Here is a 57,671-nt window from a genome sequence, read left to right on the forward strand (position 1 = left end):
CTCCCTCTTCTCCAATATGTCAACCTTCTTCACTAACCAATCAGCCGGAAACGGAAGCTCTATCTCCAAACCCCTCTCCAAAAAAGCCTCGTTTACCTCCCTTACTGTCGCCATAAATAAAGCCTCCCGAAAGTTCTTCGTTCTCTTCCAACTAATACTAACAAAAACATCTTATTCAACCTTAATGGCTAAAACCATCAGTTCCATATTCTTCCTAATTAAAGACTCAATATCAGTAGTCCTGCCTTTCAAATAATCTATGCTGGTTTGTAGTTGCATTATACCATTTAAACTGCTCCAAAAAAGGCTGGTAATATCCCAGGTATCTATTTGTTTGAATATACCTATCTTAATCCCCTGCTTAATTACTTCACTAACCATTTTAAATATGGTATCGGTTTTCTCGTCGATCTTATCCAGTAATTCAGGTGTCAACTTCAAATTCAGGTGTTCGTTAATAATAAAATTTAAAATCTTATAATGATCTGGATGATTTTTGCAAAAGTTGCAATAGGTGGTAGCTATACTTACTAACAATTCGTCAGGTGCCACATCTTGTTTAAGGACTTCTTTAAGCTCATCAATAAGAATATCATAGGTTTCGACTATCAGAGAAACATATAATTCTTCTTTTCTCGAAAAGTATAGGTAGATCGTTCCTGTACTTAGTTCAGATTCTTGAGCAATTTCTTCTATTGTGGCATTCATGAATCCCTTTTTTGAAAAACTATTTTTCGCTGCCTCCAGAATATCTTTCCTTCTCCTTAGTTTTTCCCTTTCTTTTCTTTCCATTATGCCCATTCAAGCCTCTTCAAATTATATTAATTAAATGAAGATTATTCATTTTCTTAATTTAAGTTAAAAAAAAATGGCAAAAAAGTCAACAAAAAAATTAATCCAGGAAGATTTTATTACAGGGATTTCATATCTAATCTATATTTCTTTAAAAATCTATCGCAATGCTGAGTACTGTGGGGGCGAGACGAACGTTGGGAAAAGCACAGACGTTCAGACTACCCAATCACGAAATTCATGCCTCTGCCACTGTAGTCCGCTCCAGCAAAAAGTCAGGCAATAGCTTATATTCACCACAAAATTTTGTATCTAGCTTCTTGACCGATTTCTACATTGACTAAAATTTGTACCCTCCACCAAATGCTTGTCGTCTTTTCTCTTTTTGTGTTTTTGGGGGAAGTGACCTTTTTTGACCATCGCCAACTGTAAAAATTCAGTGCTGCTGAGTGGAAGCAAACAACAGCATCCGTTCGATTGTGCTGGCAATCTGGCTGGCAAATGTTTCAAGCAAGGCTTTTTGTTCAATCAACAACGGTTCAGCGCGATGCGTGCGCACGCCGATGACGCCGACGGCTTGGCTGGGCGTGAGCAACGGAACGAAATAGGCTTCCGCCATTGGTAATGTATCAGTAAAGCGTCCAGCTGGTTTCCGCATCTCTAATACCCAAGCAGCGACGCTTAGGTCTTTTTCATTAAGCGTCAATGTGCTCGTTGGATGCGGCTTTAGAGAAAAAGGTGATACTTGATCGGGAAGTAAGATCGCAATTCTTGCACTAAACACGCTGCTCAATTGTTTAACGGCGGCAACTAAAATCTCATCAATATTTGTGGCATTGGCAACTTCACGCGCTAGCATGTAGAGTGCAGCTGCTTGTTCTTCGCGTTGTTGGAGGACAAGCTGCTGGGCGCGAATGCGGGAAGTGAGATTGCCAAGAATCGAAGCGACGACAAAATACATCACAAACATGAGTGTATCCTGCGGCTCCGCTATACGAAAAGTGAATGGCGGAGGAATAAAAAAGAAATTCCATATGAGTGCACTGAACGCAGCGGAAAAAAGCGCGGGACCACGTCCCAGAAAAAGTGCGAGCAGTATAATAGCAAATAGCAAAATCAATCCAATCGCTTGATAGCCGATAATTGGCAGCGCAATGTAGCAAATTCCTGCCAAACCAATTAGTGTGAGCAAGCCATAGAGATACTGTCGCAATGGTGATAAGAAATTGAAGCTTAGCCGCTGTGGCTTGATCTTTTGTGCTTTGTCGCTCGCTACAACGCAGACATCAATATTACCGCTCTCTTCAATGAGATTACTTACAAACGAGTTCCTGCGAAAAAGCTTCATCCTTGGTGAATCCTGGGTTTTACCAATAATGATCTGCGCCACATTGTGCTGTTGAGCTACACGCACAATTCCCGTCACGAGGTCAACATCTGTAGTCGTGACGATTTCAGCGCCCAGTTCGCGAGCCAATTCCAAATTTTTTTCTTGTCGTGCTTTTGCTTTAACTGAAAGTGGACTATGTGGCAATTCGACGCTTACTGCGATCCACGGCGATTGTAGGGCACATGTCATGTGTCGCGTCCATCGCACAAGCTGGGCAGACAGCGGGCTTGGCCCAACGGCAACCAGCAATCGCTCACCGGATTTCCACGGACCAGAAATTTGGTGGAGCTGCATGTAGTCGCGCAACTGTTGATCGACGTGTTGTGCGGTCAATCGCAATGACATCTCACGCAATGCGGTTAGATTACCGCGACGAAAGAATTTTTGCGCGGCAAGCTGTGCCTTATCCGGCACATAAACTTTCCCCTCTGCAAGACGCTTCAACAATTCGTCCGGCGTAATATCGACAAGCTCGATCTCATCGGCGCGATCGAAAATCGAATCTGGAACTGTTTCGTGCATGACGACACCGGTAATCTGATGCACCGCATCAGAACGGCTTTCGAGATGTTGCACGTTAATTGTCGTGTAAACATCAATACCGGCATCGAGCAATTCGAGCACATCCTGATAACGCTTGGCATGGCGGCTGCCTGGGACGTTAGTATGAGCAAGTTCGTCAACCAGCACGAGCTGCGGTTTGCGGCTGAGAATGGCATCCAAGTCCATCTCTTCGAACATCGTGCTGCGATATTCCATCTTACGGCGCGGAATGATCGGCAAATCCTGCAGCAACGCCTCGGTTTCACTGCGTCCATGTGTTTCAACATAGCCCACCACAATGTTTACGTTCTCGGATAAAGCCTGACGAGCGGCTCGTAGCATCGCATAGGTTTTACCGACGCCGGCAGCCATGCCGAAAAAAATTTTTAGTGTGCTATGCTGCTGTCGCGTTTCTTCTTTTTGGATGGCGGCCAGAATCGCATCGGGGCTGGGGCGAAGTCTATTGTTCACAACTATTATCTCCCATCAATTAAGCTGGTTGAGTGCCACGTTCAAAAGAAAGACATTGACGCGATGCTCGCCCAAAATACCACATTGCGGCGGTTCAACAAATCGCTCAATCAGATCAGCCAGTTTTGTTTTTTGTTCTGGCGTAAAGCCGCGTGCTTTTGCGATGCGTTCAATCTGAAGTCGCGCTGCTTGCGGACTGATGTGCGGGTCAACACCACTGGCAGAAGCAAAGAGCATATCAACAGGTATGCTTGCATTTGATGAAAGTGCAACTGTTCTATTAATATGTGCTCGCCGCTGTTGCACCGCCTTTTGTAAAACCTCACTCGTTGGGCTGAGGTTGGTAGCACCCGAAGGCATAGGATTGTAGTCTATTGCAGAAGGACGATCCCAGAAATAAAACTCGCCGACAAACTTCTGCCCAACCAGTTCCGAGCCTTTTACTTTTCCATCAACCATAATAATACTACCACTGGCTTGATATGGAAAAAACGCCTGTACGATTCCAGTGATGGCAAGGGGGTATAGAAGCCCCGTCAAAACTGTCATAATTAGAAGAAGCCGTAAAGCAGCAAAAAAATGTTTCATGTATTAACCTCATACGAGTTTCAAAGCGACGATCAAAATATCAATAAGTTTAATACCGATGAATGGAACAATTAGGCCGCCGATACCATAAATAATCAAATTCCGCGTTAAAATGGTGCCAGCTCCTAGTGGACGATATTTGACACCACGCAATGCCAACGGAACCAGTGTAATGATGATGATCGCATTAAAAATAACTGCGGAGAGAATGGCGCTTTGAGGTGAGGCTAGCTTCATGATATTGAGTGTCGTTAATGGACCTGGACTTCCTGTCACAGCATAGAGCGTGCTGAAAAGTGCAGGTAATATCGCGAAATATTTTGCCACGTCATTGGAGATGCTAAACGTGGTGAGTGCGCCACGCGTCATCAGCAACTGTTTACCGATTTCAACGATCTCTATCAGCTTGGTGGGATTGCTATCTAAATCAACCATATTGCCTGCTTCACGGGCGGCTTGGGTACCAGTGTTCATGGCTACACCGACATCAGCCTGTGCTAGTGCTGGAGCGTCATTGGTGCCGTCGCCGATCATGGCAACCAGCCGACCATGCGCCTGTTCTTCGCGAATGCGTTGCAATTTAGTCTCTGGCGTGGCTTGCGCGATAAAATCATCTACACCGGCCTCTGCTGCGATTGATGCTGTTGTGAGCGGATTATCGCCGGTGATCATTACAGTCCGAATGCCCATCGCCCGCAGTTGCTCGAAGCGTTCTTTGATGCCGCCTTTTACCACATCCTTCAGTTGAATGATCCCCAAAAGTTCAAGATTTTCCACTACCAACAGTGGCGTGCCTCCTGCCAGGGCAATATCGGTTCCAATCATCAACGCAACGTTCATATCTATGCTGGAAGCCTGCTCCATTGCTCCGCTCTCAACTAAATACTTGCGGATGGCTTCTAGAGAACCTTTTCGAATGATTCGTGCTGGGTGTCCTTCAGCAGTGAGGATATCTACCCCACTCATCTGCGTCTGTGCACGGAAGGGAACAAACTGTGCTTGCAGTCCCTTGATATCCCGCCCGCGTAGACCAAAGCGCTCTTTTGCCAACACCACAATTGAACGGCCTTCAGGTGTTTCGTCAGCCAGCGAGGCCAATTGGGCAGCATCGGCCAAACGTTCCTCTGTTGCAGTTGGAGTAGGTATGAATTCCGTGGCTATGCGATTGCCAAGTGTGATCGTGCCAGTTTTATCTAAAAGCAGTACGTCGATATCGCCTGCCGCTTCGACCGCGCGACCGCTAGTGGCCAACACATTACGCCTGACCAGACGATCCATGCCGCTGATGCCAATGGCGCTGAGTAAACCTCCAATGGTCGTTGGTGCGAGACACACAAGCAGGGATACTAACACCGGAACCGTCAGCAAAGAGGATGTTCGCATTCCCGCAGCTTTTTCGCTATATATGTCAAAGGGCAGTAACGAGACGACGACCATCACAAAAATAAAGGTGAGCGCGACGAGCAAAATTGTCAATGCAATCTCATTCGGTGTTTTGCGGCGTTTGGCGCCTTCTACCATCGCAATCATGCGGTCAAGAAAAGTGCTACCTGCTTCCGAGGTTATACGGATGATAATTTTGTCGCTTAACACGCGCGTACCGCCGGTGACGGCGCTACGATCGCCGCCACTCTCACGAATGACCGGGGCGGATTCGCCGGTGATGGCCGATTCATCAACGCTGGCAATACCCTCGATTACTTCGCCATCGCCTGGTATAATGTCACCGGCTTCACAGACCACCATATCGCCGACTTTCAATTCAGCCGCAGCGATTTTTTCTTCACAACCATTGACTAAGCAACGGGCCATGGTTTTTGTGCGCATTTTACGGAGGCTTTCTGCTTGGGCATTGCCACGACCTTCGGCAACAGCTTCCGCAAAATTTGCAAACAACAATGTAAGCCACAGCCAGATCGTAATTTGAATATTGAAACTATTAAGGTTCCCTGTGATCAACTCGCGGATAACAGTAATAGTTGTCAGAATCGCTCCGACAAAGACAACGAACATAACTGGATTTTTGACCTGCCAACGCGGGTTGAGCTTGACAAACGCATCCATGAGCGCGCGAGATATGATTGCTTTATCAAAAAGTTTGGGAGTTTTTCTTTTCATGTCCATTAAGCTTTAGAATGAATAATCAATCTGACAAGAAATATTATTAGAATGCTCGACCAGCAAGCATGAGAAAATGTTCGATAAGTGGTCCAAGTGAAAGCGCCGGGAAGAACGTCAGTGCGCCAACAATGATGACGATAGCAAGAAGCAAGATGACGAACGTTGCATTGTCGGTTTGAAAGGTTCCGGCAGAAAACGGCGCCGTTTTTTTGCTGGCCATGCTGCCAGCGATGGCCAAAACCGGCACGATGATCGCAAAACGCCCGATAAGCATGGCGATGCCAAGCAAAATATTGTAAAAATCGGTGTTGGTATTTAATCCGGCAAATGCGCTCCCATTGTTGCCCGCTGCTGAGGAGAAGGCATAAAGGATTTCGCTCAGCCCGTGCGGACCTTTGTTGGCAAGGCTCAATAGACCAGCGCCGGTTACACACGCAATCGCGGAGAATACTAGAATGATGAAGCTCGGCGCAATGACCGCTACCATGGACATTTTCACTTCAAAGGCTTCGATTTTTTTGCCAAGATATTCTGGAGTTCTGCCGACCATCAAACCTGCAATGAAAACCGTCAGAATCACAAAAACGAGCATCCCATAAAGTCCCGCACCGACACCGCCGAAAATCACCTCACCGAGCATGATGTTGAGCATAGCTACCAAACCGGCAAGCGGTGAAAGGCTGCTGTGCATCGCATTCACGGAACCGTTGGAGGCAACAGTGGTTGCGGTTGCCCACAGCAAGCTGTTGGCAACACCAAAACGTGTTTCCTTGCCCTCCATTGCAGCGGAGACACCGGTCACAGGATTAAAGCCATATTCAGCCAAGAGCGACACGGTCAATCCAGTCAGAAAAAGAATCATCATTGCCGCGAAAATCGCCCAGCCTTGTCGGGTAGAACCAATCATTTTACCATAGGTGTAAGTCAAAGCGGCTGGAATCAATAGAATGGAAAACATCTGTAAAAAATTGCTAAGTGGTGTGGGGTTCTCGAGGGGATGCGAGCTGTTGGCATTGAAGAAACCACCGCCATTGGTGCCCAATTGTTTGATGGCGATTTGCGAAGCGGCTGGCCCGAGCGGAATGGTTTGACTATAGCCTTCGAGTGTCTCAATTTTTACAGCAGGTGAGAACGTCTGCACTACACCTTGCCCAACGAGTACGATCGAAAGAATAAATGAAAGCGGCAAAAGAATATATAATGTTGAGCGGACGAGATCGACCCAGAAATTGCCAATGGTCTGCATTGCTCGCCGTACTAAACCACGCACCAACGCTAACAATACCGCAATGCCGGTTGCTGCGCTTAAAAAATTCTGCACGGTAATCCCTAGCATTTGGCTGAAATAGCTGAGTGTGGTTTCACCCGCATAGCTTTGCCAATTCGTATTCGTCATGAAACTAACTGCCGTGTTGAACGCCAACGCAGCGGGCACGTTCGGCAACTCCTGGGGATTGAGCGGCAGTTTATCCTGAATCAGTTGCATGACGAAAAGAACAACGAAGCCAAGAAAATTGAAGATTAGCAGTGCCCAAGTGTATGTTGACCAATGCATTTCGGTTTTTTCATTAATTCCCGCAAGCCGGTAAATGAATTTTTCTAATGGTCGCAGCAATGGTGTCAGCCAAGTTTGTTCACCGCTAAAAACTTTCGCCATGAACTGGCCAAGCAGAGGTGTCAACGCAATCAGCAAACCGAGATAAAGAGCTAACTGCACGATCTCATGTAATGACATACCTTACCCTATGTGTGAAGTTTTTCTGCAGTTCCGACCCTTGCGCCATACTTTGCCTCTTCGAAGGGCCTAACTATTCTTTAGTTGCCAAGCTCCAGCAATTATTTCAACCTGTCTTCAATCCGTAATAACCTCTACCTTCTCTATTTCACTCCATTTATAGCTCTCTGTGTGCGGATATACTACACCACAGCTTCCCATTATTTCGGGCTTATAGTTTTGGTATTCTTCCAGATTTTTAAACTCATCGGATATGCTAATAGAATCACCTGCCTGGGTAATAACAAGCCCTCTTGCTGTCCTGTTATCTTTAAGTTTTATCTCTACATATTTACCCCAGAGGTTTTCTTTTTCCTCATCTGCCATTCGATTTGATGAACTTGTTTTTTTCATTCATTAACCCTCGCTATTAAAGGTTTATCCCTACTATTCAAACAGGGGAACTATCCTAAATTCACTTACATCCACCAGTCCTTTGTCTGTAATCTTTAATTCAGGAATAACGGGCAAGGCGAGAAAAGATAAAGCCATAAAGGGATCTCTGGCATCACACCCAAGAGTCTTTGCTGATACAAGAAGTCTTTTAATTCCATCGGCTACTTCCAAAAGTGGCATGTGGGACATCAACCCACCAATTGGCAAAGGCAGAGAAGCCAATATGCTCCCGTTTGCTACAACCAGTTGTCCACCCCCCATCTTTTCTATTTCCATTACCGCTTTTAACATATCATCGTCATTGGTTCCCACCACCACTATATTATGAGAATCGTGGGCAACCGAAGACCCTATAGCACCGGTTTTCAGCCCAAAACCCCTTACAAACCCCAATCCAATATTCCCCGTTCTGGTATGTCTTTCTATTACCGCTATCTTAAGAATATCCCTTTCGATATCAGACAATGCATAACCGTTAACAATTCTTACCTTCTCAATTGATTTCTCTGTAATTATCTGATTCGGGACCAATTCTATTATCTTAGCATTCTCTGAAAATGCCTTTATTTTGAATTTGCCGCTATCCATATCTTTTATCATGATGGAGTTCTTTAGGATTGGTTTTTCCTCTTTTAGTGGTATTTCCAAAAGCCGGCCATCCTTTGCAACCAATTTACCACCTTTAAACACCATTTCGACTCTTAACTCTTTCAATGTGTTGAATACGATAATGTCCGCTTTATACCCCGGCGCTATAGCACCCAATCCATTCAAACGGAAATACTCTGCAGGGTTCAGCGTGGCCATCTGGACAGCAATAACAGGATCCAGTCCCTGCTTAATAGCCTTCCTTATCAGGAAGTCCATATGCCCCTCCTCAACCAGGTCAAGGGGATGTTTGTCATCGGTAACAAAGAGGCATCTTCTTGAATTAGCAGGGGTTACCAATGGGAGAAGGGTCTCCATGTTTTTTGCCACTGTTCCCTCTCGGATCATGATGTACATCCCTTTTCGGAGTTTTTCTCCGGCCTCTTTAAGAGTTGTACACTCATGGTCCGAACCTATTCCCACAGATATATAAGCATTGAGATCATTTCCAGCCAACATAGGTGCATGCCCATCAATCCTTTTCCCCCCAGCCACTTCTATCTTTCTCAAAATCTCAGGGTCTTCATCTATGACCCCTGGAAAGTTCATAACCTCACCTAGGCCAAGCACCCATTCTTTGTGGACTATCTTCAAAAGGTCTGAACTAGATAACCTTGCGCCAGAGGTCTCCATATCTGTAGAAGGGACACAGGAGGGCAGCATTATGTATACAACCAGAGGGGTTAATTTGCCTGATTCAGCTATGTATTTAATGCCTTCTAATCCCATAACATTGGCTATTTCATGGGGATCAGCTACTATTGAAGTAGTTCCCATGGGTATAACAGCCTTTGCAAATTCAGGTACTGAAATCATTGAACTTTCCACATGGATATGACCATCAATAAAGCTAGGGCAGAGAAACCTTCCCTTCAGGTCTATAACTTCCTTAGCATTATAATCTCCAAAACCTATGATTATTGAGTTGTTGATTGCAACATTGGCAGAAAAAATGCTGCCTGAAAATACATCCACAACTCTGGCATTTTTGATTAAAAGGTCTGCCTTTTCTTTCCCACAGGCAGCCCTGATCCTGCTTTTCAATTGATCTTCCGTATCAAATATTCTCATACGTTTCCAAAAGTAGAGACAAAATTAATTAACGACCAATAGCTGGTTAATCTATCATCACAGTTTCCTTTTGTCAAAAATTTTTAGCTTGAAACAATTTCTTTTATGGTATAGGCTTATAACATATGTTGGCTGGGAAATAGACAATAGAAATAACTCCATGATAACATTTTAGAGACACTCATATACGCTAAGGAAACCGAATGCATCTATTTGAAAAAGAATTATTAGTATCAAAAGAGGATATTGAACTTGTACTCCGTGGCTTTAAAGACATTAGTTGGATAGATTTTTGGCTTAACCCAAGAAGACTTCGAGGCAGCGACTTCCTAATGCGGTGGTCTCAAGGTGTTTGGAGTGAAAAACGCCTTATTGACGCAGTAAACAGAACTAATCAATTTTATGCGATTCCCTACGGACCAAGTGGAACAGCACCAACAGACGATGTAAGAGCATTTGAGCTTTATTTTGAGCGGCTTGAAGCTGCTGGACTTAGAAACATTAAACGTCCTGACCTTTTGGTTTTCAAAATAGCAGACAAAGCTTTTGTTGACAATTTTTTACAGAACATTGGAGGCGATGAAGAATTGCCATTCATTATTGAAAATAACCTGCAAGACCTAATAAACAAAGCTGTTGTAGCTGTTGAATGTGAAAACTCATTGTGGATAGCAGAAAAAATGCCTAACTACAATACTCCACTCAAACCTCAGAAACGGCTTGGAGGCAAAGCAGGTCTTCCAAAAACTGCTGTACTGCCAACTGTAATTATAAAAGAAGAAGACCGTATACCTTTAGCAAGATGGCAAGAAGAAAACAATGTTCCAATTCATGTCTGGCACGTATTTTTTGACAGGGCATATGGTTTAGCATTTGATGAAGCTGAACGACTTGTGCGAGAAGGGCTGATAGAGCCAACTGTTCAAACTTTTCAAGCTCCAGGTGGGGCGACAACCAAGAAAGCAATCTACAAGTTCTATTATCGCTATGCGTATCCTCTTGGAATATCCGTTGAGCAACCGCGTTTGGTTCCAGATTTTATTGAAGATAAGAACGGGCATATTCTGCCGTATGTAAAATTTGAAGGCGGTTCTCTCGACATCACGCATGATGCATTAATCCTTTTGAGAAAAATGGAATGAAAGGACTAAAAACACATCAAAAAATACCCGTCGCATGGGACGAAAGAGAAAAACTTCGTGACAAGGGCCAATTTTGGACACCCCATTGGGTTGCGGAGGCGATGGTTTCATATGTTGCAGAAAGTACTGAATTAATTTTTGACCCTGCAACTGGTAGAGGCGCATTTTTTGACGCCTTAAAAAGACTGCACAGTCCCAATATTTCATATTTCGGAACTGATATTGACCCCGAAATATTGTCAGACAATATCTATATTGATTCAAATTGCCATGTTGAATTGCGTGATTTTATAAAAAATCCTCCTAAAAGAAAATTTAAGGCAATTGTTGCAAACCCGCCATACATAAGACACCACCGCATTGACGATGAAACAAAAACATTCCTAAAGAAACTTTGTGCAAGCATAACAGGTTTTGTCATTGATGGTAGAGCCGGTTATCATATTTACTTCCTATTGCAAGCATTGAACCACTTAGAAGCAGATGGGAAATTATCATTCATTATGCCTGCTGATACCTGCGAGGGAATATTTGCTAATAAGCTGTGGCGCTGGATTTCAGACAAATATTGTATTGAATGTGTTGTTACTTTTGATGAAGGGGCTACTCCTTTTCCAAATGTCGATACTAACGCTATAATATTCTTAATCAAAAATGCTAAGCCAAATAAAAAATTGTTTTGGGTAAAAGCTAAACAGGCATATTCTGATGACTTACTTCAATTCATTTCTTCTGGCTTCAAAAAACAAGAATTAGAAACAATCGAAATTACCAACCGCCATCTTGAAGAAGCCTTAGAGACAGGGTTTTCGAGACCAGAACAAAAGTATAATAGCTTTAAGTTTCATCTAAATGACTTCGCAAAAGTTATGCGTGGAATTGCTACAGGCGCAAATGAGTTTTTCCTTTTTACGAGTCAGCAAGTTAAGATACGTGAAATTCCTAATGATTTTTTAAAAACTGCAATTGGCAGGACAAGAGACATAAAAGGAAACATAATTACAATAACCGATATTAACATCTTGAAAGAAAAAGACCGTCCAATATACTTACTCTCAATAACTGGACATAAAATACTGCCTAAAGCAGTTTTAGACTATTTAAAGGTTGGCGAAAATCTCGAATTGCCAAATCGCCCACTTATTAAACAGCGTAAACCTTGGTACAAGATGGAAAAAAGAAAAGTTCCACCTTTGCTTTTCGCCTACCTTGGCAGAAGAAATACAAGATTTATTAAAAATGAAGCCGGTATTCTTCCGCTAACAGGGTTTCTTTGCGTCTATCCAAATTTTGATGACAAAGAATACATTGACAACTTATGGCAAGCATTAAATCATCCTGATACCCTAAATAATTTAAAACTTGTAGGCAAAAGTTATGGCTCGGGTGCAATAAAAGTTGAACCACGCAACCTTGACCGACTGCCAATTCCAGACCATATCGTTGAAAAATATAAACTTATAAGGCCAATTGAAACTTTCAAAAAACAGATTGAATTATTTCCCGCATAACGAAATTTCGGACATGCGAAGAAGCAATATACTATGAAAATAGAACCTAGAACCTCCTTTTATTTGGAGCTGATATGGCAAGCAACAGAGAATATTTTGTAACAAAGCTTTCCTTTAGAGAAGACGTAAATCTCATTAAAGATGTCTTCGCCTATGAATATGATGGACATAATCTCTCAGAAGGCGAAGTACATCAGCGGCATTGGCTGGTAAATAGAACCAAGGAAAAATCACAAATCTCAATAATGACAAGAAATGAAAAAGGGGAATGGATAAGGGGAAATGTTTTTACTTACAATAATGGACTATACAGTTGGGGAACTATTCTGCCTAAAAACATAACAAAGAGAAAATCATTTGTCAGTTACTATCATCATGACGACCAAAATTATCGAGAACGATTTGAAAATTTGTTTGGTGATTTGGTAGTAAGTAAATCTGTCGATGATGGCGATATTGATTCTGGTAACAGCGCTGACTATATCAAGCAACTCATTCAAAGGAAATACCTCTCAGATACCACTGTTTTGATTGTTTTGATTGGCGCAAAAACAAAAGGCAGAAAGCATGTTGACTGGGAGATCGCAGGTGCTTTGAATTATAAAGTGGGGGGTAACTACTCTGGTGTTCTCGGTTTATTTCTTCCTTCTCATTCGGACTATGGCTTAGACAATTATCATCCATATTTAGTTCCATCGCGACTGACTGAAAATTTTAAGTCGGGTTACGCCATTGCACAGGATTGGACTGATGATAGAGTAATTATGCAAGGGCATATTGAAAAAGCATTTACCGCAAGAAGTGAAACAGGCAAAATTGTTAATATGACCATTTCCCAAATGCAAAGGAATACATGCGAATGAACGATATAGCATCAACACACGAACTCATCCGACTTTCATTTAATTACGCCAAACCGTCACTGATCATTGAAAGTGATTGGATTATCATTACGATCATAGCGGCGTTAATCCTCCTTACAGTTTATATCAAGAGAAACTTTTCAAAATGGTTCCGGTGGCATGAAATGCAAGTTGAAATATCTAGCTCGCCCAAAATGGTTTTCAAGGTTGAAAGAAATGATGAAAATTTATACATCGCCAACAGGATTTACATAGAACTCACAACGAGGAAAGCAGCCATCCCTATCGATGAAAATAATGACGTCATAGAGGAAGTTTACGATTCATGGTATAAATTATTTGGGATTATCAGAGAGGAAATAAAATCAGTTCCTGGGAAATATTTAAGAGAGCATGATCCTACTTCCGCATTAATCGGTTTGACAAGAAAAATCCTGAATGAGGCATTACGCCCTCACTTAACAGAACATCAAGCAAGATTTAGGCGATGGTTGGAAGCAGAGAAAGAAGATCCAAATAACAAAAACAAGTCACCTCAAGAATTACAAAAAAGATATCCTGACTTTGCAAATCTTGTTACATCAATGAAAGAGGTTAATAAAATATTGATCGCTTATGCTAACGAACTTGACAAATTAATTAAAGGAAAATAAAAAACGGTGTACAACAAAAGCATCCAGCCAACATGGGATTAGCCTGTTTCGTTTTTGTATCATACTGGTTGCCCAGTGCGGCTGATGCATCTCGTTGAACAAGTACACGGCAAACTGACATGGACAGGCAAGACAGGGATATATTGAATAGGATTCAGTCTAAATTCCCCATCAATTCCAGACCATTTAAAGTGCTGGGAGAGGAATTAAATATCTCTGAAGACAATATGATAGAGAGGGTTAAGCAATTGATACATAAAGGCTATATTCGACGCCTTGGTGCTTCCTTTGACTCAAAGAAACTGGGTTTTACAAGCACACTGTGTGCGGCCAGGGTCCCCCCTGAAAAGATTGAAGAATTTGTTAAAGTATTACATTCATATCGGGGCATAACTCATAACTACAAAAGAGAGCACGAGTATAATCTATGGTTTACTTTCATTGGTGAGTCCAAAGAGAAGATTAGAGATAGTCTCGCTGATATATCAAAAAAAACAGCCATTAAAGACATTATTAATCTCCCCGCCAAAAAAATCTTTAAGGTAAATGTTGAGTTTGAGACATGAGCAAAACATTATATATAACCACTCCTATATACTATGTAAATGCTGAACCTCATCTGGGTCATGCCTACACTACCATTGCCGCAGATGTTCTCAACCGTTTCAACAGATTATCCGGGGGGGAAACTTTTTTCGTTACAGGAACGGATGAGCACGGCGATAAAGTTGTTAGAGCTGCCGAGGCTGCTGGAGAAAGCCCAAAAGAATATACTGACAGGATAAGCATGCTATTCCGAAATATCTGGCCGGAGCTTTCCATTTCTAATGACTACTTTATCAGGACAACCGATGAAAACCATAAGAAAGTCGTTCAATTGATTCTTCAGAAAGTATATGATGCGGGGGATATTTACTTTGGCGAATATGGGGGATACTATTGTTTTGGATGCGAACGTTTTTACTATGAAAAGGAACTTGCAGATGGCAAATGTCCGGATCATAAGGTTGCCCCTGAGTTTATAAAGGAAAAGAACTATTTCTTTAGAATGAGCAAGTATCAGAATTGGTTGATAGAGCATATCAACTCTCACCCTGGTTTTATTCGCCCTGAAAGATACAGCAATGAGGTATTGGCCTTCTTGAGAGACCCTTTAGAAGACCTGTGCATTTCTCGTCCAAAATCAAGGCTGGATTGGGGGATAACTCTGCCATTTGACGAAGATTATGTAACCTATGTCTGGTTTGATGCCCTTATCAATTATCTAACCTCTGTTGGTTATCCTGACTCTGACATTTATCACAAATTCTGGCCATCAGCCCAACACCTGATCGCGAAGGATATATTGAAACCCCACGGTATTTACTGGCCAACCATCCTGAAGGCTTCTGGCATTGAACCATACCATCATTTAAATGTTCATGGCTACTGGAACATAGATGAAAACAAGATATCCAAGAGTCTTGGGAATATCATAAAACCCCTCAGCTTAAAAGACAAGTATGGTCTCGATGCCTTTCGGTATTTTCTTATGCGGGAGATGGTCTTTGGATTGGATGCCAATTTCAGCGAGAGTGCCCTGGTTAATAGATTGAATTCTGATCTGGCAAATGACCTTGGGAATTTGGTGAGTCGCAGTTTGGCAATGGTTATTAAATACTTTAGAGGGGCACTTCATAACCCAGCCGGACATCTGGAGATTGATGAAAGATTGAGAAATGATGCTTCAAAGACTGTTAAAGACGTAATTAATCAGATGGCTCAACTGGCATTTAACAAGGCATTAATTGTTATCTGGGGATTCATAGCCGCTGTGAATAAGTACATAGACGAGACTTCGCCCTGGATCCTGGCAAAGGAAGAAAATCAAACAGAAAGATTGAATGCCGTATTGTACAATATCGTAGAAGCCCTTAGGGTTATTACTGTTCTTCTCTTTCCCTTTATGCCAACAACTGCGGAGAAGATATGGGCATCTTTAGGGATAAAAGAGGATTTACACACTCAGAGATTGAAGGATATAACCGAGTGGGGTAAAATAGGAGAGAACACCATCGTCTCAAAGATTGAACCTATTTTCCCAAGGGTTGAGGGGTAAGTGCAAGAAATACATAATCCTTATATAGAATTCGAGACTGGGGGGAAATTAGTAGATCCAAAACAGACAGGGGTCACTTTTAAGTACTTGTCCAGATGCTATCCAAGACACAAAGAGAAAAAAAATCTTTCAAGAGACAGGATCTACTTTTCCAAAAAGCTAAAGTACAAAAAAGACCTTTATGGTGCTGTAGGCAGATTTAAAACTGTAACTATTATTGGTGTAAGCGGAGCAATGGGAAGCGAAATTCTCAAGCTTATCCTAAGGGAACAAGCATTACCAGACTGCAAAAAGATCCAGCTATTCGGCAGGCCAAAAAAGGCTTCTCAAGGGAAAGACAAGAACTTTTATTACGCCTTGATTGAAAAGTTAAAAGACGGGATGGATGGGGTTTTACCAAATATCGAATTTGTCGATTCTTATGATAGAGTTGATGGGGAACTTCTAATAATGTGTTCGGGGAAGACTATTCCAAAAGGTACAGGTAAGGCCTCCGATAGAACAACACTGATGCATGTGAATAAGACTATTTTTGATAATTGTGCTAAATCTATTAAAGAAAATCCTTCCCGTGATCCTGAAATGGTAATAGTGGTAAGCAATCCAAATGAGTTATGCACGTGGGTCTTTTCCAGGTATTTCAGGAGGGTTGTTGCCATAGGACCTGTGTTGGATTCTATGAGGTTTGGGAGAGAAATAAGGAACGAGTTAAATTTGCCTGTAGAAATCTCTGTAGATGGGTTGGTTGGCGGCAATCATGAATTGAAAGGTATGGTAATTTATAAGAGTATGCTTCGGATAAATTGCGAACCACCAGCACCCCAAATATTGAAAAATGTATCTTCTACCCTTAAGGATAATCCAGATGTGGATGAGGTATACAACAAGGCTTATGAGATGGTTCGGAAGGGGGATGAAGGGGTCTTTAATTATATCAACAGCTATCCTATACCTACACGGTTATCTGTTAAACCAATTATTGAATACTACTGTGGAGGAAGGGCGGATTTTCCTGTTGGGATTGCTGTAATAGCAATCATAAAAGCATTTTTCAGCAATATCCGCAATATTGTAACTCTGACTAAGAAAACATGCATAGGGAAAAGTGAACTATGTCTCGGACTTCCTCTTTTTATAAGTAAAAATGGTATAGAAGAAATAGATTTGGACTCCATAGAAAACTTCAGAGCATATAAGGATGATGAACAGTTATTTAGAGCTGCAGAGGTCTTTAAAAGTAAATACTCTACTATCTAATTAAATAGGAAGGCATTAACTTGGAATACAGTATTCCTTTTGATGAACCAGTTAGAATTCCTATAGAAGACACTATAGACCTTCACACATTCTCGCCCAGGGATATACCATCATTATTGGAAGAATACTTAAAGGAATGCCTTAGTCACGGTATCTTTCAGGTGCGTATCATCCATGGCAAGGGGCGGGGCATCCAGAGAAAAATAGTTCATTCGCTCTTGAATAATAACCCCCATGTCCATTCCTTTTCCCAGGCGCTTCCAGAGGCTGGCGGCTGGGGAGCCACGATAGCCATTCTAAAGAGCAAAAAGAAAGCCAGATAACCTGCTTAATATCCCTTTACTCCCTATTCTTTTAACCTAAATCAGCGAATACCTCCCCAGCGTTTAACCATTGAGGTTCTCCCACTATTTTTTCAATGACTTTAAATAGCCCATTATTTTACAGATTAATCTGTATATTTAAAATAACTCGCCTTTAATATGAAGCATTTTTATGCATTATATGATTTATCGTTGACAAATTTGGATATTTATCTTAATATTATTAAAAATTTATTGATTGAACAGTAAATTTAATCTGTTTAAGGAGTATATTGTGTCTACAAAAGATAAACTTATAAAAGCAGCAAAGAAACTTTTCTATGAAAAAGGATACCATGCAACCTCTCTGAAGGATCTGGCGAAAGAAATGGGTGCAGCTACAAGCATCATCTATTATTATTTCAAAAACAAGGAAGAACTTCTGGTAAGGCTATATGAAGGTGCGCTCGAGGAAACAATAGATGATATTTCGAAAATAGCTCAATCTGATATGACCACAACTGAAAAAATGACCGAGATCATCAAATACCATGGAAGGTTCGTAATGGGAAACCAAACGTGGTCGAAGATTTTTTTTGAAGAGGAATCGGCACTTCCTTCTGATTTTCAAAAATCGATATCGGAGAAAAAACGACAGTATAACAAAATAGTAGAGGATATATACTCTAACGGTATAAGGGAAGGGGTATTTAAGCCAGTATCAGACCCAAGGATATTTGTAAATGCTATTCTCGGCATGTGTAATTGGTTATATAAATGGTATAGGCGTGACAAAGGGGGCGATCCCGAAAAAATTTCTCAACAGTTTGCAGATATTTTAACAGAAGGTTACATTGTCTCGAAAAAGAAATATTTGGATCAAGAACAAGAAGCTATTCCGCTTGACACAGGAACACGAGAATTATCTAAAGCTGACAACAAACAGGAAGAGATAATTAGTAAAATTCAAATTCTTACCTCAATGACGGAATCAATAGCTGAAAAATTAGATGCTATTCGTAAATGATTGAGGAAGGATATAGTCAATTCATGTCTATGAAAGGAGCGAACCATGAAAAAATTATCGGTTGTTTTATTCACATTGCTACTAATCTGTTATTTATCTGCAAATGTAAGGTCGGGCAATGCAGGAGAGGTCAGAGGTGTAACTGATGACACCCTAAAGATCGGAATGATTTCTGATCAAACTGGTCCTGCTGCAAATGTCACCGTGCCTCTTACCGATGCTGTAAAAAGGCATAATGTAAACAACATTATATTGTGTGGTTTTATCCCTCAACCTGCTGGTTTACTGCTCCGGGAATTGAAAAAGTTTGGTATGAACGTGCCTGTTTTTGCTAACGTGGCCGCAGCCTCTGAAGAGGTGATATACATGGCTGCCGGAGGAGCTGAAAAATACTATGTAATATCCCCTTGGGCCTCGTGGTATGATGAGGGTGAGGGTGTAGCTCTCATGAGGAAGATAACACTCAAGTATGAGCCTGGCACAGAAAAACAGTATAGAGGGAAACTCCATACATACGGTTGGACAATTGGAATGGTGTTGCAGGAAGGACTTTTAAGGGCCGGCAGGGATATAGATGGAGAGCGGTTGGTAACAGCCCTTGAGACACTAAAAGATTTTGATATGAAAGGGCTATCTGGTCCTATGAATTTTAGTTCTACCAATCATAAAGGAATGAATTCAGCGCAAATCTCTAAGGCTGACCCTGCAAGCGGAAAGTTTGCCCCTGTAACCGGGTGGATAAAAACCGATTAACTTGATATTGGCTCCTCATGGTTTTGATCATTTCTATTCTCCTGGAAGAAGGGTTTTTAGGAAAAGCTCTTTAATGATGAAGAAAACCAGGTCTCGTTAGATAGTCGCATTTAAATACAGAGTGATAATCAATAAGCTATAAGGAACGGGTACAAATTTTACTAGAGGGGGAATAAATTTATGTATACAGATTTTTTGAAATTATGTGGTTATGAGGATGAAGAATTAAAGAAGGAAATGCCCAGGATAGACAAGGCGTTTGATATCCTCGGGATAGGGAAGGAGGACATAAGCCGGGCAGAAAAACGTGTTCGGGAGAGTTTCGATATTGAGCTTGAGGGTGTACGGAAGTTTCTTAGAGTATATATGGAGGAGCTTGTATCCTTACCTTTATGTCGGGAGGAGTACAGGAAGGTCATCTATACTGACTGGCCTTTTCCTGGTGCCATGTTGATGGCAATTGAGAAGCTATCGGGCGATGTCTTTATCAGTGCATATGGAGAAGTACTGAATGTCGGTATGGGCATGATCTTTGACAAACTCAGCCCGATTATGGAAGCAGGTGAACAGACTGGACTGGGTGTAGGATCTGCTCACTGTGCCCTCTGGCAGACCCATGTGGGAGCCATTGCAAAAGGGATACTGCCATTACCCGACTTGATGATTTCATCTGGTTGGTATTGTGATCAGGCTGCGGAAGCAGACCAGCTTTTAGCTGAACTCTATAGTATCCCTACCGTTTATATGGACGGTTGCCTGGACGCCCAGTGGGGGGAATGGCCTGATCACTTGAGCGAGAGGATGACCCGATATAGCGGAGGTCAGCTGGAGAAAGTTTTTAAAAGACTAGAGGAGGTAACAGGTTATACGATAACAGAAGAGATGCGCAAGGCCGGTCGCAGAGACCAAGGAAAGTTTTATTATAACCTTAGCACCCTGGCAGAGATGGTGGGAAAAAGCGATCCTCAGGCAATCAGTCAAGCTGTTATTAACCTTCCATTCTGGCTGACTGGCAGCCCTATGAGGAAAAGAGAAGATGCGAATACTGCCTTGATTACATTGATTAGAGAAACGAAAGAACGGATAGAAAGGGGCGAGGGAGTAGTTGAAAAGGGTGCTCCCAAGATATACTTTGGGCTCCGGATGGCTGTTGATGCATCTGTACTCAAGATGGTAGAAAGTCTTGGACTGGCTATCTCTCTATGTTTTATCGATTGGATAACCCCGGAGGAGCGTACAACAAGAGGAAAAGCAACCGACTTTGGCCAGAAGGTAATGGAAGGGTGGTTTAGACGAGGGCTGATGTATTCTGCACAGGGAGCAATAGACTATTTTGCAGATTACTGTAAAGCATGGAATGTGGATGGGGCTATTCTCTGTTATCCGTATTCATGTCGTCCATATGCCATTCATCCATTGATGGGAAAAAAGACGATAAAGGAAAGGTTAGGTATACCCGTGTTGGTCCTGGAGGGAGATGCCTATGATACTCGAAATTACAGTGCCGGTCAGTTAAGAACAAGGGTTGAAACATTTGCAGAACTGTTGAAGATGAGGAAAGGTACTTAGTTCATCCTGCTCATGTTCGCTCCAAAAGAAATTTTTCATTTTTCAGGGTGGACTGGAATACGTTAACTGTCAAATAAACGTATTATAACAGGAGGATATAACTATGAAAAAAGAACTTTTGGTTAGGGGGTGTACTTTTGCGGCCATATGTCTTTCGGTAATAGCCTTGATGTTCCTTTTGGGAAGCAACTACGCAGACTCTGCGGAGATGAGGGGTGTTACCAAAGACACTATAAAGATTGGTTTGATACTCGATCAGACAGGTCCTTCAACGTTTCTGACTGTCCCGATAACGAAAGGGGCTAAGATGTATCTCACGCACGTTAATGAACAGGGAGGAATAAATGGGAGAAAGATAAAGCTCATAATAGAAGATGATCATTATTCAGTACCTATAGCTGTGGCCGCATTTAAGAAACTGGTATCAAAGGACGGAGTGCTTGCTATCCTCGGGACAGGGGGTACTTCCATGACCAAAGCCCTATGGTCAAAGATAGAGAAAGAAAGGGTGCCATGTTTCACTGTGAGTCTGGCAGAGATTCAGGTTAACCCGACTAAGCGATACCTCTTTACACCTGTTGCCAGTTATGAGGACGAGATTAAGATCATATTTAATTATCTAATGAATGTTTTAAAAGTAAAAAATCCTCGAATAGCCATGGCCTGTCTGGATTTGGACTATGGTAAAATCGGTTTCGCTGCTGCAGAGAAGGAGGCCAAGTCTTTTGGCTTAAAGATAGTGGATAAGGAGTTAGTCGCTTTAGGAGCATTGGAGGCGAGTACTCAAGTGCTCGGTCTGAAGCGGGCACAAGCTGATTATGTTATTCTCCATCTAGAGCCAGCCGCGGGGGCAGCAGTCCTAAGGGATGCCTTTAAACTAGGATTTAAAACCCAATGGATCGGAACTTACTATACGACCAGTGAGGATCTTCTGAGGGTCTCTCGCAAGGCGGCAGAGGGCTTCATTGGAGTCCATTCCTATAACTCCTGGTATGAAGATGCACCGGCGATGGCTGAATTGAGAAAGATCACCCTGAAATACGAACCCGGAACGGAAAAACCATATCGTCCCAAATATTATGTCCAGGGATGGGTGGACGCCTTGATTTTGAGCGAAGGGATGAGAAGGGCAGGGCAGAACTTGACACCTGAAGCGCTGGTGGAGGGCATAGAAAGCATAAAAAACTTCGATACTAAAGGTTTGTGCGGACCGATTACCTATGGCCCCGATAAACACAAGGGAAATGAGTATTGCAGGTTTTACAAAGCCGACACTGACAACGCTATACTTATACCCATTACCGACTGGATGAAACCGTCAGAGTGATAGTGGCGATATATTAACATTATTATAAACTTGACATCACACCCCCCCTATATTATAACCTTTACGATAAACCTCCGTCGACAGGAGTCGGCGGCTTCTTCCTTTCCAAGCTTCGCTTGAACCCCTAGGGCAGCCACTCCATCACCAGACAGGAGTCTATAGTGAACAACCTCGAAAAGTAGTCATTGCGAGGAGCGAGTGAGCCAAAGCCCTGAGCGAAGTCAAAGGAACGTGGCAATCCCAAGATATTGCTTCAGTTGGTTCGCAATGACAAATGCTGGATGTTAACTTATTTATGTCATTCACTATAGTGTGTTATGTGGCATAATAAAACGAATTTATAAGGAGGGGAGAAAATGAATAAAAAGAGTGTATTTCCCTTAATAATCCTGTTCTTAGTTTTGTTATGGGTATTTTCCACAACCCGTGTTATACAAGCCGGTGATACGACGGGTGTGACCGATGATACGATAGCGCTCGGGCATATTTTAGATTATACAGGTCCAGCGGCTGAAACCACTTTGCAAATTAGCAAAGCTATTGAGGCCTATTTTAGAGATTTCAACGAACGGGGTGGGGTTAATGGAAGAAAGATTGAATTTTTAAAAGAAGATGATCGTTACTCAATACCTGGAGCAATCGCAGCATTTAAAAAATTGGTCTTTAAAGATAAGGTATTTGTGTGTCTCAGTGTTGGAGGAACAGGGCAAACCCTTGCTCTGTCTGAACAAATAGCTAAGAATAAGATACCCTGTATTGTTATAAGCAAGTCTCGCGTAATGACAGAGCCTTTAAAGAAATATATATTTACTGGAGGTCCTTCCCATGATGACATCACTGCTGTTTTAATAGATTACATAGTAAAAGACCTGAGGGCGAAAAGCCCTAAGGTAGCTATTGGATACCCTGATGTTAGCTATGGAAAAGAGGTCTTAGATGGGCTAACCAAACGGCTTAAACACCATGGTTTAGAACCGGTAGCTATAGAGGTTATTCCCATTGGGGCTGTGGATGCTTCGTCTCAAGCCCTGAATGTAAAAAAGAAAGGGGCAGAATATGCCATTATGATAGGGACACCGGTCATGTCTATCGCTTTTATGAAGTTTTCAAATGTATATGGTTATAAACCGGTGCACATAGGCTATTATTATAATTGCTCAGAGACTATTCCGAAAGCCCTTGGTAAAATTGCAGAAGGGTTTTTGGGGGTTCATGCTTTTGTCTCCTGGGATAATGATGTACCAGGAATGATAAAGGCAAAAAAGATATCACTTAAATATTATCCAGGCTGGAAGGCTACTGACATAGGTTTTGCAGAAGGTATAGTAAACTCCATACTCACTGAAGATGCGTTAAGAAGGGCTGGAAGGGACTTAAGCAGAGAGAAGTTTATTGAAGCCCTCGAATCTACAAAAAACCTGGAGGTAGGGGGGATAGGTGCCCCTTTAACCATTACTCCTACAAATCATAAGGCAAGTGATTCTGCCATAATATTCAAGGCAGATCTTAAGGAAAAGATTATGGTACCTGTAGGAGGCTGGAGGAAACCGCTTCCTTAATTTGATCCTAAAGACAAACTTGGAATATTGAAAAATGAACAGGATTAAATGGAGCAGGGGTACTGGCCAGACGGACCGTTAAACTGGCAAAAATAATAAACTACCCTGTAACAAACTACAGAGAGGTATTATTTAGCTTCGGCTCTGAAATCTCGATACAAAACTTAGCAGAAGAAAATTCTATAGGTTTTGACCGGGGGCAGTAGTTCAATCTTTGCTTATATGGAGGTCAAGATATGGAAGAACGTCATCGTGTTTTCAACGAGCAATCGTTGCAACAGATCGAAAGGGAGACAGAAACGTGGAAGAACGGGCTCCCCAAAAAGGATGAGGATGGTCAATTTGAATCCCTTTCTGGAGTTCTTGTCGAGCCCATCTATACCCCTAACCACATCGCCAAAATGGATTACCTTCAGGACATTGGCTTTCCCGGACAGCCACCCTTTGTGCGAGGGGTTTATCCGGATATGTACAGGGGAAGACTTTGGACCATGAGGCAATTAGCGGGCTTTGGCCCCCCTGAAGAGACCAACAAACGGTACAGATTTTTACTCGATCAGGGAGCAACGGGGCTGAACGGAACGTTCGATTATCCTACCCTCAGGGGTTATGACTCCACCGATCCTATGGCCGAGGCGGATACGGGAAGAGGTGGTGTCGCCATTGACACAGTTGAGGACATGGTAATACTCTTCAACGGAATCCCGATCGATCAGGTCAGTGTTTCTCTGGTGACTTGCCAGCCAATCTGCAACATCTCCGTTCAATCTATGTATTTTGCCTATGCACAATCAATGGGGATTCCTCTCGATCGTCTCACAGGAACCAGCCAGAATGACTTTATGATGGAGACAGCAATAACCATTGCACCTGGGGTTTTGCCCCCCGATGCCTCTTTCAAGCTCTGCTGTGATGCTATTGAGTACTGTGCACACCATGCCCGCCGGTGGAACCCGGTGAGTTTTGCGGGTTATAATTACCGGGAGGCAGGGTGTACGGCTGCAGAGGAGATCGCTTTCGTGTTCCAGAATGCGATTGGTTGCATCGAGGAACTGATCAAGAGGGGATTGCAGGTTGACAGTTTTGCACCAAGGCTTAGCTTCTTCTTCTCCTCTCACAGTGATTTTTTTGAGGAGATTGCCAAATACAGGGCCGCGAGAAGGATATGGAACAAGATCATGAAAGACCGTTTTGGTGCCGAAAACCCTCGTTCCTGTGCCCTTCGTTTTCACGTGCAGACGGCTGGTGTCAGCCTTACAGCGCAGCAGCCCCTGAACAATATCTCGAGATCTGCATACCAGGCTCTTTCCGCCGTTCTTGGTGGGGCACAGTCCGTTCATGTAGACGCTTATGATGAAGCCCTGTGTACACCTACCGAACTTTCGTCCTTAACGGCACTTAGGACCCAGCACATCCTGCAGCATGAAACTCGAACTACCCATACGGTGGACCCCCTCGGAGGGTCCTACTTCGTAGAATCCCTCACAGAGGAGATTGAGAAAAGAATACTTTCCCTGGTAGATGAAATCGATTCTATGGGAGGAATCGTAAAGGCCGTCTCGTCAGGGTGGATTCATGGTGCAATCGCCCGATCTGCTTATGAATACCAGAAGGACATTGAGACTGGAAAAATGAAAGTAGTAGGATTGAACTGTTACCGTATTGAGGATGAGGTTTTACCAATCGAGCTTTTTGAGGTGCCGGAGACGGTTGAAGTTCAGAGGAGAAAGCTTGAAAGGATAAAGAAGGAACGAAGTGCTCAGAAAGTTAAAGCCGCACTGGACACTCTCGCAAAGGCTTGTGAGGCAGGTGAAAATCTTATGGAGGTTATTGTAGATTGTGTCAAGGAGCGAGTTACTGAAGGGGAAATTTCGGCTGTTTTAAAGTCGCACTTCGGAACATGGTACCCTCCCCTTTTCTGAGTTTCAGATTTTTTCAGGTTCACCACTATGAACAGTGACATGAACACAATCTCACCATTGAAGGATACAGTGAGGGAGTCCAAAATAAGACCTCAGATTTACCGACAGATTGATTATACGCCAGTTACAAGGCGTAGTTGAAACCAAGAGACAGTAAGATTTGGAAAGGCAGGAAGATGGATAAGAAAATTCGCGTTGTTATGGCGCGCCTCGGACTTGATGCACACTGGCGGGGTAGCATAATTGTTGCCCAGGCATTGAGGGACGCAGGCATGGAGGTAATCTACGTTGGAAACAAAATGCCCGATGCGATTGTCGAGACAGCTTTACAAGAAGATGCAGATATAATTGGATTAAGCACCCTTTCAGGAAATCACTCTATCCTTGCCCCCAGGGTTGTTGAAATACTGAGGCAAAAGGGAGAGTACAATATTCCAGTCATTCTGGGAGGGACCATTCCACCAGGAGATGTTCCTAAGCTCAAGGATGCCGGAATTTCAGAGGTCTTCGGACCGGGGAGTTCGCTCGAGAGGATTATTGAGTTCGTCTTATCTACACAGCGTACCTAAACCGCCTTTTCCAAAGCGTAGGTCCTACTTCTCCCCATAACCACTGAAACAGGGGCATTTTGGAAGGTACATGGAGAGGTATCATTTTACCCAACTAAATCAACAGCGCCGCCATTAGCCCCTTTTCCGAATAATTCCCTGTGGAACGGCCACAAGACATTCAATCTATTGTCAGTCCCTCGGCTATCCAACAGGAGCCTTTTAAGAATACCCGTCAATGCGAAGTAACGTTAGGTCAATTTTTAATTCACCACCGTGAAAGGGGGGAATCATGCAAAGGTTATCTATTATTTCAATATTAGTACTGATCCTTCTTTTTTTTGCAGGCACAAGGTTGAGTCAAGCAAAAGAGGTCAGAGGTGTAACAGACAAATCAATCAAAATTGGTGCTGTTCTTGATCAAACAGGGCCTGCTGCATCTGCAACTGTTCCATTCACTCAGGGGATAAGGAGCTATGTCAGGTTTATTAATGAAGGAGGCGGTATTCATGGAAGAAAATTAGATCTGATTGTAGAAGATGACCGTTATTCAATTGCCGCCACTATTGCTGCATTTAAGAAGCTGGTTTATAAGGATAATATATTTGCTTATATAGGTCCTGGGTCTGGGGGGTTTTTTAATGTACTCTGGAGCAAGATGCAAAAAGAGAAATTACCAACTATAGCTCTACCAATGCCTGAAATCGCTGTTGAGCCTTTTAAAAGGTACATCTTTATTACCAGTGATACCTATGAGGGGCAGATAAGAGTCCTTGTCGACTATATTATAAAAGACTATGGACTAAAGGAACCAAGAATCGGCTTGATTTATCCTGATACAGAGGTAGGTAAAATTGATATGAGGGCTGCGCTACCGAGATTAAAAAAGTACAATTTAGAACCTGTAACCAAGGAGGTCCTGATGGCTGGTGCAATAGATGCCAGTTCCCAGGTTATGAACTTAAAGAGGTATAAGGTCAACTGTGTACTTAGTGTCGGGAGTATCACCTCTACGGCTGTGACCTTATTACGAGAATTAAGGAAGTTTGGTCTAAATATACCGGTCTTTAATAGTTGGGCATCAATGACTACGGAGGATCTGAATTACATTGGTGAAGCTGCAAATCAGGCATATTCAATTCATGCGAATTCTCCCTGGTACGGTGAAGGTCCTGGGGTAGCAAAGATGAGAGAAATTACTCTGAAATATAATCCAGGAACAGAAAAGCCTTATCGTGGTCCCTTATACACGCATGGATGGGTAGTTTCGACTATTATGACAGAGGGGCTTAAGAAAGCTGGTAGAGATCTGGATGTAGAAGTCTTCGTAGATGCTCTAGAGACCATAAAGAATTATGATACTGGTGGGCTCTGCAATCCTATCACTTTCAGTTCGGTAAGCCACAAAGGCGGGGATTCATGGAAGGTTTACAAAGCAGACCCCGTTGGAAAAAAATATGTCGCTATTACGGGATGGAGAAAGTCAGAGTAGTATTAAGCGTATTGCAGTAGCTAAAGTAATAAAGAAAAGAGGTGAAAAATGAAAAGAACGGTATTTGTGGCAATTGCATTGTTAGGCAGTATTTTTTTCATTACCGCTTCACACGGTAAGGCAGCGGAAGTCAGGGGAGTAACGGATACCTTGATAAAAATAGGGTCAATAGGCGATCACACAGGGCCTACCTCGAATTTCATTGTTCCAGTTGTCGAAGCCAGCAAAAACTATTTTAGATACATAAACGATCAAGGGGGCATACACGGACGGAAGTTACAATTAATCGCAGAGGATTCCCGTTATTCAATTCCCACATCAGTAGCGGCATTTAAGAAGCTGATATCTAAAGATCAAGTGCTGGCAATTTTAGGCCCTGTCTCCACTGGTGAGACCAGGGTACTGTTTCGGCATATTGAAAAGGACAAGGTGCCTTCATTAGTATATGCCGCAGACAGATCCGTTATGGAACCGTATAAGAGATATATATTCCCGACCACCAGCCTGTATGATATGGAATGGGGAGTAGTTTTTGATTATATTTTTAATGAGTTGAAGCCCGTAAGCCCGAAGATTGCCAGCTGCTATCCGGATATTGAATCGGGAAAAGTTTCCCATAGAGGAGCCGAGAAATGGGCAAAGTTTTTCAACGTAAAGCTTCATACAGAGATAATTCCCTTAAGCGCTATTGATGTTACCTCTCAGGTTCTTTCAATGAAGAAAGCGGGAGTAACCCATGTCCTGATATTTCACGTTGCACCACCGGTCGCCTTGCTCCTTAGTGAATTAAAAAGGTTTGGTCTCAACATACCTGTCTTTGGGATCAGTGCTTCAACCACGGAAGACCTTATTAAGATAGCTGGCGAAAAAGCAAAGAATTTCATAGGTGCCAGTCATTACAGCTCCTGGTACGAAGAGAACCCCGGGGCAAAGAATATGGCGGAGATAAGCCTGAAATATTTCCCAGACGCTTTAAAACTTTATGGAGTCAGGAGTTACACTGTAGGGTGGGTTAGATCTCTTGTTCTCTGTGAAGGGATCAAGAGAGCAGGGAAGGACTTAAATGCTGAAAGCCTTGTGGGTGCATTGGAAACCCTGAAGGATTTCGATACACAAGGGCTCTGCGGGCCCATAACATATACACCCACTATGCATTATGTGTTGAACTACAATAAGGTTTTCAAGACCAATCCTGCGAGTGGCAAATTTATACCAATTACTGATTGGAGACTGCCGCCTTCAGAAAAATGACAGGCAAAGAGGCAGGATTAGACAAATCCTATAATATCTTTGATGGTGAAGAGATGGCAAAAATTTTCAGTGGTGAAAAGAAGGCAAAATTAGGCACGGGAAAGAAGCCCGCTGTTGTTCATGTACAAACAGAAGAAAGATTGGAAGAAGTAGCATCAATATTTGAAAAAAACAGTTGGAAATATACAATTGGATTGGAACCAGATAAACCAGAGGATATTACCGATTTAGAAATATTATTGAATCCACCAAAACCAAAGATAGCCGAAAAGAAAGTTGGACGCAATGAGCCCTGCCCATGTGGAAGCGGGAAAAAGTATAAAAAATGCTGTGGCAAATAGGGCTATTGTCCATTCCAAAAGATAACTCTGCACATAACCACCTGTTTTATTCTGACGAGTGGAGAATAGTATAGTATAGTCGGGACGTTATATATCCTCAGTAATTAGGTGACTCTTTTGCTATAATGTATAATGATGATAATTCTACCAACCCGAATCACAAAGGGGTGATTATGAAGGCGTCTTTCTTTAATTCCTAGAATTACAGGAGCAACGAGAAAGGACAAGTTGTTATTCCTGAAAACATACGGAAACAACTCAATTTAAAGGCTGGGGCTCAGTTTGTCGTTGTCGGTGATAAGGATGTTGTTATTCTTAAAAACATAGCGCCTCCATCCATTGATGAATTTGATGTTCTAATTACTGACGCCAGAAAAAAAGGGAAACAAGCCAGATTAAAAAAGTCTGATATTAAGGATGCGATATTAAAAGCTCGAGGGAAGAAAAAATGAAAATCATCCTTGATACGAATGTTTTCATATCAGGGATATTTTTTAGTGGCCCTCCTTCTCAAATCCTCAAGGCATGGCAAAACTCAAGACTACAAATTGTACTTTCGCAGGGTCTAGGGATCAGGTCTTGAAAAGTAAGTTTTTGGCAGCAAAAGTGATTTCCCAAGACCCCCGTCCCATTCCTCATCAAACGACCCTCTCAGTAGGGAAGATGAGATAAAACATCTGGCCTTTTCCTGTCTCAAAAGGGTTGACCTGGCCAGCAAGAAGGTAAGGCTTGTCGGTGTCCGGGTCGGCAATCTGGGGAAAAATGAAATTGCTGATAGTTAAGGTTCATCTCCCAAAGAATTGGTCGATGAAAAGGATTCAAGGGGTCAAGGATTTAAGCGAAATGCTTAAATTTAAGGATAAACTATATGAATGGTGCCGAAGGCGGGACTCGAACCCGCACGGGGATTGCCCACCACCCCCTCAAGATGGCGTGTCTACCAAATTCCACCACTTCGGCACAAATTTCAGGATTGTTGTTCCTGTTATTTGTTTTTTGGAGAATCAGGGGATTTTGGAATATTTTGTTTAGCCGGTGTAGACCCCTCTTGCATAATCGACGAAGCCGGTCGTTGAGAAGAAAAATACGCCAGAGTAAGAGAAGTTAGCATAAAGACAATGGCGGCGGCGGCGGTTAATTTTTCAAGAAAGCTGCCAGGTCCGCTACTACCAAAAATAGTTGAGCTGGAACCTCCAAAAGCGGCTCCCATCTCAGCGCCCTTTCCGGTTTGCAAGAGTACAATCATAATCAGCGCAATGCACACGATTATATGTATAGTTATAATCAAGGTAAGCATTAAAAATTAGCCCCCGTTTTTTCTTCAATTATTAATTGTGATTGTATATGGTGAAAATCTTATTACCATTATTTCAATAAAAAGTAAAGGGATAATTAATAAGTTATTTAGTCTCCATTGTAAATACCCCATCCCAATCTTCAGGTGGTGGAGCTTCCATCAGATTTTTGCTTCTCTTCAAGTAGAGTTTTGATGGGTAATCATCTGGCTTCAGGTCCAAAACCTTATTAAAGGTCTCACTGGCTTCTTGCCATTTCCTTCCCTTGTATTCTTCAAGACCCTGGTGAAATAGACAAAGTATGTCTTTAACCTCATCAGGCACCTCGTTTCTTCCAACCAATTCATATATCTTAACTGGCAGATCCTTTCCCTTAACCCTCACAGAATCTAATTCTCTACAGAGAAACTTATCCTTGACTTTTTCATAGGTTACTTCACCAATTATTATATTTGTATTATATTGCTTGTTAGCACCCTCTAATCGGGAACTCAGATTGACGCTATCTCCCATTACTGTGTAGTCAAACCTTCTCTGTGAGCCCATGTTTCCAACCACCATTGGCCCGGAGTTTATGCCTATACCTATATTGAATCTAGGTGTTCCCTCGGCTTCCCATCTTTCTTGGAGAACTTTAAGCTCATCCATCATATCCAGGGCAGTATAGCATGCCCTTTCGGCATGGTCTTCTTGATCCAGCGGAGCCCCATAAACCGCCATAATGGCATCTCCCATGTATTTATCCAGGAGACCATCGTATTTAAAGACTATGTCTGTCATGACAGTCAGATATTCATTTAGCAGTTTAACGAGCATCTCTGGAGATAGCCCTTCTGAGATTGTGGTAAAACCCCTTATATCAGAGAATAAAACTGTAAGATCCTTTTTTTCTCCCCCAAGTTTTAGCTTTTCTGGATTCTTTAGCATCTCATTAATCACAGAAGCAGTGAGATAGTAGTGAAACGCCCCTTTTATCTTCTTCTTTTCTCTCTCCTCTGTCATATAACGGAATATAGTTACCCCAATATAAACCAGGAGAAGAGTCAAGAAAGGGTATACAATATTTATCCATACCCCTTGGTACACGAATAGATATCTATTCAACGTAAAGAAACCAAAAAAGAAAAGGACAGTAGCAAGAGCGCCCCAGACAGCTTTCAATTTAGGCAATACAAAACCCAGAACCAGTCCCAACCCCAAAATAACTAAAATATCCAAAACAGCAGTCCAGTCCGGACGAATCAGGAAATGCTGACGAAGTATATTGTCGATAACGTTGGCGTGGATCTCTATCCCGGGATATACACTGCTAAATGGGGTAACTCTCATATCATAGATTCCTGTAGCAGTTGCTCCTACAAGTACAATCTTGTCCTTTAAGTTAGCAGCGGGGATACGATTACCCAGAATATCTGCAATAGAATAGTGGGGAAAAGTCTTTTGCTGACCGGCATAGTTAATAAGCATTCTCCCCTTTTCATCAGTCGGGATCATAATCCCCCCAAGCCGGATCCCATCTATACCATAATCTGCAATCTTAAGTGATAAGAGTGGAGAACCGAGATAATGGTGTAGAACCCTCAATGATAACGGCGGAAAGAATTGGTCTTTGTATTGGACCACTAAAGGACACCAACGGACAGTTCCATCCCTGTCTGGAAAAATGTTGAAATAACCACTTCCTCTGGCAGTAGTTGAGATCTTATTAAGGTTGCTCTCTACTGCATATGCCTCTGTCAAAAAGACCTTTTTAGCTTCCTTGGATTGATACCTGACAGAAGGATACTTCGATGGTAATATGTTCTTTAATTCTAAACTGATTTCTTCTTCTTTCAGGTGCTCAAGCCCTTTTTTTGATGTATGGAAAAAGTACCCCAGGATTATTCTATCCGATCTCTTTATAGTCTTTGCAAGTATCTCATCATTGTCAGCCTCTCTCTCAGCCATGGATATATATTCTGTTAATTCCCGACTGGTTATCCTCAATTCTTCAACCTTTTTCTTAAAAGAAGCTGTCCTCTCTAAATCAGAATTCTCATCAGGTTCAGCAAATACTATATCAAAACCTATACTCCTGACCCCATATCTGGTCAAGGTATCAATAAGTCCTGCGATCTTTTTCCGAGACCAGGGCCATCTTCCCAGCTCATCAACACTTTTTTCATCTATAGCTGCAATTACGACCTCATTTCCTGGCTTCACTGAACCACGAGAAACAAACCGTAAATCCAGGGCTTTGAGTTCCATTAAATCCAAGAAAGGAACTCCTATCAGATAAATAGTAATTACCAGCAGAGTAATAACTAAGCTGATCTTAAAGCAATTTAATTTCAAAGGTTTTCTCAAATCAGATCCCCCTCAACAGTCTTCAAAGAGATTTTTTATATTCATCTACATTTCCATTTAACGTTTTTTCTTGTGTTTTCTTAGGGTTCCCTCTTCTTTGATTCCACTGATAGAAACCTTCACTTCTTTCCCGTCTTCCAGTTCGACAATAACCTTCTGTCCGATTATATTTTGCTCTACAACCCTTCCTCTTCCCTGAAGAGTTAATAACGTCTGACCGATTTTTGGCATATCTTTTTTAAAATCAACATAGGTTTCGTGTTCAAAAGCCAAACAACACATTAACCTTCCACAAACACCAGAGATTTTTGCAGGATTTAAAGCCAGATTTTGGTCTTTTGCAATTTTAATGGATACTGGTTCAAAGCCTTTTAAAAAGGTTGAACAACAGAATTCCCTTCCGCAATTCCCTATGCCTCCTACCATCTTTGTCTCATTTCTCACCCCTATCTGACGCATCTCAATTTTTGTATGGAGTCTCTGGGCAAGCCTCTTTACTAATTCTCGGAAATCCACCCTGCTTTCGGAAGTAAAGTAAAAGATAATCTTAGAACCATCAAATAAACATTCCACTTCTACCAGCTTCATCGGCAGGTTACAGTTCTGTATCTCATTTAAACATATTTTATGTATTTCTTTCTCCTTTTCCTGATTCACTATTTCAGCGTTTAAATCGTTTTCGTCAGCTTTTCTGAGTATCTTTTTAAGCGACTTATCTAATAAGGTGATATCTTCTAAATTCGTCATTTTGACAACAGTTCCTATTCCAACGCCCTTCTCTGTTCCCACAACTACTCGATCATTGACATAAAGATTCAGATCCCCTGCATTGAAATCATAAATTTTGCCGCTATCTCTAAATTTTACCCCTGCAACCTTCATCTATTCCCCCGCATCTCACTTGTCTATCACTTTGATGATCTCGCAAAAAGTGCTAAAGACACCTTTCTTGTCATTCCCGCGGAAGCGGGAATCCAGTAAAATCAATTAGTTCTGGACTCCCGTTTTCATGGGAGTGACGGTTTTATGACTTTTTAAAAGTCCATCACTCTTGCTCAATGAAAATATGCCTTTCGCGGTTGCCTTGACCCCTTATTGACAGATCTCTCCTAACATCACTTCCAGTGTCAGCCGCTTATTGGAATTTCGCAGTAATGCCGATTCGGCATCATTTATTATCCTTAATTTCCTCAATAAATCTGTTGTAGTAAGCCTTCCCGAAAGTCTTTTTATCTCTTCTAAAAAATCAGCATTTATCAATCGATCCGATGGACAGTCCTCTTTAAAGATTAAAATATCTCTAAACCAAGCTTTTAGAAATTGAAGGGCAATAATAAGCTCTTCTTTTTCCTTTGACATTTCTTCTGCAAACTCGAAGGTTTCATTGATGTTATTGGGGGAAAGGGCACTAATCTTTTCAATAAGTCTATTTCTATACTCCAGAGTAGTCCCTTTAGACAATTCATATGCCCTATTCAGGCTTCCGCTTGCCAACGATGCTATCTTCAAAGAGGCATCTTCATCTTTTCCCAGTTTCTCTTTGATTATTTTGGAGATTAAATCATTGGTCAATGGCTGAAATTTAAGCTTTTGACACCTGGAACTAACAGTCGGTAACAACAGATGAGAACTGGCAGTTATCAATATAAGTATTATGTCAGGGGATGGCTCCTCCAGAGTCTTAAGAATGGAATTTGCTGCTGCTGGATTCATCTTTTCAGCGTTTGGTATGATGCATACCCTTTTTTTACCCTCATAAGGCTTATATTTGAGAAATCTCTGCATTTCTCTAATCTGGTCGATCTTTATTGAGATTCCCTCTGGCTCAACAACAGTAACATCAGGGTGATTCCCGTTTATGATCTTTCTGCATGATATACATTCATCACAGGAATCAGCAAGTTCAGCAGAGCAGTTTAATGCCTTGGCCAGCGTTAATGCAACACGTCTTTTCCCTACACCTTCTTCCCCAAGAAAAAGATAGGCATGTGGTACCCGATTATTTTTTATTGCCTTCTTTATTATCTCAATCTGTCTATCCTGTCCAAGTACGTCTTTAAACGACATCCATCTCTCTTTTCATAATTTTGGGAAACACGGTCTTACATATCTCCTCGTGGATTATTTCTATATCTTTGGTTCCATCAATAACTATAATACTTTCATTTCTTCTAGCAACCTTCAAATATCCTTCTCTGACTTTTTCGTGGAAGCTTCTATCCTCTCTTTCAAATCTATCCTCTCTTGCCTGATTTGCTTCTGAACGTATCCTCCCAATTGCTCTCGTTATTCCAATATCTACCGGACAGTCAAAAAGTATGGTAATATCAGAAGTTAAACCGGAAGTGGCAAGTTGATTCAATTTCTTGACCAGCTTAAGGTCAAATCCTCTGGCATACACCTGATAGGCAATGGTGGCATAACTAAAGCGATCACAGAGTACGATTTTTTTGTTCACCAGAGCCGGCTTAATTACCTCTTTAATATGCTGAGCCCTGCTGGCTAAATATAGAAATAACTCAGTGGTAAGACTCATGTCTTTATTCTGAGAGGACAATAGTATTTTTCTTATTTCTTCCCCTATCTCAGTACCACCAGGTTCCCTTGTAATTATATAAGGAAGCCCTTTTGTATCAAGGAAATTCCCCAGCAGGCTAATCTGGGTGGTCTTGCCACACCCCTCTATCCCCTCAAATGTAATAAACATATCCTAAACCCATTTCTTGACAGGCTGTTGTTCAAACAGAAATTCCCCTCTTATCTTCTTTGCCTAACATTGGTTTTAACCCAGTTAACGGCGTCTTCAATCTTGGTTCCAGGCCGGAAGACTGCCCTTATCCCGATCCCTATGAGTTCAGGAATGTCCTCATCGGGGATAATACCCCCTCCAAAAACTATTATATCACCTGCCACATTTTTCTCCAACAGTTTGAGTACCTGTAAGAACAAATGCTTATGTGCCCCTGCTAAACTGCTAAGCCCAATGGCATCCACATCCTCCTGAATGGCAGCATTTACAATCTGTTCAGGGGTTTGATGCAGACCTGTATATATCACCTCAAATCCAGCATCCCTAAGCCCTCTAGCAATTATCTTTGCACCCCGATCATGTCCGTCCAGTCCAGGTTTCGCAATCATTATCCTCACTCTCACATCAGAATCCATTTTCCCTCCTGTATTTATCCTCTTTTGAGATAAATCTCCAACGGGATTTAAAACATCCCAGGATCACGATGTACTCCAAAGACTTCCCTAAACACATCGCATATCTCCTGCAATGTGGCGTATTCTTTAACTGCATCAAGTATAGGAGGCATCACATTCCCATTGCCTTCACAGGCACTCCGGATATTATCTAAACAGGAATTCACCTTATTGTTATCTCGACTTTCCTTTATGTTCCTTGTTCTGGCTATCTGTTTTTCCTCCAGATCCGGCGATATCTTAAGTGTTTCGATAGGAATAGTCTCTTCCATCACATACCTGTTAACACCAACCATTGTCTTTTCTTCTCTATCAAGCTGTTGTTGATAATGGTATGCAGCCTTGGCTATTTCATTTTGTGGATAACCTCTTTCAATGGCTTCAATAATCCCTCCCATCTCATCAATCTTGTTTATATATTCCATTGCCTCTTCTTCCATCCTGTTGGTTAGGGATTCCACAAAGTAAGAACCACCCAGGGGGTCAATAGTATTTGCTACCCCTGTTTCTTCGGCAATGATCTGTTGGGTTCGTAGTGCGATAGTTGCTGACTGCTCAGTTGGTAAAGCCAGTACTTCATCCAGGGAATTGGTATGTAATGATTGGGTACCTCCCAAAACTGCTGCCAGGGCTTCAAAAGCAGTCCTTACCACGTTATTGTAAGGCTGCTGGGCACTTAGAGAACATCCTGCCGTTTGCGTGTGAAATCGCAATAGCCATGAACGAGGGTCCTTTGCTCTAAATCTTTCCTTCATCACTCTTGCCCAGATTCTCCTGGCAGCACGGTATTTGGCTATTTCTTCAAAAAAATCTATATGGGCATTAAAGAAGAAAGAAAGCCTGGAGGCAAAGCTGTCCACGTCCAGTCCTCTTTCAATGGCTGCCTGTACATAACCTATCCCATCAGCCAGGGTAAAAGCTAACTCCTGTACCGCAGTCGACCCTGCCTCTCTGATATGGTATCCGCTAATGCTTATGGTATTCCAGCGCGGAACCTCTTTTGTACAGTACTCAATAGTATCTACTATAACCCTCACTGAAGGTTTAGGAGGACACATGAAGGTCTTTTGGGCTATAAACTCCTTCAGCATGTCATTCTGAATGGTTCCACCAACCTGTTTCTTGCTTACCCCTTGTTTTTCCGCAACAGCTATATACATTGCCAGGAGAATGGCAGCAGGGGGATTTATAGTCATGGAGGTAGTAACCTTGTCCAGGGGGATCCCATGGAACAGGATCTCCATATCCTTCAAAGTATCGATGGCAACTCCGCATTTGCCCACCTCACCCCTTGCCAGAGGAGAGTCTGAATCATATCCCATGAGGGTAGGCATGTGAAACGCAACACTGAGACCTGTTTGTCCCTGAGATAGCAGATAGTGGTATCTCTTATTGGTATCCTCAGCAGACCCAAAACCAGAAAACATCCTCATAGTCCAGTGTCTTCCTCTGTACATTGAAGGTTGAACCCCTCGTGTAAATGGATACTCTCCCGGGAAATTCAGATCCCTTTGGAAATCAAATCCCAGAATGTCTTCGGGAGTATAGAGTCTGCCTATCTCCATATCAGAAACAGTAGAAAACCTCTCCTTTATTTCAGGAGCCTTGGTTAGACTCTTCTCAAGTTTCTCTTCCCATTTTCCCCTATCCTTTTTAATCTCTATTATTTCATCTTCCTTAAACATTCTCTATCTCCTTTAATCTTTGTAAACGTTTAAACGATCGGCAATCAGTAATAACTATAGTAAACGATATAAGTAAATTGTCATTTCGACCAAAGGGAGAAATCTAAGATTCCTCGCGTCGCTCGGAATGACAGAGCAAGGTTCGGAGTAACATTTTTACATGTTAACCTTATTTAAGCCGTTCCCTATAGTAGTACGATTCATTAAATACGCTAAAATATACCATCCCGCAAGAGGCGAAGTCAAGGGGAAAAGTCCTGGCATATAAGCTTATGCCTTTATGTAAAATCTCAAGGACAGAGGCGTTATGAATAGAATAATTTTTTTCTGTTTTTTTTCCTTGACAATTGGATACATCCATGGTAGAGAAGTTTCAATTCATATATCTCGAACACGAGCAAACTCTTAATACCAGTCTTTTGATCCTCACTGCCCTTTCCAGGATAGCGTACAAACGGCTTATAATCAGGGGGGCTAATTCTTACAGCGCGACCAAAATTATTTCTTTAAAAAAGTCTTTCCTAGTGTCTAACAAAGAGAGTTTTGCAATATTTTGGTTTAAGGAATCTTACGGAGTAGCCGATTTTTAAAGACTTTATACAGACAGAGGCAGTTCGATTCCAGGAGGGAGGTTAAACTGAGTATGAGAAGATATTATGCTTTTACCGCGATACTTATATTTATAATAATCTTTATCTCAGTTAACGTTCATGCCAATGTAACCTATATAAAAGAAGGCAATAACCCACAAAAAATAGCCAAAAAGAATAAAAAACAAACTCATCGAAAGAATAAAAATAAGCATAATCCTGCCTCCCTCCCCCTTAATACCACATTTCACAAAGCAAAAAAGGGCGATACTTTACTCTCTTTATCAAAAAAGTACTCTCTATCAGTAAGTGAACTCAAAGAAATCAATAATCTCAGGTCAACAAAGATAAAAATCGGGCAAAGGATTGTTTTAAAACGAAGCAAAGCAAACACTTACGCTGGAAGCAAAATAAAGACTTACACTGTAAAACGAGGGGACAGCATATGGAAGATTGCAAAAAGGTTTAACATTGACGCTGATGAATTAAAGGGTATCAACAATCTTAAAACAGACCGATTAAAACCAGGGTCAAAAATCCTTTTGGAACAAAAAGCGGAGCCGGTAAAAACAAAAACCAATGAGATACCCCTCTTGCAGGCACATACTGACGAAGAGATAGAAGGGGTATTAGAATCAGAAAAATATAGTCTCGAGAAGAAAGTTACGCTCATTGCAAAAAAATTTCTTAACATACCTTACAGGTTCGGTGGAAACAGTCTTAATGGTATCGACTGTTCAGCATTCGTTAAGAAGGTTTATGGCATGATCGATATAAACCTTCCCCGCTCTGCAAGAGAGCAATTTTCCGAAGGAAATTCTGTTGTTAAAGAAGAGCTCTCTGTAGGCGATCTCGTATTTTTCAGGACATATGCATCCTTTCCTTCACATGTGGGGATTTATCTCGGTGACAACCTGTTTATACATGCATCATCAATAGACAAGAAGGTCACAATTGATAGTCTGGAAACCCCGTACTATATGAAAAGATTTATTGGAGGGAAAAAGGTTATCGAGGAAAAAAACGACCAAGAAAAACTTGATGAAGAAGGATAACTAACTTTACTACTCTCCATTAAGACGTTTGACCACCTCATCCACAACCTCCCCCCTCTTAACCATAATAACCTCTCCCGTCTTTCTTAGCTTCATTTCCACCATATCGTTTTTAAGTGTTCTGCTGCTAACAGTCAGACGAATGGGTATGCCTATAAGGTCAGCATCTTTAAATTTTATCCCGGGACTCTCTTCTCGATCATCAAATAGCACATCGTAACCCTTCTCACTGATGGAGAGGTATATGGCTTCGGATGCATCCCTTACTTCTTTTTGATTGATGTTGACAGGTAGAATTGACACCAGAAAAGGGGCTATAGGCATCGGGAAGATAATGCCATTCTCATCGTGATTCTGTTCAATAGCAGCAGCCACTGTCCTTCCCACTCCAATACCGTAGCAACCCATTACAATCAACTGCTCCCTCCCATGAGCGTCAAGATAGGTTGCCCCCAGAGCCTCACTGTATTTGGTGCCTAGCTTAAAGACGTGCCCTACCTCAATTCCTCTGCTAAATCTCAGCTTCCCATTACATCTGGGACATGGATCATCTTTATTTATCACTCTTAGGTCAGCAAAGTTGTCGACTTTGAAATCCCTAAGATTTACATTGATCAGGTGTGTATCCTTTTCATTTCCTCCTGTGACAAAATTGGACATCTCAGAAACGGCGTTATCGGCAACTATCCTTGTCCTCAAACCCACAGGTCCAGCGAACCCTATTGGAGCACGGGTTATTTCCCTGATTCTTTCATCCTGGGCAAGGTTCAGGTAACTACAGTCAAGTAAGTTTTTCACCTTAACCTCGTTGACCTCATGATCCCCTCTGACCAGTACAGCAACAGCCCCTTTATCGGTTTCATATATAAGGGTTTTAACAAGGTCTTTGGGGGTTACCTTTAAGAAACCCGTAACCTCTTCTACTGTCTTCATGTCCGGAGTGTGAACCTTCTGGATATTCACTGGAAGTGCTGATTCTCTCTCCTGAATACCGGGGTTTGAGTGTCTCGCCTCTGCCTTCTCCACATTTGCAGCGTAACTGCAGGAACAACAACTCACAATTGCACTTTCCCCGTAGTCTGCCATAACCATAAATTCATGGGAAAAGCTTCCACCGATTGCCCCGGAATCTGCCTCTACTGCCCTAAATTCCAGTCCACATCTCTCAAATATTTGATTATATGCCTGAAATATCCGGTTATAACTCTCTTCCGCACTAGCTTCATCGACATCAAAGCTGTAGGCATCCTTCATGGTAAACTCTCTGCCCCTCATTAATCCGAAACGTGGGCGTACCTCATCACGAAACTTGGTTTGAATCTGGTACAGGATCAAGGGCAATTGACGGTAAGACTTAATCTCCCTTCTGACCAAATCAGTAATTACCTCTTCATGGGTAGGCCCCAGACAGAAATCACGGTCATTGCGATCTCTGAACCTCAAGAGTTCCTTCCCGTAGATGTCCCATCTTCCGCTCTCCTGCCAAATGTCAGAAGGCTGAACCCCGGGAAGGGTTACTTCTTGAGCCCCTGCCCTGTTCATCTCTTCCCGGATTATCTGTTCCACCTTACTGAATGTCCTTATTGCAAGTGGCAGATACGAGTAAATACCTGCTGCCAGTTTCCGAATCATGCCAGCCCGAAGCATCAGTTTATGGCTTATCACCTCAGCCTCAGCCGGGTCTTCTTTTAAAGTTGGAATTAACATCCTCGAATAACGCATAGTCCCTTCCCTGAATGTCCCTTCACTGTTTCCGTTAAAGATCCTTAACCATTTCTTCTACCTCTTTTACAAGCACATCTGCAAGCTCTTTTTCTTTAAGCTTTTTAACCACCCTACCCTTCTTAAATAAGAGACCCACTCCTTTACCACCGGCAATCCCTATCTCTGCCTCCTCAGCCTCACCAGGCCCATTGACTACACAGCCCATAATGGCTACATTCAAAGGCACGGAAATATGGGCTAGTCTCACTTCTACCTCATTGGTTAGCTCTATCAGGTCAATCTCACACCTGCCACAAGTAGGACATGATATGAGGTTTATGCCGCGGTAACGGAGTCCCAATGCTTTGAGAATCTCATATCCAGCTCGGACTTCTTCCACAGGATCAGCAGTTAATGATACACGAATAGTATCCCCTATTCCTTCATTCAGAAGGATACCAATCCCCACAGATGACTTTATTGTTCCAGAAAAGGATGTCCCTGCCTCTGTAATACCTACATGAAGTGGATAGTCAACCTTTTCTGAGATTAATCTATAAGCCTCAATAGTATCAAGGACATTAGATGCCTTTAAAGAAACCTTAATATCATGGAAGTTCAAAGATTCAAGAATAGCAATATTGCTTAGTGCACTTTCAACCATGGCATCAGGAGTAGGATGACCATACTTGGAAAGGAGCTTTTTTTCTATGGAGCCAGAATTGACCCCTATTCTTATTGGTATTTTTCTTTCTTTAGCCGCCTCCACCACAGACTTAATCTTTACCTTGCCACCAATATTTCCAGGATTGATCCTTAAACCATCTACTCCTTCCTCAACAGCCCTAAGTGCCAATCTATAGTCAAAATGGATGTCAGCTATGAGAGGGATACTTATACCCTTTTTTATTTCACCCAGTTTCTCCGCTGCTTCCATATCTGGAACAGCAACCCTTATGATCTCACACCCTACTGATTCCAATCGATGGATCTGGGAGATGGTAGACAGGTAATCCCTGGTATCGGTATTGGTCATGGATTGAACCGAAATGGGAGCACTACCGCCTATTTTAACATTGCCTATTGAAATCTGTCTGGTCTTTCTCCTTTTCATAACTCATTCCCAGCAGAAAAAATAGTATCTGATCTTTAACAGTAACTCCTGTTAAATCCTCTAAAAATATAGCATCCCGTGAAAGGTGAAGTCAAGGGGAAAAGATTTTTATAATTTTCTGTATTGACAATGGAAACATTTCAAACTATGTTCAAATACAATATTATTCTGCAAATGATGCGGAATGACATCTCTTAATACTTGGAAAGTACGCAAATCGAAACTTCTTGAAATTGCTGCAATTTTTCTTTTAACGCATTGAAGGGGGCAAATATGGGGGAAAAGTTGTTTATTCATGGCTACGAGGCTGTAGGACGTGGAGCTTTGAATGCGGGATGTCTGCATTTCTTTGGTTATCCTATTACGCCGCAAAACGAGATAACGGAGTTTTTTGCCCGTGAATTACCAAAATTAGGCGGGCGTTTTGTACAGGCTGAGAGTGAATCATCATCTGCCTCTATGGTCTTTGGAGCTGCTACTGCGGGGGTCAGGGTGATGACATCTACAGCCAGCCCTGGTTGGGGATTGATGCAGGAGATACTATCCCATATAAGTTTTTGTGAATTACCCTGCGTTGTAGTGAATGTTCAAAGAGGGGGGCCTGGTCAGGGCACCACCCGTCACGCCCAGACCGATTATCTGTCAGCTACACGAGGAGGCGGACAGGGAGGGTATAAGAGCATTGTTCTCGCCCCTTCATCGGTTCAGGAATGCCATGACTTAATGCAGCTTGCCTTTTACCTGGCAGATAAGTATCGCATCCTTACAGTAGTTTTGGCAGACGGTATACTTATCCAGATAGCCGAGTATATCAATGTAAAACCTCTGGATTTCGGCCCATTACCTCCAAAGGACTGGGCATTGAAAGGTATAGACAAGAAAGGCGGCAGATGTGATCATATCCATTCAACAAGGGGACTAATACCCCCCGTTTACAAAACCATCGTTGAACAGATTCACGAAAAATATAAGAAGATAACTGAATCTGAAGTAAGGTATCGAACTTATCAGGCAGAAGATGCTGAATTGCTCCTAATATCTTATGGGTACGTGGCCCGTTGCTGTGAGGAAGCTGTAAATATGGCTCGCAGCAACGGATTAAAAGCAGGTCTGATCCAGCCCATAACCCTTTGGCCATTTCCATATGAAATACTGGCACAAAAGGCCTCACGGGGATGCAGATTCCTCGCTGTTGAAGACAGCATGGGCCAGCTATTGGAGGATGTATGGCTGGGTGTTGAGAATAAAAGCCGCGTTTCGTTTTTAGGGATGCCTTCCAGGCATGTTGATGGAGAATTGGGGATGATCTTCCCAGAGACTATCTTTGAGGAGGTTAAAAAATTAATATGAACGAAAAAAGTGTTTCCTTGAAGAAGGAGAAGATTTATGGTCCGTCTGATTATACCTTGAACCTTCCGCTACCATCCTGCCCGGGTTGCGGTTCCCCCCTTGCAGGTAAAATTGTCATGGAAGCCCTTGAGGAACTGGGGATAATTGAAAAGGCAGTATGCGTTATAGGTGTTGGTTGTGCTGGTATGAAATTCTTCACAACAAAAATTGATTGGACCCTCTGTTCCCACGGTCCATCCCCTTCTGTCGCTAACGGTATAAAACATGGTAACTATGATGACGCTATTGTCTTTACTATCCAGGGCGACGGCGATTGTGCTGCCATAGGTGCAGGTTATCTGATTAACTCCGCAGCCAGAGGAGACAAGATTACTATATTTATGCTCAATAATACGAATTATGGAACTACTGGAGGGCAAATGGCGCCAACAACACTGATCGACCAGGTAACAACAACTACTCCCCAGGGAAGGGACGGTATAACCCATGGGTATCCCCTTCACGTACCGGAAATGTTAGCCACAATAAGGGGGGTAGCCTATAGTGCTCGGGGGTCAGTACACAACTTTGCCAGCTATCAGCGTACCAAAAAATACGCAAAACTTGCACTTCAAAAACAGATAAACGGAGTTGGACTCGGCTTTTTGGAAATATTAACTTCTTGCCCGGTTAATTGGCGCATGGAACCATCTAAGGCAATGAAATGGATCGAAAGAAGGGTTGTGGCCGAGTATCCCCTTGGTGAATTTAAAAATGTGGATTCTACCACAGATTGATTTATAAGGAGGAAACATGGAGCATAGACAGAATGGTAAAGGAGAATTACTTATAGCAGGGGTTGGAGGATGGGGCATTGTAACCATAGGAGACATACTGGCTAAAGCTGCCCTTAAAGAGTTTGAAAATGTTGCGTGGTTTCCCAGTTATGCAACTATGATGCGTGGGGGTGAAAGCGAGTGCTGTATTATGTTCTCACATAAAAGAATTTCATCACCTGTAATATATAAAAGCTCCGGTGTAATGGTTCTGGGGGCTTCGAGAATACCGGATTTTGAAAACAGGGTTAAACCTGGCGGTTTGATGTTGATAGAGTCCACAGGTATAAATGAGGAAACTAAAGTAAAGAGAAATGATATGGACGTCAGGTATGTATCTGCAATGGAGGAGGCAACAAAGCTGGGAAGTATAATGAATGCCAATCTTGTCATGCTCGGAGCCTATGTAGCTGCAACAGGTCTGATATCAAAAGAGTCAATCCTGCAGGAGATTAAGACCAGATTCGCGGGAAAGGGGAAGCATAAAATAGTTTCAGCCTGTAACGAAGCCTTTCTTGCAGGGCTGAAACTCATTCAACAGCGAGCTTAAGCTTGCTGTTATAGCCCACTGTTATTTAAATCCTCTGTCTCTTCTTTCTTAATCCGTACCCTTCCTATTGAGCGATCTTCAACTTTACATATCTTGATCCTGTAGCGGTCTATGGTCAATTCTTCACCCTCTTCAGGAATTCTACCCATCTCCTTCAATATCAGAGCCCCCAAGGTAGGATTGTCCTCTTCCGGCAAAGAGATAGTCAGTAACCTGTTAACATCCCTAATTTTTATGTCACTTTCAATAAGGATTGAACCGTCCTTCTGTAACACGTAGGGACTCTTTATTAGATCAGATTCATCATATATCTCACCTGTAATCTCTTCTATGATGTCCTCCATGGTTACGATACCTCTTATGTTCCCGTATTCATCTACAACAAATGCCATGTGTGCCCTCTCTTTCTGAAAATCCAGAAGCTGGACGTAAACGACCTTTGTCTCCGGGATGAAAAGAGGTTGACGGATAATATCCTTAATATCTAAATCAGGTCTATTCTTCCCCTTAAAAAAATCTTTAACATGAATGTAGCCAAGAATATTGTTTATATCCTTTTCGTAAACTGGGTACCGCGAAAACACATTTTCCGTAATCACTCTTTCAATTTCATTTAATCCCATACTCACTTCAATAGAAACAATGTCGTTCACAGGAACCATTAAATCTTCAACAGTCAAATCGGTTAAGTCAAATATACCCGCAAGCATTCTTCCCTTTCTGGGTTCAAAGGTTCCCTCTTCCTCACCCGCCTCTATCAGTGTTTCGATTTCCTCTTCAGTTATAGGCGACCAGCGTGATTTACCCTTTTGGCCCATCATAAGCAATAGAAGATGGGAAATCTTTGAAATTACCCATACAATTGGATGAAAAAGAACAGTAAAAAAACGGACAGGATAGATGGCTACCAAGGAAAATTTCAAGGCGTTGTAGGCTGCATAGGTTTTGGGAGTAATCTCACCGAAGATCAAGAGGAGAAGAGTCATACAGACAGTTGCAATAAATACCCCTTCTTCTCCGAATACTGAGATGGCAATGGCTGTAGCCAATGCCGTAGCAGCAATACTAACTATATTACTGCCTACCAGGATAGTGCCTATAAGCTGATCCGGCTCCTTCAATATTTTTTCAATCCCTTTCCCTATATTGGGCCTATCTTTTCCCAGTTGTTTCACCCGTAACTTGCTCAATGAGAGGAAAGCTGTCTCAGCTCCAGAAAAAAAGGCTGAACAGATGAGAAAAAAAACAACCAAAAGGTACATATACAAATCTTGTATGCCTTCCATTTAATTTCCCCTTAGAAACTTCTAATCGTTATTTTTGAGAGACCTGCAAAAGTCTTTGCCTTATGCACTAAGTACTCTGGTTCATAAATTCGGTAACGTATTTTCAGCTTCACTCCCACCCTGCCCTCTCCCTTCAAGGGGGAGGGTTTGGGTAGGGGGTGTGTAAATATTTTCCATAAATCTTAAAAGGTTGGAGGAAAAAGGTGTTTTTCCTTTAAAAGGGTTTTAGCACAAAATCTAAAAAGAGAGGAAAATCGCTCATGAAAGTAAAGATAAGTGTATCAGAGGTAGCTAGTATTTTCAAGGAGATTCAGGAGTATTAGTATCCCTATTCAAAGCTCTCACCAATTTATCCTAGGAGAGAGCCATAAATAGGGTCAAGGAAAGCGTAATATTTATTCACCGCTCACAATAGCAACTGTTGGATTCTGGCACCGTTGAAGCACCGTGGGACTAACCCCTCCCAGCAGCAAGTCTTTAATGGCAGAACGCCCCTTGCGACCCATGATGATCAGGTTGTAGTTCCCTTCCTCTGCCTCTCTAAGGATTTCCTCATATGGTATTCCTATCTCTACTCTGGTATCAATAAGTCCTTCCGAAATACCTGCTCTGAGAAAAACTGTCCGGGCATCTTCCAATATTCTCTGTGCCTCATCTTCATGGTCTACCCCTTCTTTAAGCCTTTCTATGTAAAGTGCCAGATTGATAACCTTCAGGAGGGTAATTTTAGTGATACCCTCTAACCGGCTGGACAGATAGACGGCATGTTCCACTCCCTTCATGGAGTAGGGTGAACCGTCAACAGGGATGAGTATCCTGGGGATGGGACATTTATTGTCCTCCAGAACTTTATGGCCAACTATATACACGGTCTGCCTGCTTGCCGTGTGAACCACCCCACTGGAGACACTGCCCAGAAAGAATCCCTTTATTTCTGAGAGCCCCCTCCTTGCCATGATAATGGTCGAGAAATTTTCTTTGTTGGCTAATTGCACGATTTCCCGGGCAGGGTCCCCGTCTGCTACCTGCTTTTCGATCTCGACTTTGATGCCAGATTCTTTCAGGATCCTTTCCCCTTCTTCTAATAAAGGCTTGACCTTTTCATTAAAGTACTGCTTCTGGAATGCCTCTGACTGCGTGAGGTCCATCGCCCAAAAGTCAATATACCCCAAGTGATGGGACATGTAGCCTCCGGCGGCTACATGAAACAGGGTAATACCTGAAAGGCTCTTACCCAGGGATGACCCTAACTGCCCGGCAAATTTTAAAGCCCGCCGGGAATTCTCACTTCCATCTATTGGAAGAAGTATCTTTGTTGTTAAATTCTGTTGTTTCATTGTGATTTCCTCTTTTAGTTGTTAATAAAAAATAAGTAACCATACATTAGCGATGGCAACGCTGATGAGCATATAGGCAAAGGCATACTTCATGAAGGCAAAGAACTTTATCGGATAGCCTGCTGCCTCTGCAATACCAATGGTAACTACATTTGCACTTGCCCCGATCATCGTCCCATTTCCCCCTAAACACGCCCCCAGTGCCAGTGCCCACCATAGTACATTGGAATCTGCTGCCCCGGGAATTACCTTTGTCAGATATGCGGTAATGGGAAGCATTGTAGCAGTAAAGGGAATGTTGTCTACAAAGGCACTCATGATAGCTGATACCCACAGAATCAGACAGATGGCAGCAATCAGGTTGCCATGAGAGAGGTGTAATACCCAGTCTGCTATCAGGGCAAGCAGCCCTGTCTCCTCTACTGCACCTACCACGATGAAAAGGAAGATGAAGAAGAGAAGGGTCGTCCATTCAATATCCTTCTCGATAAGCTCTAACATCTTAACCTTTTTAGTCAATATGCCGTAAGTAAAGAGGAGACCGGCACCAAAGAGCGCCGGGATACTGACCTCCATATGCCAGTATCCATGGGTGACAAAGAAGGTGACCACCAGCCCCATAATAAATAATCCATATCCAAGGAGGGTCTTATCCGTGATCTTGTACTCTTCCTTCAGGGAGGCAATTAACCCGTCAACATCCTTAACCTTGGCCTCAGCATAATCCTTGCCGTAAAAAAACTTGTTATAGATAACAAGAGCCACCATCGCTATGGCACATACTATCGTTAGGTTAGACACAAACTGCATGAATGTAAGCCCTGTATAGGAGCCGATCATGATATTAGGAGGGTCGCCTATCAGGGTAGCAGTACCACCTACATTTGATGCCATAATACCTGGGATTAAGAGAGTCAGAGGTGAAATCTTCAAAACAAGGGCAATCTGAATAAGCACAGGGGTATAGAGAAGCATTGTCGTCACATTGTCTAAGAATGCCGATGTAATCGCAATAAAGACCATCGAAATAACGGAGAGGTTAAAGATATTACCCCTGGCAAGTTTAAAGGACATGTAGGCACACCACTGGAAGACACCTGTGTGCTTCAGGACACCGACGATGATCATCATCCCCATTAGCAGAAAGATCACATTCATATCTATGGCATGAATTGCCCTTTCAAATGAGATAATCTGATAATCAGGGACAAGTGTCCCCACGGTATAGGTAACAAGAAGCATAACGGCTGCCCCTATCATGGAGGCTATGGTTCTGTGTAGAAGTTCGAAAGAGATCGCAATATATGCAAGGAGAAAAATGACAGTTGCTATATAAAAGGCAGGTCCAAGGATTCGTAACATCTTCACGTCCCTTAGTGCATAAAAGCCCTGACCTTTCTGGGCAAGGTCTCCTTTATTTAATTCTACAACCGCTCTCCGATAGCTCGGTTTGGAGATTTCGAGTTGAATACGGGCTGAATCAATCTTATACCGGGGAAGTTTAAACTCAGCCTGATAGGTACCGTGAGAGGATGTCTCTGTCTCCTCCTTCCACTTATGCTCTACCATGACCTTCTGTGACTGCCCATCTACGATAACCCTGACATGTGCCTCCCTGACAGGCTCCTCATGAGAATCAACGACAGTGCCCGAGATAAAGAATCCATCAACTCCAACCGCTTCTTCAGAGGCAAAGGACCGGCTCCCAGAAAAGAGGCATAATGTCACTAAAACTACATGCAAAACTACGAGAATATGTTTTTTCATAGAATCCCCCTGGTATAAATCTTGACCTCTAAGCAAGAGGTGTTATATTTAAGTGTGATAACTTTAAAGTTTCAAGTCTATTTGTCAAATCTAATTTAAGTTGAATTTATCAATAGTTAATCCTGTTTATTAATAAACAACTTTAATCTCGCTTCCCTTATTCACCTTGAGCTTTTCTTGAGCATTTCGACCTCTTACAGATATCTCCAGGTAGCCAGAGCTTCCAAAAAGGGCAAGAGCCTGTTCTTCTTTCGCCTCAGAATACGACTCTTTAATATCCCCTAATACCTCCCCGGCAATAGATATCTCATACATCCCCTTTCCTACCAACTCTCTGAATAAAACCTCAGGTATATTGGATATAAGATTACCAAACCTATCTACATGAAGCACTACTCCCTTGATTATGCCTTTTTCTGTCTCAGGTTCCGGTATATCAAACCTTACAACATCATTGCAGATTTCCCCAAATTCCTCAAAAGGAGCCCCCTTAGACAGGTATGCAGCGGCTGGTGCGAATATGTCACGACCATGAAAGGTGTTGCTTATATATGGAAGAAAGTATTTCTTGTTCGTCAACTCAACAACCTTTTTTATCTTTTCAGACTCATATATAAAGGTAAAAACGCCGTTATCAGGACCGATGAAAAAATGGTTGCCAGCCTCTATAATAATTGCCCTCCTCTTGCTCCCAACCCCCGGGTCAACTACAACCAGATGGATTGACTTATCTGGAAAATACCTGTATGAGTTTTTCAAGATAAAGCCTGCCTCGAAAATATCCTGAGGTGATATATCATGGGTAATATCAACCAACCTCACCAAAGGGTTTATCTTTAAAATTACCCCTTTCATCGTACCTACGTAGCCATCCCTGGTCCCGAAATCTGTTATAAGGGTAATAACCCCTCTGTCCATCTCTTTAAACCTAATGGCTTAACCCTATCTCGCCAAGCACCCTATCCATGCCAAATATATCTTCAATTATAAAGTCCGCACCAGCAGTATCTTCTTTTCCAACAAGAACTGTTGTCATGCCCAGTTTTTTAGCAGGAAGCAGATTCTTAGTCAAATCCTCCACTATCAAACAATCCCTACCCTCTACTCCTAAAGCATCCAACACCTTCTTATATGACCAGAGATTGGGTTTTGCCAGATAACCCATAAATTTAATGTCAAATATTTGAGAGAAATATTTGTCTACCCCCAGGATTTTTAAGACCCTTATAGCATAGCTGAAAGATCCATTGGTAAAGATAACCTTATCTAATACTATACGTTCCAGTAGTTTGCGCAACTCAAAATTAGTTGACAACAGCTCTTCTAAAGCTATGTCATGGACATAATGGAGGTATTGATCCGGGTCCACCTTATGATGAATGATTAGCCCTCCAAGGGTAGTACCATATTGATCCATGTATTTCAATCGAAGGTTCTCTACCAGATCATAACCTATACCCAACTTTATCCTCATATAGTCGTTTATTCTTTGATCTACTAATTTGAACAGCCCCAGTTCTTTTGGGTACAGGGTATTATCAAGATCGAAGATTACGTACTTCATAAAAAATACATCTTATTATTATAAAAAAGCCTCTTGCAGAGGCTAGCGTCACAGACCAGATAAACAATTGTACTGTCAAGAACAATCCACCCCTAGTTCTTTCAACCCTTTTATCAATTGTCCTATCGATCTGTAAACAATACTGTTAATGCCCAGAGCTTCGGCTGCCCTGCAAAACTCTTCTCTGTCATCTATATACACACAGTCTTCCGGGGACGAGCCTGCCCTTTTCAATGCCTCTCTAAATATTTCTTTATGGGGCTTCGAATACCCGATCCTATATGACAGAACAAGGTCATCAAACAGCTCTATTACTTTGAAATTCTCTCTTATAAAATCAAAGTGCAGCTCATTCGTATTAGAAACCAATATCAGGTAGTAACCATTATTTTTTAATGCCGACAATACTGTCGCAACAGAGTCATTTAAAGAAAAGATGTCTGACCAGACACTCTTAAACATATCATAAGAAATATTAATATCGAACCTTCTCAATACCCACTGGAATAAATCTCCTGATTTAACCTTGCCCTTATCGTACAGCTCAAATATTTCTGAGTTAAAACCAAGTTGATATACATCATTGCTGGAGTATTTTGAATATCTGGCTATCCCCTCACAGATCAACATATGATCAAAACTAAGGACGACATTACCTAAATCAAATATAACGGTCTTTATCATTTAATTTACTTATTCTTTGTCTTCTGCCTGTTTACACGTCGGGATAATCTGGCAATTCTGTTTTTCCTCCGATTTCTATCTTTAACTTTAGCCATATGTCTTGATTTTGACATAATCTTGCAACCCTCCTGTATATCGCTTTTTGGTTTCTAACAATTATTCAATCTTAACAACTTTGATGAACTCGTAAAAAGTCATAAAACCATCACTCCCGTGAAAACGGGAGTCCAGAACTAATTGATTTTACTGGATTCCCGCTTCCGCGGGAATGACAAGAAAGGTGTCTTTGGCACTTTTTACGAGACCATCAACTTTGTAAAAGTCCCAAAAGACACCTCCAGTAATTCCGAACGAATGTGAGGAATCTTAACATGCTAATTTTATTAATCATTAAGATTTCTCGGATTGCTCGAAATGACAAAAAAGAGAATTGTGATATAGTCTCTTCGCGGGAATTACGAGTTTTTACTGGATCATTCGTGCCATTATTTTGCATATTTCTTCAGAAAAGGCAAGATAATTTCTCGCAATTAATTTTTTTCTTGTACATGATGTAACGTATGCTATAGTTACAAGTATAAGTGTCTTGCCCTTGCCAAGACCCACATATCAGATATGCTAAAATCGTTGAAAGAACATAATCAGATGGAGTGTAATTGAATACATATCGCCCTTGGGGATTTTATCAAATCCTGTCCGACATGCCTGACCACAAAATAAAGAGGATAACTGTTTATCCTAGCCAACGCTTGAGTTATCAGCGCCACTTTCATCGCTCCGAACACTGGTATGTTTTAAAGGGATGCGCCATATTGACGAAAAACGGCAAGGAAATTGAATTGACAACTGGCATGTCCATAGACGTGCCATCAGGATCATGGCACAGGATCAAAAACCACGGTGAAGATAACCTGGTTTTTATCGAGGTTCAAACAGGAGACTACATCGGCGAGGACGACATCGAGAGATCGGAGGACGATTATGGCAGGGTCTAAGCTATTCTTTTAGTTTTCTGGATTCCTGCGCTTGCCCCGTACTTGATACGGGATTCGCAGGAATGACTATTGAAACCCTGTAGCAAGTATCAAGTTAAAAAAGGAGAGACAAGTTCAATTAATCCCCAAGATAGTATACTCTTTTATCCCTGCGGGGACTTTAATCTTAACCAATGCTCCTACTTCCTTTCCAATAAGTGCCCTGGCTATTGGAGAGTGAACAGAGATTTTCCTCTGTCGTGGATCAGCCTCATCAGCCCCTACTATCTGGTAATTCAATTCATTCCCGTCGTTTTCATCTCTAAGGTGGACTACTGTACCAAATACAACCCTGTTTGTATCATTTTCATTGGTATCAATCACCTCAGCCCGGGAAAGTTTGTCTTCTATCTCCCGGATTCTACCTTCAATCAAAGACTGCTTTTCTTTTGCTGCGTCATACTCTGCATTTTCAGATAGGTCACCATGCTCTCTGGCTATTGCAATTTCGTTAATAATCTTGGGCCTTTCTTTAGCCTTTAATCGACGCAGTTCTCTTGTTAATGATTCGTGTCCTTCCCTGGTCATGGGAACTTTTCCACTCATGTGTTGCTCCCCCTCACCCTTTCCATCACTTTTAACATGGTGTTCCCTGCACCCTCATAAATACGAATGTGGGAAGCCCTATCCATATGAGTAGGTTCTCGGTTGATTATCACGAGTTTTGCACCAGCATTAACTGCATAGGTAGGCATGTATGCCGCTGGATAAACAACCAGCGAAGAACCAATAACAATGAAAAGATCACACTTAGTTGAACGAGTTGTAGCTTCGTTTAATTCCCTGTAAGGAAGCGTTTCTCCAAAGAACACTGCATCGGGTTTTAGAATCCCTCCACATTTTTCACACCCCGGGTCATCTACCCCCTGCTTTACCCTATTTATAACATCTTCCAGAGGGTATCGTTTACTACAGCCAAGACAGATCGCACGCACCATATTACCATGAAGCTGGAATACCTTGTCTTCAGAATTGCCGGCTTTTTGATGTAATCCATCTACGTTTTGTGTAATGACACAGTCCAATTTACCCATCTTCTCTAATTCGGCAATTGCGTAATGGGCAGGATTAGGGTTAGTATCAGCCATCAGACCGCTCTCCTCAAGCATCCCGTACATCTTCTTTCTTGCCTCTTTGCTGCTAACGAATTTTTGATAGGTAAAATCTTCCGGGTCATATTTCGTCCAGATACCATCAGGGCTTCTGAAATCAGGGATACCAGATTCAGTACTCACCCCAGCCCCTGTGAAGACAACAATCCTCTTAGACTTAATGATCAAATCTGCCAACTGGCCTATGAGTAATTCCATGTTTGAATCTTCTTTCATCGCCATGTCTACTCCTTTTTTATATTTTTAGTGCCAATTTCCCCTCTTCAGTCTGACGTCTGAAGTCTATAGTCTTAATGTCTGAGTTATATTAGCCTTAATGTACTCTATCATTGGGCCAGTCAATGTCCCGGCTGTAAATACCTCATTTACCCCCATCTCTTTAAGTACAGGGATATCCTCCAGGGGTATAACCCCTCCAATTATAAATAAAACACCATCCATTCTTTTCTCTCTAAGCAATTTCATTATCCTTGGAGTAAAGGTAATATGTTCCCCGGAGAGGCAACTCAACCCAATGACATCAACATCTTCCTCTATAGCAGCCCTCACTATCTTCTCAGGGGTTTGAAACATTCCTAAGTAAACAACCTCCATTCCAGCCTCTTTAAGAAGGGATGAAACCACTTTTGCTCCCCTATCATGACCATCCAGACCAACCTTTGTAATTAAGACCTTTATCTTACGTTCCGATTCCATGCTAAGTTCCTTTTCTAATGTTTTATTGTGTTAGCAAAGAGTTCCTTTTCTTTTGCCCGCATAACCTGTGCCTCAGCAACTGACCCTTCATGGTCATAGCCAAGAAGATGCAAAATACCATGGATAAGGAAAAAATCTAGCATCTCTTCCATGGAAATTTCACTTTCCTCAGCCTGACGTTTCGCAGTTTCTACTGAAATAACCACATCACCTAAAACATGGGGATTAATTCCAGCGAAGTCCCCCTCTGCCATAGGAAAAGAGATAACATTAGTCGGACCACTTCTACTAAGATAATGTTTATTTATCTTTTCTATCCACATATCGTCAACCATAAGGATACTTATTTCACAATCAGGACATCCCAAGTCTTTTAAGATCTTTCTCGCTGTTTTTCTTATCCTCGATTCGCTTATTTCTATCTTCTTTTGTTGATTTTTTATCAATATCATTAAGCTTCTTCTTTCCTTCAGTTTCTTTATAAGCCGGCTCCGGATAGTCTATCCTGTGGTGGAATATCCCCGTCAGGATCTTATTGAAACTTTTAGCTATTTCATTCAAATCTTTCAGGGTCAGCTCACATTCGTTTAACTGCTCATCTGCAAATATATTGTTGATAATCCTATGAACCATTCCCTGGATTCGGGATGGCGATGGATCGGGAAGGGTCTTGGATGCAGCTTCTACAGCATCGGCAAGCAATACAAGTCCTGCCTCCTTAGTCTGGGGCTTGGGACCTGGATACCTGTAATCCTTTTCATCTACCGGATAAAGCTCTGGGTTCTCTTTATTTTTTGCCTTTTGATAAAAGAAATTAATAAGGCTGGTTCCATGATGTTGTCGTATAATGTCTATTATTGGCTGTCCAAGCCTGCTCTCCCTGGCCATTTCCACTCCATCTTTAACATGGGACAGCAAAATCAGACTGCTCATACTTGGAGCCAACTTTTCGTGTTTATTCTCACTACCTATCTGGTTTTCTATAAAGTATAACGGTTTTTTTATCTTTCCAATATCATGGTAGTAAGCACTTACCCTGGCCAGAAGCGGGTTTGCATTAATAGCCTCTGCTGCAGCCTCTGCCAATGTTCCAACAATTATACTATGGTGATAAGTACCCGGGGCCCGTACTATCAGATCTCTCAGTTTAGGACTGTCAAGATTTGCCAGTTCAAGCAATTTAATATCTGTCGTATAACCAAATAGTGCTTCAAATAAAGGCGTAGTTCCAATTACTATAAATCCAACAAGGAGTCCACCAAGAAAGCCAAAAGCAATGTCAAAAACTGTCGCAAAGGTAAACAGGGAACCCTTGATCATATTAATAGAAAATATGGTTACCACATTTGTCAGACCAACTATAGAACCGGCCTTTATCAGAGCTGCCCTGAACTTGGTCAGGATTACACCATGAGCAGCCACGACACTGCCGAAAAGGGAATATATAAAAAATTCCAGTCTATTTTCGAATAGTATCCCGGATAAGATTGATATCATAATAGAAAAAATCAAAGCAACTCTGACATTTAATAAAATACTTATAAGCATTGCTCCAGAGGCTATGGGAATCACATAGAGGCAGGAATCAAGAAGTAGAAAAGGGAAGCTGTTGCTTACAGCTTCGCAAATCAGGATGGCAAGTTTTACAAATAAAACGACCATCCCCATAGTTATAGTCAATAATAAAAGGTCTCTGTTATCAATTGAGGTCCCTTTAAAATTCTTGAGCGAGAAATTATACAGGATATAACATAGCAAAACCACTAAAAGAATAATCCCAAGGGATGTTAATATTAAACTGTGGTACTTCTTTGCTCTCTGAAATACCTTCAGTTTGACCAGGTGTTCATTCTTTATTCTCTCTCCTTCTCGTACTATTATTTCTCCCTTTTTAACTTGATAAAAAACCGGTTTAACACTCTCTCTTACTATGCTCCTTCTCAGTTCTGTATCATTCTTGTTAAAGGTTAAGTTAGGCTCTATCAGCCTTTGAGAGATTGTTGTTACAGTTTTTCTTAATGAACCCTCTAAACCATCCAGAATCTTGTTTGAACTTACCTCGATGGCTTTTTTGGCATCTTTTAAATCAATTATTGATAATATATCCTTCGCCTTTGCCTCCTCTTTTGTCTCAATATTCCTTATAATAATTCCGATGTCCTTCTCTTTATACAGAAGTTTCTTATTGCTAACTATCTCCTTCTCTAACGGTGCACTTGTCAGTATCCGTATATATCTTTCTATGCTCTTGTTAAACCGGTACCTTTCCAATACCCCAAATTCCTCATCGTTAATATCTATTAATATCTTCTGGAATTCATTCCTCTTGGTATTAATCTGATCCCTGAAAGGGGCTAAATTGAGCTTTGTTGTTTTAACCGCGGCTCTCCTTCTAATCTCATTGTCGATCTCTTTATAGAGGTCCCTCATAAGGGTAAAAGAAGATGCCAGTTTTGTTCGAATCTCAGAAGGCATATTTGGATTAAAGTCATAAACTACAATTACACCTTTTTCTGCTTCTTTAATCCTCTGGTCTGTTGATTGTTTATCCTCGATAAGGAAGTCCTGGGGAGATTTTATGTTTTTTGAGGCAATATCACCCAGCTCGTAGTGTATGGAAGGTAACTCAACGTTTGGATAGAGGAAAAAGGTTACAAATACACCCAATAAGATAGCCATGAACCATCTTTGAAATGAAGGGTTCTTAAACATTTCAAAACTAGATGCCCTGAAAAACAAACTAAGCAATTCTGCTTTCCTTTTTTTCTCTCCGTTTGTAGTTGACACTGTGTTTCCTTTAACTTGACAATTCCCTGTAGCTTGCTACAGGGTTTCCTTGTGTCATTCTCTGGCTTGCCCCCATATCGAATCAGGGAATGACGATGTGCTTTGTATAATTTTCACTTGAATCCTTGACCCCTTGAATCCTCTAATCCATTAACTAATTTGAAGATGATCCATAATATTATACACTATCTCTCGATCTCTCATAGCGTTCATATGCCCTGATAACGTCTTGAACTAAACGGTGCCTTACTACATCCTTTTCTGAAAAATAAGTAAAGTTTATTCCT

Annotated in this window: 52 protein-coding genes, 1 tRNA gene and 2 pseudogenes (1 of these 55 running past the window's edge); 26 read left to right on the forward strand and 29 right to left on the reverse strand. The window is 41.9% G+C overall.

The window, feature by feature from the left end:
- Positions 1 to 171: 171 nt before the first annotated feature.
- The 7 genes from AB1401_11640 to ade all read right to left on the reverse strand — a co-directional run bounded on the left by AB1401_11640 (position 172) and on the right by ade (position 9,767).
- The gene (locus AB1401_11640; GenBank protein ID MEW6616098.1) at positions 172 to 801 is read right to left on the reverse strand and encodes a TetR/AcrR family transcriptional regulator; all 630 of its coding nucleotides are present in this window, start codon (positions 799 to 801) and stop codon (positions 172 to 174) included.
- 427 nt (positions 802 to 1,228) lie between these two features.
- The gene (locus AB1401_11645; GenBank protein ID MEW6616099.1) at positions 1,229 to 3,196 is read right to left on the reverse strand and encodes a DUF4118 domain-containing protein; all 1,968 of its coding nucleotides are present in this window, start codon (positions 3,194 to 3,196) and stop codon (positions 1,229 to 1,231) included.
- Between the two features lie 15 nt (positions 3,197 to 3,211).
- The gene (gene kdpC, locus AB1401_11650; protein MEW6616100.1) at positions 3,212 to 3,784 is read right to left on the reverse strand and encodes a potassium-transporting ATPase subunit KdpC; all 573 of its coding nucleotides are present in this window, start codon (positions 3,782 to 3,784) and stop codon (positions 3,212 to 3,214) included.
- 9 nt (positions 3,785 to 3,793) lie between these two features.
- Positions 3,794 to 5,902, reverse strand: coding sequence for a potassium-transporting ATPase subunit KdpB (gene kdpB / locus AB1401_11655; GenBank protein MEW6616101.1), 2,109 nt, complete (start codon positions 5,900 to 5,902; stop codon positions 3,794 to 3,796).
- A 46-nt stretch (positions 5,903 to 5,948) separates the two neighbouring features.
- On the reverse strand, positions 5,949 to 7,640 hold the full coding sequence (gene kdpA / locus AB1401_11660; protein MEW6616102.1) for a potassium-transporting ATPase subunit KdpA: 1,692 nt from the start codon (positions 7,638 to 7,640) through the stop codon (positions 5,949 to 5,951).
- 117 nt (positions 7,641 to 7,757) lie between these two features.
- On the reverse strand, positions 7,758 to 8,033 hold the full coding sequence (locus AB1401_11665; protein MEW6616103.1) for a hypothetical protein: 276 nt from the start codon (positions 8,031 to 8,033) through the stop codon (positions 7,758 to 7,760).
- 33 nt (positions 8,034 to 8,066) lie between these two features.
- Positions 8,067 to 9,767 carry an adenine deaminase gene (ade, locus tag AB1401_11670; GenBank protein MEW6616104.1) on the reverse strand — a complete coding sequence of 567 codons (1,701 nt, stop codon included), beginning with the start codon at positions 9,765 to 9,767 and terminating at the stop codon, positions 8,067 to 8,069.
- A gap of 230 nt (positions 9,768 to 9,997) precedes the next feature.
- On the opposite strand from ade, the gene AB1401_11675 reads away from it, so the two are divergent.
- The 21 genes and pseudogenes from AB1401_11675 (at position 9,998) to AB1401_11775 (ending at position 30,191) form a co-directional block, all read left to right on the forward strand.
- On the forward strand, positions 9,998 to 10,936 hold the full coding sequence (locus tag AB1401_11675) for an AccI family restriction endonuclease (protein ID MEW6616105.1): 939 nt from the start codon (positions 9,998 to 10,000) through the stop codon (positions 10,934 to 10,936).
- On the forward strand, positions 10,933 to 12,447 hold the full coding sequence (locus AB1401_11680; GenBank protein ID MEW6616106.1) for an N-6 DNA methylase: 1,515 nt from the start codon (positions 10,933 to 10,935) through the stop codon (positions 12,445 to 12,447). Before AB1401_11675 ends, AB1401_11680 begins: the two co-directional genes overlap by 4 nt.
- A 74-nt stretch (positions 12,448 to 12,521) precedes the next feature.
- The gene (locus AB1401_11685) at positions 12,522 to 13,310 is read left to right on the forward strand and encodes a TIR domain-containing protein (GenBank protein MEW6616107.1); all 789 of its coding nucleotides are present in this window, start codon (positions 12,522 to 12,524) and stop codon (positions 13,308 to 13,310) included.
- Positions 13,307 to 13,963 (forward strand): hypothetical protein, encoded by a 657-nt coding sequence (locus AB1401_11690; GenBank protein ID MEW6616108.1) that lies wholly within the window; start codon positions 13,307 to 13,309, stop codon positions 13,961 to 13,963. The genes AB1401_11685 and AB1401_11690 overlap by 4 nt, the downstream gene beginning before the upstream one ends.
- Before the next feature lie 119 nt (positions 13,964 to 14,082).
- On the forward strand, positions 14,083 to 14,529 hold the full coding sequence (locus tag AB1401_11695; GenBank protein ID MEW6616109.1) for an Lrp/AsnC family transcriptional regulator: 447 nt from the start codon (positions 14,083 to 14,085) through the stop codon (positions 14,527 to 14,529).
- On the forward strand, positions 14,526 to 16,061 hold the full coding sequence (gene metG / locus AB1401_11700; GenBank protein ID MEW6616110.1) for a methionine--tRNA ligase: 1,536 nt from the start codon (positions 14,526 to 14,528) through the stop codon (positions 16,059 to 16,061). The genes AB1401_11695 and metG overlap by 4 nt, the downstream gene beginning before the upstream one ends.
- Complete coding sequence (locus AB1401_11705) at positions 16,062 to 17,318, forward strand: hypothetical protein (protein MEW6616111.1); 1,257 nt, start codon at positions 16,062 to 16,064, stop codon at positions 17,316 to 17,318. It begins immediately after the preceding gene.
- Positions 17,319 to 17,338: 20 nt separating this feature from the next.
- Positions 17,339 to 17,641 (forward strand): Smr/MutS family protein, encoded by a 303-nt coding sequence (locus AB1401_11710; protein MEW6616112.1) that lies wholly within the window; start codon positions 17,339 to 17,341, stop codon positions 17,639 to 17,641.
- Between the two features lie 274 nt (positions 17,642 to 17,915).
- Positions 17,916 to 18,647 (forward strand): TetR/AcrR family transcriptional regulator, encoded by a 732-nt coding sequence (locus AB1401_11715; protein MEW6616113.1) that lies wholly within the window; start codon positions 17,916 to 17,918, stop codon positions 18,645 to 18,647.
- Between the two features lie 45 nt (positions 18,648 to 18,692).
- Positions 18,693 to 19,400, forward strand: coding sequence for an ABC transporter substrate-binding protein (locus AB1401_11720; GenBank protein ID MEW6616114.1), 708 nt, complete (start codon positions 18,693 to 18,695; stop codon positions 19,398 to 19,400).
- A gap of 180 nt (positions 19,401 to 19,580) precedes the next feature.
- Complete coding sequence (locus AB1401_11725) at positions 19,581 to 20,969, forward strand: 2-hydroxyacyl-CoA dehydratase family protein (GenBank protein ID MEW6616115.1); 1,389 nt, start codon at positions 19,581 to 19,583, stop codon at positions 20,967 to 20,969.
- Positions 20,970 to 21,072: 103 nt separating this feature from the next.
- Entirely contained in the window at positions 21,073 to 22,296 is a 1,224-nt protein-coding gene (locus AB1401_11730; protein ID MEW6616116.1) for an ABC transporter substrate-binding protein, read from the forward strand.
- Between the two features lie 356 nt (positions 22,297 to 22,652).
- Positions 22,653 to 23,855: an ABC transporter substrate-binding protein gene (locus AB1401_11735; GenBank protein MEW6616117.1), complete on the forward strand. Its 1,203-nt coding sequence runs from the start codon at positions 22,653 to 22,655 to the stop codon at positions 23,853 to 23,855.
- Positions 23,856 to 24,091: 236 nt separating this feature from the next.
- Positions 24,092 to 25,777 (forward strand): methylmalonyl-CoA mutase family protein, encoded by a 1,686-nt coding sequence (locus AB1401_11740; GenBank protein ID MEW6616118.1) that lies wholly within the window; start codon positions 24,092 to 24,094, stop codon positions 25,775 to 25,777.
- A 176-nt stretch (positions 25,778 to 25,953) separates the two neighbouring features.
- Positions 25,954 to 26,346: a cobalamin-dependent protein gene (locus tag AB1401_11745; GenBank protein ID MEW6616119.1), complete on the forward strand. Its 393-nt coding sequence runs from the start codon at positions 25,954 to 25,956 to the stop codon at positions 26,344 to 26,346.
- A 271-nt stretch (positions 26,347 to 26,617) separates the two neighbouring features.
- Entirely contained in the window at positions 26,618 to 27,817 is a 1,200-nt protein-coding gene (locus AB1401_11750; GenBank protein ID MEW6616120.1) for an ABC transporter substrate-binding protein, read from the forward strand.
- Between the two features lie 48 nt (positions 27,818 to 27,865).
- On the forward strand, positions 27,866 to 29,068 hold the full coding sequence (locus tag AB1401_11755; protein ID MEW6616121.1) for an ABC transporter substrate-binding protein: 1,203 nt from the start codon (positions 27,866 to 27,868) through the stop codon (positions 29,066 to 29,068).
- Positions 29,065 to 29,409 carry a PBPRA1643 family SWIM/SEC-C metal-binding motif protein gene (locus AB1401_11760; GenBank protein MEW6616122.1) on the forward strand — a complete coding sequence of 115 codons (345 nt, stop codon included), beginning with the start codon at positions 29,065 to 29,067 and terminating at the stop codon, positions 29,407 to 29,409. Before AB1401_11755 ends, AB1401_11760 begins: the two co-directional genes overlap by 4 nt.
- A gap of 227 nt (positions 29,410 to 29,636) precedes the next feature.
- A pseudogene (locus AB1401_11765) lies at positions 29,637 to 29,861 on the forward strand (AbrB/MazE/SpoVT family DNA-binding domain-containing protein).
- Positions 29,858 to 29,992 (forward strand): PIN domain-containing protein, encoded by a 135-nt coding sequence (locus tag AB1401_11770; GenBank protein ID MEW6616123.1) that lies wholly within the window; start codon positions 29,858 to 29,860, stop codon positions 29,990 to 29,992. Before AB1401_11765 ends, AB1401_11770 begins: the two are co-directional and overlap by 4 nt.
- A 61-nt stretch (positions 29,993 to 30,053) precedes the next feature.
- Positions 30,054 to 30,191: pseudogene (locus AB1401_11775) on the forward strand (hypothetical protein).
- A gap of 91 nt (positions 30,192 to 30,282) precedes the next feature.
- Here AB1401_11775 and AB1401_11780 read toward each other — a convergent pair.
- From AB1401_11780 to AB1401_11815, 8 genes are all read right to left on the reverse strand, one after another.
- Positions 30,283 to 30,369: transfer RNA gene (locus AB1401_11780), tRNA-Leu, on the reverse strand.
- A gap of 25 nt (positions 30,370 to 30,394) precedes the next feature.
- Complete coding sequence (secG, locus tag AB1401_11785; GenBank protein MEW6616124.1) at positions 30,395 to 30,706, reverse strand: preprotein translocase subunit SecG; 312 nt, start codon at positions 30,704 to 30,706, stop codon at positions 30,395 to 30,397.
- Between the two features lie 103 nt (positions 30,707 to 30,809).
- Positions 30,810 to 33,050, reverse strand: coding sequence for an adenylate/guanylate cyclase domain-containing protein (locus AB1401_11790; protein MEW6616125.1), 2,241 nt, complete (start codon positions 33,048 to 33,050; stop codon positions 30,810 to 30,812).
- 57 nt (positions 33,051 to 33,107) lie between these two features.
- Positions 33,108 to 33,932: a regulatory iron-sulfur-containing complex subunit RicT gene (ricT, locus tag AB1401_11795; protein ID MEW6616126.1), complete on the reverse strand. Its 825-nt coding sequence runs from the start codon at positions 33,930 to 33,932 to the stop codon at positions 33,108 to 33,110.
- A 210-nt stretch (positions 33,933 to 34,142) separates the two neighbouring features.
- On the reverse strand, positions 34,143 to 35,117 hold the full coding sequence (holB, locus tag AB1401_11800; protein MEW6616127.1) for a DNA polymerase III subunit delta': 975 nt from the start codon (positions 35,115 to 35,117) through the stop codon (positions 34,143 to 34,145).
- Positions 35,107 to 35,757, reverse strand: a complete 651-nt coding sequence (gene tmk / locus AB1401_11805; protein MEW6616128.1) for a dTMP kinase — start codon at positions 35,755 to 35,757, stop codon at positions 35,107 to 35,109. The genes holB and tmk overlap by 11 nt, the downstream gene beginning before the upstream one ends.
- A 50-nt stretch (positions 35,758 to 35,807) precedes the next feature.
- Complete coding sequence (locus tag AB1401_11810; protein MEW6616129.1) at positions 35,808 to 36,215, reverse strand: cobalamin B12-binding domain-containing protein; 408 nt, start codon at positions 36,213 to 36,215, stop codon at positions 35,808 to 35,810.
- Positions 36,216 to 36,262: 47 nt separating this feature from the next.
- On the reverse strand, positions 36,263 to 37,939 hold the full coding sequence (locus tag AB1401_11815; GenBank protein ID MEW6616130.1) for a methylmalonyl-CoA mutase family protein: 1,677 nt from the start codon (positions 37,937 to 37,939) through the stop codon (positions 36,263 to 36,265).
- Positions 37,940 to 38,582: 643 nt separating this feature from the next.
- On the opposite strand from AB1401_11815, the gene AB1401_11820 reads away from it, so the two are divergent.
- Complete coding sequence (locus tag AB1401_11820) at positions 38,583 to 39,584, forward strand: NlpC/P60 family protein (protein MEW6616131.1); 1,002 nt, start codon at positions 38,583 to 38,585, stop codon at positions 39,582 to 39,584.
- A gap of 9 nt (positions 39,585 to 39,593) precedes the next feature.
- Here the strand turns inward: AB1401_11820 and AB1401_11825 are convergent, their stop codons facing one another.
- Positions 39,594 to 41,306 carry a proline--tRNA ligase gene (locus AB1401_11825; GenBank protein MEW6616132.1) on the reverse strand — a complete coding sequence of 571 codons (1,713 nt, stop codon included), beginning with the start codon at positions 41,304 to 41,306 and terminating at the stop codon, positions 39,594 to 39,596.
- A 34-nt stretch (positions 41,307 to 41,340) separates the two neighbouring features.
- On the reverse strand, positions 41,341 to 42,402 hold the full coding sequence (ispG, locus tag AB1401_11830; protein MEW6616133.1) for a flavodoxin-dependent (E)-4-hydroxy-3-methylbut-2-enyl-diphosphate synthase: 1,062 nt from the start codon (positions 42,400 to 42,402) through the stop codon (positions 41,341 to 41,343).
- 273 nt (positions 42,403 to 42,675) lie between these two features.
- Between ispG and vorB the strand changes: the two genes are divergently transcribed.
- The 3 genes from vorB to AB1401_11845 are packed head-to-tail and all read left to right on the forward strand — an operon-like array spanning position 42,676 to position 45,117.
- A complete protein-coding gene (vorB, locus tag AB1401_11835; GenBank protein ID MEW6616134.1) occupies positions 42,676 to 43,752 on the forward strand; it encodes a 3-methyl-2-oxobutanoate dehydrogenase subunit VorB in 1,077 nt (358 codons plus the stop codon).
- Positions 43,749 to 44,528, forward strand: coding sequence for a thiamine pyrophosphate-dependent enzyme (locus AB1401_11840; GenBank protein ID MEW6616135.1), 780 nt, complete (start codon positions 43,749 to 43,751; stop codon positions 44,526 to 44,528). Before vorB ends, AB1401_11840 begins: the two co-directional genes overlap by 4 nt.
- Positions 44,529 to 44,544: 16 nt before the next feature.
- Positions 44,545 to 45,117 (forward strand): 2-oxoacid:acceptor oxidoreductase family protein, encoded by a 573-nt coding sequence (locus tag AB1401_11845; protein MEW6616136.1) that lies wholly within the window; start codon positions 44,545 to 44,547, stop codon positions 45,115 to 45,117.
- 8 nt (positions 45,118 to 45,125) lie between these two features.
- On the opposite strand, the gene AB1401_11850 is transcribed toward AB1401_11845, so the two are convergent.
- From AB1401_11850 to AB1401_11875, 6 genes are all read right to left on the reverse strand, one after another.
- A complete protein-coding gene (locus AB1401_11850) occupies positions 45,126 to 46,403 on the reverse strand; it encodes a CNNM domain-containing protein (GenBank protein ID MEW6616137.1) in 1,278 nt (425 codons plus the stop codon).
- Between the two features lie 395 nt (positions 46,404 to 46,798).
- Positions 46,799 to 47,740 (reverse strand): universal stress protein, encoded by a 942-nt coding sequence (locus AB1401_11855; GenBank protein MEW6616138.1) that lies wholly within the window; start codon positions 47,738 to 47,740, stop codon positions 46,799 to 46,801.
- A gap of 21 nt (positions 47,741 to 47,761) precedes the next feature.
- The gene (locus AB1401_11860) at positions 47,762 to 49,507 is read right to left on the reverse strand and encodes an ArsB/NhaD family transporter (protein MEW6616139.1); all 1,746 of its coding nucleotides are present in this window, start codon (positions 49,505 to 49,507) and stop codon (positions 47,762 to 47,764) included.
- 129 nt (positions 49,508 to 49,636) lie between these two features.
- Positions 49,637 to 50,425 (reverse strand): SAM-dependent chlorinase/fluorinase, encoded by a 789-nt coding sequence (locus AB1401_11865; protein MEW6616140.1) that lies wholly within the window; start codon positions 50,423 to 50,425, stop codon positions 49,637 to 49,639.
- 10 nt (positions 50,426 to 50,435) lie between these two features.
- Entirely contained in the window at positions 50,436 to 51,071 is a 636-nt protein-coding gene (locus AB1401_11870; protein ID MEW6616141.1) for a pyrimidine 5'-nucleotidase, read from the reverse strand.
- 75 nt (positions 51,072 to 51,146) lie between these two features.
- A complete protein-coding gene (locus AB1401_11875; protein ID MEW6616142.1) occupies positions 51,147 to 51,755 on the reverse strand; it encodes an HAD family phosphatase in 609 nt (202 codons plus the stop codon).
- A 656-nt stretch (positions 51,756 to 52,411) separates the two neighbouring features.
- On the opposite strand from AB1401_11875, the gene AB1401_11880 reads away from it, so the two are divergent.
- Positions 52,412 to 52,750, forward strand: coding sequence for a phosphomannose isomerase type II C-terminal cupin domain (locus tag AB1401_11880; GenBank protein ID MEW6616143.1), 339 nt, complete (start codon positions 52,412 to 52,414; stop codon positions 52,748 to 52,750).
- Positions 52,751 to 52,864: 114 nt separating this feature from the next.
- Here the strand turns inward: AB1401_11880 and greA are convergent, their stop codons facing one another.
- The 6 genes from greA to AB1401_11910 form a co-directional block, all read right to left on the reverse strand.
- Positions 52,865 to 53,335 (reverse strand): transcription elongation factor GreA, encoded by a 471-nt coding sequence (gene greA / locus AB1401_11885; protein ID MEW6616144.1) that lies wholly within the window; start codon positions 53,333 to 53,335, stop codon positions 52,865 to 52,867.
- Positions 53,332 to 54,123 carry an NAD-dependent deacylase gene (locus AB1401_11890; protein ID MEW6616145.1) on the reverse strand — a complete coding sequence of 264 codons (792 nt, stop codon included), beginning with the start codon at positions 54,121 to 54,123 and terminating at the stop codon, positions 53,332 to 53,334. Before AB1401_11890 ends, greA begins: the two co-directional genes overlap by 4 nt.
- A 60-nt stretch (positions 54,124 to 54,183) precedes the next feature.
- Positions 54,184 to 54,597, reverse strand: a complete 414-nt coding sequence (locus AB1401_11895) for a cobalamin B12-binding domain-containing protein (protein ID MEW6616146.1) — start codon at positions 54,595 to 54,597, stop codon at positions 54,184 to 54,186.
- A gap of 14 nt (positions 54,598 to 54,611) precedes the next feature.
- A complete protein-coding gene (gene ybeY / locus AB1401_11900) occupies positions 54,612 to 55,049 on the reverse strand; it encodes an rRNA maturation RNase YbeY (protein ID MEW6616147.1) in 438 nt (145 codons plus the stop codon).
- Positions 54,952 to 57,276: an HDIG domain-containing metalloprotein gene (locus tag AB1401_11905; protein MEW6616148.1), complete on the reverse strand. Its 2,325-nt coding sequence runs from the start codon at positions 57,274 to 57,276 to the stop codon at positions 54,952 to 54,954. The genes ybeY and AB1401_11905 overlap by 98 nt, the downstream gene beginning before the upstream one ends.
- 286 nt (positions 57,277 to 57,562) lie before the next feature.
- Positions 57,563 to 57,671, reverse strand: partial view of a PhoH family protein gene (locus tag AB1401_11910; protein MEW6616149.1) — the 3' end only. It continues 875 nt past the right edge of the window; only the last 109 of its 984 coding nucleotides appear in the window; the start codon falls outside the window, past its right edge; it ends in the stop codon at positions 57,563 to 57,565.

The sequence above is a fragment of the Thermodesulfobacteriota bacterium genome (assembly GCA_040757775.1).
Lineage (GTDB): Bacteria > Desulfobacterota > UBA8473 > UBA8473 > UBA8473 > UBA8473.

Bases quoted from the DNA above. Each gene is read 5' to 3' on its own strand.
- AB1401_11640 (MEW6616098.1), bottom strand. From the start codon at position 801: ATGGGCATAATGGAAAGAAAAGAAAGGGAAAAACTAAGGAGAAGGAAA.
- kdpC (MEW6616100.1), bottom strand. From the start codon at position 3,784: ATGAAACATTTTTTTGCTGCTTTACGGCTTCTTCTAATTATGACAGTT.
- kdpB (MEW6616101.1), bottom strand. From the start codon at position 5,902: ATGAAAAGAAAAACTCCCAAACTTTTTGATAAAGCAATCATATCTCGC.
- kdpA (MEW6616102.1), bottom strand. From the start codon at position 7,640: ATGTCATTACATGAGATCGTGCAGTTAGCTCTTTATCTCGGTTTGCTG.
- AB1401_11665 (MEW6616103.1), bottom strand. From the start codon at position 8,033: ATGAAAAAAACAAGTTCATCAAATCGAATGGCAGATGAGGAAAAAGAA.
- AB1401_11675 (MEW6616105.1), top strand. From the start codon at position 9,998: ATGCATCTATTTGAAAAAGAATTATTAGTATCAAAAGAGGATATTGAA.
- AB1401_11680 (MEW6616106.1), top strand. From the start codon at position 10,933: ATGAAAGGACTAAAAACACATCAAAAAATACCCGTCGCATGGGACGAA.
- AB1401_11685 (MEW6616107.1), top strand. From the start codon at position 12,522: ATGGCAAGCAACAGAGAATATTTTGTAACAAAGCTTTCCTTTAGAGAA.
- AB1401_11690 (MEW6616108.1), top strand. From the start codon at position 13,307: ATGAACGATATAGCATCAACACACGAACTCATCCGACTTTCATTTAAT.
- AB1401_11695 (MEW6616109.1), top strand. From the start codon at position 14,083: ATGGACAGGCAAGACAGGGATATATTGAATAGGATTCAGTCTAAATTC.
- metG (MEW6616110.1), top strand. From the start codon at position 14,526: ATGAGCAAAACATTATATATAACCACTCCTATATACTATGTAAATGCT.
- AB1401_11720 (MEW6616114.1), top strand. From the start codon at position 18,693: ATGAAAAAATTATCGGTTGTTTTATTCACATTGCTACTAATCTGTTAT.
- AB1401_11725 (MEW6616115.1), top strand. From the start codon at position 19,581: ATGTATACAGATTTTTTGAAATTATGTGGTTATGAGGATGAAGAATTA.
- AB1401_11730 (MEW6616116.1), top strand. From the start codon at position 21,073: ATGAAAAAAGAACTTTTGGTTAGGGGGTGTACTTTTGCGGCCATATGT.
- AB1401_11735 (MEW6616117.1), top strand. From the start codon at position 22,653: ATGAATAAAAAGAGTGTATTTCCCTTAATAATCCTGTTCTTAGTTTTG.
- AB1401_11740 (MEW6616118.1), top strand. From the start codon at position 24,092: ATGGAAGAACGTCATCGTGTTTTCAACGAGCAATCGTTGCAACAGATC.
- AB1401_11745 (MEW6616119.1), top strand. From the start codon at position 25,954: ATGGATAAGAAAATTCGCGTTGTTATGGCGCGCCTCGGACTTGATGCA.
- AB1401_11750 (MEW6616120.1), top strand. From the start codon at position 26,618: ATGCAAAGGTTATCTATTATTTCAATATTAGTACTGATCCTTCTTTTT.
- AB1401_11755 (MEW6616121.1), top strand. From the start codon at position 27,866: ATGAAAAGAACGGTATTTGTGGCAATTGCATTGTTAGGCAGTATTTTT.
- AB1401_11760 (MEW6616122.1), top strand. From the start codon at position 29,065: ATGACAGGCAAAGAGGCAGGATTAGACAAATCCTATAATATCTTTGAT.
- AB1401_11770 (MEW6616123.1), top strand. From the start codon at position 29,858: ATGAAAATCATCCTTGATACGAATGTTTTCATATCAGGGATATTTTTT.
- secG (MEW6616124.1), bottom strand. From the start codon at position 30,706: ATGCTTACCTTGATTATAACTATACATATAATCGTGTGCATTGCGCTG.
- ricT (MEW6616126.1), bottom strand. From the start codon at position 33,932: ATGAAGGTTGCAGGGGTAAAATTTAGAGATAGCGGCAAAATTTATGAT.
- holB (MEW6616127.1), bottom strand. From the start codon at position 35,117: ATGTCGTTTAAAGACGTACTTGGACAGGATAGACAGATTGAGATAATA.
- tmk (MEW6616128.1), bottom strand. From the start codon at position 35,757: ATGTTTATTACATTTGAGGGGATAGAGGGGTGTGGCAAGACCACCCAG.
- AB1401_11810 (MEW6616129.1), bottom strand. From the start codon at position 36,215: ATGGATTCTGATGTGAGAGTGAGGATAATGATTGCGAAACCTGGACTG.
- AB1401_11815 (MEW6616130.1), bottom strand. From the start codon at position 37,939: ATGTTTAAGGAAGATGAAATAATAGAGATTAAAAAGGATAGGGGAAAA.
- AB1401_11820 (MEW6616131.1), top strand. From the start codon at position 38,583: ATGAGAAGATATTATGCTTTTACCGCGATACTTATATTTATAATAATC.
- AB1401_11825 (MEW6616132.1), bottom strand. From the start codon at position 41,306: ATGCGTTATTCGAGGATGTTAATTCCAACTTTAAAAGAAGACCCGGCT.
- ispG (MEW6616133.1), bottom strand. From the start codon at position 42,402: ATGAAAAGGAGAAAGACCAGACAGATTTCAATAGGCAATGTTAAAATA.
- vorB (MEW6616134.1), top strand. From the start codon at position 42,676: ATGGGGGAAAAGTTGTTTATTCATGGCTACGAGGCTGTAGGACGTGGA.
- AB1401_11840 (MEW6616135.1), top strand. From the start codon at position 43,749: ATGAACGAAAAAAGTGTTTCCTTGAAGAAGGAGAAGATTTATGGTCCG.
- AB1401_11845 (MEW6616136.1), top strand. From the start codon at position 44,545: ATGGAGCATAGACAGAATGGTAAAGGAGAATTACTTATAGCAGGGGTT.
- AB1401_11850 (MEW6616137.1), bottom strand. From the start codon at position 46,403: ATGGAAGGCATACAAGATTTGTATATGTACCTTTTGGTTGTTTTTTTT.
- AB1401_11855 (MEW6616138.1), bottom strand. From the start codon at position 47,740: ATGAAACAACAGAATTTAACAACAAAGATACTTCTTCCAATAGATGGA.
- AB1401_11860 (MEW6616139.1), bottom strand. From the start codon at position 49,507: ATGAAAAAACATATTCTCGTAGTTTTGCATGTAGTTTTAGTGACATTA.
- AB1401_11865 (MEW6616140.1), bottom strand. From the start codon at position 50,425: ATGGACAGAGGGGTTATTACCCTTATAACAGATTTCGGGACCAGGGAT.
- AB1401_11870 (MEW6616141.1), bottom strand. From the start codon at position 51,071: ATGAAGTACGTAATCTTCGATCTTGATAATACCCTGTACCCAAAAGAA.
- AB1401_11875 (MEW6616142.1), bottom strand. From the start codon at position 51,755: ATGATAAAGACCGTTATATTTGATTTAGGTAATGTCGTCCTTAGTTTT.
- greA (MEW6616144.1), bottom strand. From the start codon at position 53,335: ATGAGTGGAAAAGTTCCCATGACCAGGGAAGGACACGAATCATTAACA.
- AB1401_11890 (MEW6616145.1), bottom strand. From the start codon at position 54,123: ATGGCGATGAAAGAAGATTCAAACATGGAATTACTCATAGGCCAGTTG.
- AB1401_11895 (MEW6616146.1), bottom strand. From the start codon at position 54,597: ATGGAATCGGAACGTAAGATAAAGGTCTTAATTACAAAGGTTGGTCTG.
- ybeY (MEW6616147.1), bottom strand. From the start codon at position 55,049: ATGATATTGATAAAAAATCAACAAAAGAAGATAGAAATAAGCGAATCG.
- AB1401_11905 (MEW6616148.1), bottom strand. From the start codon at position 57,276: ATGGCTATCTTATTGGGTGTATTTGTAACCTTTTTCCTCTATCCAAAC.